Origin of the sequence: Mesorhizobium sp. M0633 (assembly GCF_040320645.1) — a bacterium.
Classification (GTDB): domain Bacteria; phylum Pseudomonadota; class Alphaproteobacteria; order Rhizobiales; family Rhizobiaceae; genus Mesorhizobium.
Genome location: NZ_JAMYQC010000002.1, coordinates 281,186 through 338,856 on the forward strand (window position 1 = coordinate 281,186; position 57,671 = coordinate 338,856).

A 57,671-nucleotide genomic window follows, 5' to 3' on the forward strand; every position below is an offset into this window, starting at 1 on the left:
CTTCGCCTGTTGGTCCGCATCGGCAGCCGCCTGCATAGAAATCTGCAGCAAAAAGCGTTCGCAGCCTCGCTTTCCCTGCCCCTCGTCGCCGGGCCGGATGCGAACCGGGTACACCCGCTTCGTGATCTGGACCAGCTACGTGGCTTTCTTTCCGGGCTCGGGCCGACAGTCTTATTCGACGCTCCCTGGATACCATTTTATATGGTGGTCATCTATCTGCTGCATCCCGCGCTTGGCGTGCTGGCAACGCTCGGCGCATGTGCCGTTGTGTTTTTGACGGTGGTTGCCGAGATCATCGGCCGCAAACCTGCGGCTCGTGCATCTGAGACACTCGTAGCGCAGCGGCTTCTGGCCGACTCCGGCCGCCGCAACGCAGAGGTTGTTCAGGCGATGGGCCTTTCCGCCCCGCTTAGCCGGCGCTGGAACGAGGTCAGTCATCTTTATCTGAAGAACCAGGAACGGCTCTCCGACGTCGTCGGCGCAGCAAGCTCACTGTCGAAGACGCTCCGAATGGCCCTGCAATCATGTGTGCTAGGGCTTGGTGCCTACCTTGTGATCGGCGGCGAGGCCTCGCCTGGCGTGATCATTGCATCGTCCATATTGCTGGGCCGCTCGCTGGCGCCGGTCGATGTGGCGATCGCAAACTGGAGAGGGTTTCTGGCAACCCGCAAAAGCTATACCGAGCTGTCGGCAGCCCTGGATGCTTTTGATAGCCAGCAAGAGCCAATGGAACTGCCCGGCCCGAAGGCTGAGCTTGCGGTCGAGGAATTGACCGTCGCGCCACCAAGCCTGCAGAAGCCCACCATCTTCAATGTAAGCTTCCGCTTGGCGAGAGGCGCAGGGTTGGCGGTCGTCGGCCCGAGCGGCTCCGGCAAGACCACGCTCGTGCGCGCTTTGGTCGGGGCATGGAAGCCGCTTCGTGGCACGGTAAGATTGGACGGCGCCTCGCTCGATCAGTGGAATTCAGAACTGCTCGGCATTCATATTGGCTACCTTCCGCAGGACGTTGAGCTGTTCGACGGGACGATCGCCGACAACATTTCGAGGTTCGGCGGCAAGCGCGACGCAAAAGGCGTGCTGGCAGCTGCCAAGGCTGCGGGCGTGGACAAGATGATCATGCGTCTTCCGCAGGGTTTTCAAACACGCATCGGAGAAGGCGGCGCGGCCCTTTCGGCTGGGCAGAGGCAGCTCGTCGGGCTTGCCAGGGCACTTTACGGCGATCCATTCCTCGTCGTTCTTGACGAACCAAATTCCAATCTGGATGCAGACGGTGATGCTGCTTTGGCCGGCGCAATCCTGGCAGTGCGTCAGCGCGGCGGTATCGTGATCGTCGTTGCGCATCGCCCCTCCGCTCTCGTCAACATCGATCAGGTACTCGTCCTGTCGAACGGGATGCTCCATTCGTTCGGCTCGCGCGAAGACGTTCTGGCAAATGTGATCCGGCCCTTCCCGCGCCCGGACAAGCCAAACATTGTCGTTCCGCTGCAGCACGGTGCAAGCGGGCATGCGTGAGGTATTGCTTAGTGTCTAACGTGACCATGTCGTCATATGCTGCGGTTGGCGGCGAAGGCCAGCCGACCGGGGAGAAGCCGGAGCCGGATGGGATTCGAGCCAATCTACCCTGGGGTACTCTGGTCCGGAGCCTAGCAGCACATTGTCGTTCCGCCGCACAAAGGTGCAGCCGGGCATATGCGAGGTATCGCTCTGCTGTTGCCGTGTCGTCATACGTCGCAGCCGGTGGCGAAAGCCGTTCGTTGGAGACGAAGCCAGAGCCGGATGGCATCCGGGCCAATCTGCTCTTGGGCCTGGCAACCAGCTTGCTGTTGATCTTTGGCGGAGGGCTCTGGTTGGGATTGACCAAGATTGCCGGCGCGGTGATTGCGCCCGCAACCGTGGTGGTCGAAAGTAACATTAAAAAAGTCCAGCATCAAACCGGCGGCACCATCGGCGGAATCTTCGCGCAGGACGGCGATCATGTGAAGGCCGGCGATGTGTTGGTCAGGCTGGACAACACATTGACCCGAGCAAACCTGCAGATAATCACCGAGGACCTCAATCGCGCCACCATTCGTCTGGCCCGACTGGAGGCCGAGCGCCAGGGTCTGCCGGAAATGCAGATCCCGCCCGACCTTCGCGCTCAAATGGGCGACCCGCAAGTGGTGGCACTTGTCAGTGGCGAGCGTGCCTTGTTTGAAAGCCGTGCTGCGGCGCTGGCTGGCCAGAAGGCACAATTACAAAGCCGCGCGAAGCAGCTGGAACGTCAGATCGATGGCCTCAAATCGCAGCAGTCTGCAACGGACGAGTCTCTGGATCTGCTGACCAAGAACCTTGCCGATGTCGCATCTCTCTACGCAAAGAAGTTGGTGTCCAAGGAGAGGTTGAGCAATGTCAGCCTGGACAAGACCCGGGCTCGCGGCGAATCGGGGCGCCTTGTCGCAGCGATAGCAGAGGTACAAGCTCACATCAGTGAAACGGACCTGCAGGTGCTTCAGCTCGACGAACAAATGCGGAGCGACGTGACCAACGAACTTCGCGAAACGGAAGCCAAGCAGACCGAACTCAGTGAGCGCAAGGTGGTGGCCGAAGACGAACTCAGCAGGACAGACATTCGTGCCCCGCAATCGGGCACAGTACAAGAATCCTCGGTCCATACCGTAGGAGGCGTGATTGGCGCAGGAGAGGTGCTCATGATGATTGTGCCCGATTCCGACAACCTTGTCGTCGACGCTTCCATTCCTCCGTCGCGTATCGATGAGATTCATCCCGGACAGCAGGTGTCGATCCGCTTTCCAGCGTTCGACGCCGGCACCACACCTGCTTGCGAAGGCTCGGTCAAGCGCGTCTCAGCGGATCTGATCAAGGATCAGCAACGCCAGCTTTCCTTTTTTTCGGCGCGCATCGACGTCGAGAATGAAGCGACGTGCCTGACAGGAGAGAAAATACTCAAACCGGGCATGCCCGCCGAAGTCCACATAAGAACCGACGAGCGCAGTGTCTGGTCCTACTTGATGAAGCCCCTTACCGACCAGTTTTCCAGGGCCTTCAGGCAGTAAAGCGGTTGCGAAACGCGGCCCGATCTATCGGGTCGCCGCATTTTCGAGAGCGCTGCTGAATCTGACCTCGATCGTGTCTCCCGGCATGACCTCGGTGTCTTCTTGGGCAAGCTGTTTTCGCCATTCTTCGCCGACCTTGCGAATGATCGTGACCTCGGCCTGGACCTTCTCGCCGGCAACCGGCAACGGCAGTGCGGCAGCTCCCGTGGGCTGCAACTTTTGGCTGGCGGCGCGAAGCCTTGCGCTGACGTCGGCAAGGCGCACGTTGGTATCCTTCAACTCGATCAGCAGACCCATCCTTCTTTGGTTGTCATTGCGTTCGTGCTGTCTGGCAAAATCGTCCTGCTGACGTCGTGCTCTCATAAGCTCAACCGACGTTTCGAGTGCCCGGCTGGAAGAGAGAACCAAAGCGCGCCGGACGTCGGCGAGCCGGTTGTTGGTGAGATTTCCGGACTCAAACGCTTTCCTTACGCGCGCCAGATCGTCTTCGTCCGCCTTCACCCCATCCGCTTCGGCCTGCTCGCGTTTGAGCAAGGTCTCGGTTTGTGCGGCGGCATCCTTGCCGCTTTTATCCAGAAAGCCCTGCTCTTGCTGGAAGTTGTCCAACGAGAGCTTCAGCCCTTCCGCTTCAGCCTGCGCGATCGCCGACGCAAAACTTGCCGGCAAGGGAGATCCTTGTGGTGGCTGCATGTCGAAAGTCGGTTTGTCCTGAAGTTCGGCGCGGATGCGGGCGCTATGAAAATAATCTCTGGTATATTCCCCCCAAAGCGACTCGTAATCGCGCCGCAGATCCACCGGATCTGGGCCAACCTGGTTTGCCCGGGACCGCAAAAGGCTGAAACCGCCTGACACGGCAATCGCCTGCCGCACGGTCATCAGCGGGCGGTAGGCCTGCTGTCCGGGAGTGAGCACGTCGCCGGTCACATAGATCGGCCTGTACTCCGCAACCACGGCGGTCACGTCTGTCGGCTTGATGACGATCATTTGCTCCCGCCCATCAGGCAGACGCTGGTGGAATATCTTGGTCGGCAAGATCGTCTGCATGCGCGTTTGCAGTTCAGCCGGAGTTAAGCCGCCCACCGAAACCATACCGACTTCGGGAAGCGCGATCGTGCCGTCCATCTGGACCACCGCACGTTGCGTTCGCTCCGGGATGGAGGCAATTCCAATCTCGACGGTGTCGCCGGCAGAAAGTCGATAGGCGACCCGCGGTTCGGCTGCAGCAGCCGTATCCATGGCAGCCAGCATGCCGAGCACGACAATAAGGATTCGATCAGCGAGGACCATGGGCGACAATCTCCTTCTGGCTCGAATCCGGCGATACCGCGGCCGCAATCAACAGCGGAGCCAATCCTCCCGGGCGAAAGCTCATGTCATGTAACCCATTTCGTGTCGCACCCGGCCTTCGCTGAGGCGCCCTTGCCACCATCCGATGGTCCGCTCCAAGCCTTCGCGCAGGCTGGTCTGGGCACGCCATCCAGTCTTGCTTTCGAGGAGCGAAGAATCGGCCAGCAAGGCACGCACCTCGGAATTCTGCGGCCGCAGGCGGCGCTCGTCCCGGTGGATTGGTTTCTTGCAGCCACTCAACTCGATCACCAGATCCAATATGTCCGAGATCGTCACAGCGCGCTGGCTTCCGGCATTGTAGGCATGGCCAAATTCGAGCTCGGCGGAACCTGCGGTCAAAAACGCCGCCGCGGTGTCTTCCACGAAAGTAAGATCGCGGATCGGGCTTGTGTCTCCCACCATGATCGCCGGGCATTTTTTGTCGAGAGCCTGGCGTATAATGGTCGGTACGATGGCCCGCTCACTCTGGCGCGGGCCGTACGTATTGAAGGGCCGCATGATGACCACGGGGATGTCGAACGATCTGGCGTAGGACTCCGCCATCATGTCCGCGCCGATCTTGGATGCCGAATATGGTGACTGTCCCTGCAACGGGTGGGATTCGCTGATAGGCATTGTCAGCGCGGTGCCGTAGACCTCGCTTGTCGAAGTGTGCACTACACGCTCCGTCTCCCATTGGCGCGCCGCTTCGAGAACGTTGACCGTGCCCAGGATGTTGGTCTCCACATAGGACTGGGCAGCGGCATACGAATACGGGATAGCTATCAGTGCGGCGAGATGAAACACGACCGCCTGGCCACGCACGATCCGGTTAAGGAACGCGCTGTCGCGAACATCGCCGCGGACGAGATTCAACTGGCGTCGTATGGTGTCGGGCAAATCGTCCAGCCAGCCGTGGCTGTCGAAGGAATTGTAGAGTGCCAGCGCGGTGACGTCGGCGCCGCTGCGGACGAGTGCTTCGGTGAGATGAGAACCGATGAACCCGTCGGCACCCGTAACCAGAACTTTCCTGCCCTTGTATGCCATGACCCAAGCGTTCCCCCTATGACGTGAGGCACTGACGTTGCAAATCCACGAGAGCGCGGATGTCCCACCTGCTCTCAAGGTCCAATCGGCGGCGGCGAAACCACGCCAAGCACCGCCAGCAAGCCGCGCACCATCCACACAACATCGGAGCCGATCGTGCGCTGCGGATAATAGGAAAGGTCGAGCCTGGCTTTGGCAGGAAACAGAACCTGGCGATAGAACAGTAGCGGGTCCACCGATCGCGGATAGAAACGGGCTTCATGCCGGAAGAGAACCTGGGCTGGACCCAGCAAGCCTGGCTTGTATTGTAAAACGTCTTCGAAGCCCCCGCGAAAACAATCGGCGAAGGCAAGGCTCTCCGGGCGTGGCCCGATGATTGCCATCTCGCCTCTGAAGACGTTCCAAAGCTGTGGCAGTTCGTCGAACTTGGTGACGGCGAGGAACCGTCCTATCGGCGTCATGCGGCTGTCATCGGCCATGGTCAGAGCCAAGCCACCGGGGTCGCATTGCACGCTGAACTTGCGGAACTTGTACATGCGGAATGGGCGAGCACCGGCCCCGACGCGGGTCTGTGTGAAGAAGATGGGCCGACCGCCTTCCAGCAGCAGCGCCACGGCAATCAGCAGCATCAGCGGGGCGAAGACGATCGCCGCGGCTGCCGCAATGACGAGATCGATTGCTCGTCTCGCAGACCCATGGGCGGCGCTCGAGACGTTAGACCGGTGAATGGCTAGGTCCAGGGCATTCATGCGGCTGTTCCTGTCTGAGCGCAATTATTGACCGCCGCGGCAAGAGCGACGACTACCGATTCGACCAATGGCGCGGTGATCTGCGGATGCAGCGGTACAGTCAGTTCGCGCTGCGCGAAATCTTCAGTGCGCGGTAAGTGAGTACCGGGAATGAGCTCACGATAGAGCGTCATCTGGTGCACCGGCGGGTAGTGGATAGTGGTTTGTATCCCTTGCCCGCGCAGTGCGTCGATGACGTCTTGCCTGTCGGCGTAACGTGGCAAAAGGATAGGCATGATGTGGTAGGCCGACGTCCGCGGCTCGTGGAACGGGATGGTCACGGCCGGGCAATGCTTCGCTATGAGACGGCGATACAGCATGACCAGGATACGCCTGATCTCATTCCACTCCTGCAGATTTTGCAGCTGGACCAGTCCGATCGCAGCCCGCAATTCATCCATGCGATAGTTGAATCCGAGCATGGTGACATCATACTGAGGGGTGCGGCTGTTCAGCCTTTGACGCGTCCCGGTGGTCATCCCATGTCCACGCGCCTGGCGGATTGTCTCGAGCAGACCGGCATCCCTGGCGATCACAGCCCCGCCTTCCGCCGTGGTCATGTTCTTGTTGCCGTAGAAGCTGAAGGCGGCTGCGGCACCAAATGTCCCCACCTCCTTCAAGCCCGGCGCATGCGCCGCGTCCTCGACGATGTGCAGCCCCCGGGCACGGGCGAGCCTCTGCCATTGTTCCCGATCGGCGAGGTAGCCGGCGAAATGAACGAGAATGATTGCCTTGGTGCGGGCCGTGCATTTCGCTTCGGCTTCCACGATCGACATCAGCGGCACGTCGGCTGACTCGATGTCGACGAAAACCGGCGTCGCACCGACATAGAGGACCGCATTTGCGGTCGCCACGAACGTCAAGGATGGCACCAGCACCTCGTCGCCCGGTCCGATGCCAAGTGCGTGCAAAATGAGATGAAGCGCTGCGGTGCAAGAACTGACCGCGACGCAATCCTCCGCATCATGAACGTCGGCAAAAGCTTGTTCGAAGGCTCGTACCTGCTCCCCCATGGTCAGCCAGCCGCTGTCGATGACCTTGGTCAAAGCAGTCTTCTCCGGCACACCCAAGATCGGGGCACTGACCAAGAGCATCACAACCTCCTAGACTGATAACTGTGGGAACCGGGCTCGTGACTTCATCATGCAGCCGTCGCAGTGACCTCGATCGAGGCCGACTGGTCTTCCCAGGAAATGGTCTGTGCGTTCTGAAAATCGTCGACGCGCCCGATATCGAGCCAGAGACCCTCATGTTTGTACACGTGCACGGTTGTGCCGTTCTGCATCATCTGCAGCATCAGGTCGTCGAACCCAAAGGGTATGCCGGATGGGATAAACTGCAGAACATCCGGGTTCATGCAGTAAATTCCCATGCTGACCAGATGCGAAAGCGTCGGCTTCTCGCGAAAGACCTGCACGGTATTGTCGACTTCGTCGATGACGCCGAAATCCATCTTGATCAGGCGACAGGCTGTTGCGATCGTCACTGGATCGGTGTGCTTACGGTGCGCTGCTACAAATCGACTGAGGCTTAGATCCGTGAGGACATCGCCATTGAGAACGATGAATGGCTCCGTCAGTTCATCCCTGATCAAAGACAGTGGCCCGATGGTGCCAAGCGGCTCCATCTCCTGCGTATATCGAATTTTCAGGTTCCACTGCGAGCCATCTCCACACACGGTGCGGATCAAGTGGCCGAGATACCCGGTTGTAATATAAACTTCCTGAATGCCGTTGCGTCGCAACCATTTCAGAAGCATCTCGAGAACCGGCCGTGCGCCGATCGGCATGAGCGGCTTCGGCAAGACCGAAGTGAAGGGGCGGAGGCGTGTTCCCATTCCTCCACATTGAATAACCGCTTTCATCCTGGTCCTCCCTTGTTCATTCGGCCTGAACGCTATCGTCACGGGCCGGCTATCCTGCCCTGGTCAGCACCCGGGAAACGCGTTCTTGTCCCCTCAGAAGAACCGGTGAGATTTCCCGTAGAAGACCGGTGAGATTTCTCCACTGTCCCCTGATCCGGACATTGCATCTGGATGGTATGTGGCCGTCAGGGTGGATGTCGTCGTGCATTCGAATGGTAACAATTCAGCCGTTTTGCTGTTCTATATCTTTAGACCTATAGCACTGCTGAACGGCCGGCCGGTCTGTCAGCTGTCCAAAAGGTCAGAACGTATGTTCGACGACGTTCGGCGGGTTTCGCTCACAAGGGGCAAAAAAAGAGGAGCGTTTCCCGTCATTTAAGATTATATTAGAAATCTGGCGTTTGCGGTGTTGGGGGTGCCGCAGCGTCGGCTGGATGAATCGACGAGTGGATGGCCACGACTTTCAGGCCATTACCGTTCAATCCATTCAGATAGGCGTTGGGGTAGTTCAATGTATCGAATCGTCATCGCCGACGATCACGGCTTGTATCGTCGCGGCTTGCGATTGGCACTGACCGCAGGCATTCCAGGTGTGGAGATCTTTGAAGCGTCCTGTTTCGACGCGGTGCTCAGTTTGCTGGCAGAGCAGTCGTTCGTGGATCTTGCGATCCTGGATCTGAATATGCCGGGCCTGTTCAATCAAGAAGTGCTCGGCGGGATCCTGTCTGCCTATCCGGACACGCGATTTGCGATCGTTTCCGGAAACGATTCACGCTCGGAAATACTCACGGCTCTGTCGATCGGACTTCACGGCTACATCGTAAAATCGCAGACGGACGAAGAGGTTGTTTTGGCCGTCAATGAAATCCTCTCCGGCCGCATCTATGTTCCTGCACTTCTGTCACGCCCGGGAGCGACGCAAACAACCCACGCGCATACCCATTCCGACGACAAAGGCCCACAGAGGCGTACCGCTGGCGTCAACCTTGGCAGGCTGACTTCGAGGCAAAAGGAAGTCCTCAAGCTGATGGCGGAAGGCTATTCAAACAAGGAAATTGCGCGCGATCTGGAAATCGCAGAGGCGACCACGAAAATCCACGCTGCTGCGGTTCTGCGTGAATTGGGGGTACGCAATCGGACCGAGGCTGCCGTTATGCTGAAGACTTGGCTTTCGAGACATGCCAGCTAGAGCGCCGCGCGTCCTTTTGGACGTGCAAACGGCGTCCCAAGACTCCTCATGCATTTTACTGCATATCCCAAAGCCGCGGCGCAGCTTTGGGCCGACGACATTCTTGGAAGGAACCCTGCGCATCTCAAAGGCCGCTCAGCGCGACCCGCCTTTAGATCTGCTTTCCGATTGGAGCACTGCACTAAAATCCGATTTCCTTGCGTGACAGCCGCAGCGAATACCGCAACCCTTGGTCCGATATTTCCAGCCTGGGAGAGTGACCGACAAGCGGCGCTCCATCCACTCCGATTATCATGGAACCGAAGCCATGACGGACTACGCTTGAGGTCCTACGCCGCCCCGATTCCACCCACTCGAACACGATATCACTGCCTGTTTCTTCAGGTGCGAACGTCCAGCTTACGTCGATCCGGCCTTTTGGATCGGCAAGCGCTCCGTATTTCATGGAATTGGTGGCAAGCTCGTGAACGATCATTGCAAAACTCTCGGCGGCGCCTCCCGACATCGCCACGGAAGGACCGCTGACCGATATCGCACGTGTTCCAATATATGGGTGCAATTCTTGCGCAACGAGATCGTTTATCGCCCCCGATACGCTGCCGTTGCGTGAAAGAAGCAGATGGGTTGCCTCTAGCGCGCGTATCCGGTCGATCAGCATTTCCTTGTATTTGGCGACGTTGTTTCCGGGAACATCGACCATTTTCACGAGCGCCGTGATCACCGCGAAAACGTTGCCGAATCTGTGACGCTGTTCGAGCATGATGCGCTCCCGCTTCTTTGCCGCGGCGCGCAGCAGCGTGGTTTGTCGTCTCTCGCTCAGGTCGGCAGCCACTCCAAGCCGCTGTCCACCATCATCATGTCTTTCCTCCCTTCCGCGCAGCGCAACCCAGCGGATATGTCCGTCCGGTCGGCGGACGCGTATCTCAACATCGTAATTCGTGACCGAGGGTGCGGCCTTTCTCGATGCCGCCAGCTTTGGCCAGTCCGCCGGATGAACGACAGCTGACAGCTCCTCCAAACTGCGGCTATTGGCCTGGGCCAGGCCGAGAATGTCCCAGAACGTGTCCGAGCCCGTGACTATCCCGTCTTTAAGGTCTATGCGCCACGTGGCCAAGCGTCCAGCAGACAGAGCGAGGTCCAGCCATTCCTTCTGGGCCCGAAGCGCTTCGTGAACAGCGCGTCGTTCCGAAATATCGTCGACCACCACGAAGATGCTCTCCGAGAGGCCACCCTCGGGCACGGACGAAGAAAGCGTTAGCCTGGCCCAGAATGCCGTACCGTCCTTTCGTGACAGACGCACCTCCGAAACGAACGAAGAAATGTCATTGCCCAGCCTCGCCAGCAATTGCGCCAAGGTATCCCGGTCGTTCGGATGGGCGAGCGTATCGAGCTGCAATTGGGCAAGCTCCTCCTCCTTGTACCCGGTCATCTCACAAAGGCGTCTGTTGGACTGCAGCAACTCACCTTTCTTGTTGGTGTTCGCGAATCCCATGGCAGCACGTTCGAAGGCCCAACGATAGCGGCTTTCGGTCGCCTCGACGGCAGCGAGCCGGGCCTCCGCGACTTCCAGCAACTCACGCAAGTCCTGCCGCAGACGATGGAAGGTCATGGCAATCACGCCACCCGAAACCAGAAGCAGGATTGCGCGTGCCCAATCTCCACTTGAAATCTGATCGTGTCCTCGTGCCCACAGCCCGACAGCCACCATCAGAATGGTCGCAGCGAGCGCCGGTACGCGGTCTTCGAGATAGGCGATAATAATAATAGCCGGAATAAATTCCAGAAAACTGGCGCCTTGCCCAATATAGGCTGACGATTTTATTTCAAATATCAGTGTGGCAGCTAACACCGACGCAGAGGCAATATGAGTTAGCAATCTGCCCGACGGGTTCGAATTCGACCTGCGCGACTGCGAGCTCATGGACACAGACTACAACCTTCTGACTAGCCCGTCGAGACTAGAGCAAAAAACGTACAGCTTAGTACCACTGCCGGATTGCCATACCGCTATCATAGCGCGCATTTTATCGGACGCAGCGGGGCCTAAGAGCTGCCTTAGAACTGTCGGATCATATTAAGTTTTCAAGGTGGTGATGAACGTATTATCCGTCAGCGCATAGAAGACTAGAATCCAGCTACACATAGAAGACTACATGAATCCCGAATACTTATTTCGGGCGTGTGAAACTTTGGGTTAGGGGTAGAAAATGAATCTGATCGATAGACAGGTCGATGCTTCTTCGAGCAATCGGTACATTGTTACGAGGACCAAGTATGATTTTGAAGCGCGGAATACGCGGCCCTCTTCTGGTCACCTTCCCGATCGCGCATCGGATCCATTGGACGCAAGGTTCGGCGAACCAAAAGGCCGCAGTCTGGAATCCATAACCGGCGTGCTTGATCGCATTGGCTGTGGCTATCTCGTGCTGAATCGCGAAAGAAAAGTAGTCGAGTGGAACGCAGCCGCCCAAACCACGCTTGAGCGCCAGGGCGAAGCGGCCGACACGGCGAGCGGACTTACGGCCGCCCTAAGGCGGCTGATCGCGAATGTTCCGGGCCAATTCCTGCCGGGCTCGTTGTCTTGGGTGGTGATCCGCAGCAGGGGCGACCGACCGGTGATACTGAACGAGAACGGCGTTATCGCTCCCGACGGAACGAGCATTGTGGCGCTGCTGGATCGCGACAACAGGTCGGGGCCAAATCCTCGGACGCTGCAAAGAATGTTTGGCTTGACGAGCGCAGAAACGCACCTCGCCTTGCGCTTGGCCCAGGGCGACGCACCTTTGGAGATCGCTCGCAGCTGGCGACTGAGCCGCACCACGATCCGTTCCCAGCTTGCCTCGCTGTTCGCCAAGACCGAAACAAAACGCCAGGCGGAACTGGTGGCCCTTCTTGGGCGTATTTCGGTCCTGCCGTAAGGCCGGCCACTTAGATCCAATCGCCGGACGTCGGCATCCGCCCGGGATTCAACTACGCAAGTTGGCGTGTCATGACTTGGCAGGTCGTGCACCGCATTGCGCACTCCACTAGGTTCGATGCGCCAGCGTAAATATCGGAAGCCGCAATCCCGGACCGGCTATTCGGTACTGTCGAACGGATTCGAAAGGCGATAAGTGGACAACGATCTATGCAGCGATTCTGTCCTTGCCGCAGCGGAGAAGATGGAAATCGCTCGATCCCGTTCGGACCGCGCGGTGAAGAAACTTGCACGGACAGGATCGATCGTCGTCACCGGCGCCGCAGGCTTCATTGGTTTTCACGTGGCCTCACGGCTTTTGCGTCTTGGTGTCAAAGTCGTGGGCGTCGACAATTTCACCCCCTATTACGATCTGCGGCTCAAGGAAGCGCGGTTTGCACGCCTCTGTAGCGAGGCGAAGTTCACGCCGGTACGAATGGATCTGGCGGATGCCGCACGCGTTCAGTTGCTGTTTTCAAACGTTCGCCCCTCACACCTTGTCCATCTCGCAGCTCAGGCCGGCGTGCGTCATTCACTTGTTGACCCGCACGCCTATGTGCAATCGAATATAGTGGCGTTTCTCAACGTCCTTGAGGGCTGCCGGCATCATGGCGTCAGTCATCTCGTCTACGCCTCTTCGAGCTCCGTCTACGGCTTGAATCGAACCATACCATTTTCCGAAAACCACGGCGCCGATCATCCCGTCAGCTTCTACGCCGCCACCAAGCGTTCGAATGAATTCATGGCGCATTCATACAGCCATTTGTTCGGCCTGCCCGTGACCGGACTGCGCTTCTTCACCGTTTATGGCCCTTGGGGCAGGCCCGACATGGCCGTCTACTTGTTCACGCGCGCGATCGTCGAGAGCAAACCAATTGAAGTAGCCAATGCCGGCCGCGTGTGGCGAGATTTCACCTATATCGACGATATCGCTGAGGGCGTGGTTCGAGCACTTGCTACACCGCCGCAGCCGGATCCGAATTGGGACCCTTGCACCGCCGACCCTGCCACAAGTTCCGCGCCGTATCGCGTCTACAATATCGGCAACGACCGGCCCGAGGAGATCAACCGGCTGATTTCGATCATCGAGACCGCTCTTGGCAGCCGGGCAGTTCGCGTGGATGTGCCGTTGCCGCCTGGCGACGTTCTGGAGACGCGCGCCGACGTCAGCGATCTTCGCCAGGCCGTCGGCTTCGCCCCGGCAACACCGCTAGAGGACGGAGTGCGACGCTTTGTCGAATGGTACCGGGACTTTCATGGAACGGATGCCGCGGCCAGCATACGGCAACAGACGTTGGTGAATGAGGCCACCGTGTAGGCCGCGGGCCCTGTCGGGCGATGATCTGCCACTCGGCGCGTAACGCGTCGGCCACAAAGCCGCACTCGCCAGCCTCTATCCGACACAACCCTGGACTCGAAATTCCTGAACGCTGATGCCGTCGCGTATCGGGGCGCGACGGTCTCAAATCAGCGCAGGAACCAATGTCGCCGCTGGCCTTCGACTGCGTGCGTTCTGAACGATGTTAGCGCAAAGATCAGCCCAGGGATAATTTTCAGCCGTTTGCTGATGTAGATCGACATCGCCACATTCCAAATCGCCAACGCAAGCGCGAGGCCCACTGCGGCGCCCGGCGCGCCGTAGAGCGCAATTCCTGTGGCACAGCCTATGATACTGGCCGCAGCGCCGACGATCATGGTTGCGGCTGCCGCCCATTCGTTTCCGGTCATCATCAAGAGGAGCATCTGGGGTCCGCACAGCGCGACAAAGACATATCCGAGAATGAGTATCCGCGCGACGGGTGCCGCGGTACTGAAATCCCCGCCGAACCAGCTCAACAGAGGTTCAATAATCGCAAGCATCGGGATGGCCATCGTTAAAGCCCCACCAGAGGAAAGTAGGGCGGCCCGTGAAAACAGCTGCTGCAGAGCCAGCCGATCGCCTCGGGCATGAAGGGCGGCCGCTGTCGGCGCAAACATCGTAGAGACGGCAACCAGGGAAAGGCTCACAAGCAAGGCGACGTTCAATCCCAATGCGAAAATGCCTGCTTCGCGAATGTGATGCGTCCAGCCCAGCACCATGACTCCGGCCCGGCTGATGAAAACATCGAGCCCAGCCATGAGCATCATTGGCGGAACCGCGGACCACCATTCCCGCGACTCGTCGCCTGGCTGAACCTGCCGCAAGCCAGGCGGCTGAAATTTTGTCGCCATGACGAACACCAGGCCGACCGTGATGGCTGAACTTGCCAGCACCGCCTGCATCACCAAGGGTGCGTTGGGGGTCCATGATCCGGATAAGCCCGCCATTCCCAGTAACGTCAACAAGAGGCCGTCGCGCACTATGCGTTCCGGCAGGAGGGCCGAGACACCGCCGCCGAAAGCACGAACAAGTGTTGCGCCCAAAGCGTAGGCCGTGACCAAAGGCACTGCTGCCATGCCTAGCAGCTGGCTGATTTGAAGCTCCTTGTGAGAAGGATCTGAAAAGAAAAAGATCAAGGCGGCGCCAACGATGCCGAATAGTGTCGCCGCCGCCAGCGACCTCTGCAGAGCAAACCTGATTACGCCGTGTACCAGGTCAAGCCGCCCTTTGGCACTGTAGGCGGAGACGAAACGCAACAAGGATACGTGGAAACCAAGCGTTGCAAGATAGGCAAGCACCGAGGTCCAGGCCAGAACATAGGAGTAGATGCCATAGCTGGTGGAGCCAACGATGCGCGCAATCAATAACTGCGCCAAGCTGGTCAAGCCCGCACCCCCGATATAGACCAAAAGAGCGAAGATGCTGGCATAGCCGAGACCCCGGCCCGTGTCCTCCTTGTGCGGCAAAACCATATTCGTTGGAGCAACGGAGGCCGCAGGGAAGCGGGCGAGCTTCGGATCGCTGAAATCGTCGATGTCTTTTGCGCCGGCGTCGCGCATTTCATCGCCTTGATCGCCTTTGGCCGCGGACCCTGCTCCGGACTGCGAGATCGTCGATATTATCTTCCGCTCGACAGGTCGAATGCCGTGGCGGTCGTTACGCGGAATCCCGCATGTGACATTCATGATGTTCTCTCGAGCAAGAGATCCGCGCTGTCCCCAAACCGGTAGCCGGCGTGTTTCCTAAGATTGACCTGCGTGAGAACGCTGCCTACGGGGACCTGAGCCGTCTCGTCCTCCGTCAGCAACTGCAGAACACCACGCGCGATGCTGCGACGCGTCCTGGCCCAGCGAACAGCAAAAAGAACTGCGTCAGCCCAGCCCGTCAGTAGCCTGGCCTCAGGTCCTCCAAGTCCCAGCGGTCCATTTATGATGACGATGCTGTACATCGAGCGCAGCTCATCTGTGACCAGGGACCCGTCGATCATGGACAGTTGCGGCAGCAGATCCTCTGATGGTGCGAGTGCCATGAAGTCGATTCGAATTTCAGGCATTCCCGTGACCGCGTCGTGCAGCGGACAACGGTCGCTCATATAGTCTCCAAAGGATTTATGCGGCTTGAACGCACCGAATTCGTTCAGAAACTCGTTCGTGAGGCGGGCGCCCGTGCCGTCAAGATCGAGAAAAAGCACTCGTCCCCCAAGTCGGGTAGCTGCCAAGGCGAGGCTCCATGCGAGCTCGGTCTTGCCATCATGCCGGACGCTGGACGTGACGAGGATGACGTGCGACGCACGGCCTCTCGCTTTGTTGAGAGCCACGGTGACAAGGAGAGAAGTGACGGCTCGGCTGTAGCTGCAGTTTTGCTGGCCGAGAACCAGCTGCTGTAGTCGTTTCGCGTGTAATGTGGGCGCTTCCGGTATCAGCCCCAGGCACGGGACCCCGAGCGCGGCTTCAGCTTCGGCCCCGCCGCGCAAGGTCTGATTGAGACGGCTGCGGACCAAGACGAAGACCCCGCCAATGAGGCCAAACACGATCATGCCGGGCGGAATAAGAAAGATGGGCGGCAGGGTTTTTGGATTCGTTGGCGGCCATGCCGCTGAAAGGATCGAGACCCCGGGCAAGGGAGTTGCGATGCGCTGCACCAGATCCTGTTGTTGGGTGAGAAGCTGGTTGTATCGCTGCGTCAGGATGCTGACCTGCGGCTCGAGCGCACGCAAGCCGGAAAGCCGGCCGGCTGTGTCGGCCACCACCGCATCGAGCACATTCTTACGGCCCTCCAGAGCAGCGATCTGGGCACGGTAGATGTTCCCCTCCGCCGCAATGCGAGCAGTGCCTTGTTCGATCTCGCCGTTGATCGCAGTGCTAAGGCCCACATCCGCATTGTCGTTGGCTTGGCGGGCCGCCATGTCGGCCAATACCGGAGACCCGATCGCTTCGGCGAGCGCCGCCACCGATGCTCCTTCCTCTCGCAAAGCCTCGATGTGCTGAAGGCGAGATTCCGTCGCTGAGAGATCCGCTTTCGACAAGGATATCTGCTGACTAAGTTCGGCTGTCTCCTTGGCAGCGTTATCCGCCGCACCCTGATCGACCGCGCCATGGCTCAGTCGATACTTTTCCAGGCGGTCGGTCGCTTTCGCCAAGTCGCTTTGTACGACCGGCAGGCTGGCGACGATCGAGGCGAGTTCCAGCCGGTCTGACGCCCTGCGCTTCTGTGCGAGATCGTCGATGTATACTTGGACGAACGTATTGGCCACCAGGGCGGCTCGCGCCGGATCGTCGTCGGTGAAGCCGACGGTGATCACCCTTGATCTCAGTTCCTGTCCAACCCTCATGCCCTTGCGCAATGCCTTGAGTTCGGCTGCATCGGCCGCCTCCGGCCCGCCCTGCGGCCAAATCCTTTCTAGCAGACCAGCTGCGAAGGTGCGTATGTTCTGCAGGTTGCCGCCTACCGGGGCGGCGCGGGAATTTCCGACATCATCACCTTGCTCAGCAATGTTGCCGATCTTTGTCTCGCGTAGGGCTGCCACCAGGCGACGCAGATGCCCCTGCGAAGAGAGCATGGTTAAGTGGTCATCAATGCTCGCATCCAGCATCTCCTGAGCAGAATCCGCACCTCCGGGAGCCGCGTTCCTGCCAGGAGCATCGACAATCACCTGTGCGGTCGCCTCGAACAGGACAGGACGCACAAAACCCGCAAGCCCAGCCAACACTCCGCCCAAAATCACCATTGCAAGCAGGAACCATTTTCTCCTCGCGATGGTAATGAGGAGTTGATGGAAGGGGGTCTGCGCGTCGACCTGTTCGCGCAGGAATGGCCTCATGCGCGGATTGATCTCGCGCGTCGGCACGTGCATTTCAGTGGCGCGCGGAAGGTGAATTCGGCTGACTATGGAACCTTCCATCTCATACTCCTGTCAGTTCGAGCGCTGTGGACATGCCCGTTGCCGGCCCGGCGGACCGCCCGGCCTCGTTGCGCCAGGCCTGGAACATCAACGCGGGCCACAAATCGCGAGAATGATCCTGTCTTCCGTCAAGATGGTCGCGCCAGCAGGTTTCGACCTTCGCAAAGTCGAAGATCCCATCTCCGGAGAGGCGTATATCGGCGACTAGATCGCTGGCCCAGATGCGCAACGGGCCGCTCAGCCAGACTGCTATGGGAACATCGAAACCCTGCTTCGGCCGGTCGATCAGCCGTTGCGGAACATAGCGGCTAAGCAGCTGACGAAGAAGCCACTTGCCTTTGCCATTGCGGACCTTCGCATGTGCCGGCAGCCGCCAGGCGAATTCGACAACCCGATGGTCGAGAAGCGGGCACCGGCCCTCGAGGCTATTGGCCATGCTGGCGCGGTCCAACTTCACCAATATATCGTCGGGCAGGTAACCGGCCATGTCGTCGTACAAGAGACGGGACAGCAGGCCATCAAGCCGGGGGGACCCTTGAATTGATGTGGGCGGCGTGTGGAGTGCGAGGCTCCCGGTCGATGCTCCGGTCAGCCGTCGATGCAATTCGTCCTCATCTGGCGCAGCGAGCAGCCGAGCGAGGCGATGCAGCCGGTCGCTCCGCAGCGCGTGCCGTCCACTCGCCGAAAGCGGCAGCTTGCCGACGAAATCGTGACGCGCTGCACGGGCCAGCAATCCGACCCCTGCAGCAAGCGCGTGACGCAGCGGCGACGGCAGCGCATGCTGTCGTTTCAACCGCGCAGCCATGAAATGACGGGCGTAACCGGCGAAGCATTCATCGCCACCGTCGCCTGATAGGGCCACCGTAACGTGCTGGCGAGCGAGCCGCGCCACGAGCAAAGTCGGTATCTGCGATTCATCGGCGAACGGCTCATCCCAGATCCGCGGCAGTTCCGGAATGACTTCACGCGCAGCGGCTGCTGAAAGGTGGAGTTCAGTATGATCGGTGCCCAGGTGCCGCGCGACCTCCGCCGCGTGGGGAGCCTCATCAAACCCGCCTTCTCCGAAAGCGATCGTGAATGTGCGCACCGGTTTTGGCGATTGGGCCTGCATCAGCGCCACAACCGTGGAGCTGTCGAGGCCACCAGACAGAAAGGCACCCAGCGGCACATCGGCTATCATGCGTTCCCGGACGGCAAGTCGAAGCAGGTCGTCGAGTCCATCGGTCAGTTCTTCGTCGGTACCGGCGATTAGATTCTGTCGACCGTTCGCGGCGACTTCAGGCAGCGACCACCAGTGTCGGGCGCGTTGCGAAAGGGATGCGGCGCTGCGCGCCTCGGCAAAATCCGCCGCCGTCACAGACAGGACCGAGCCCGGAGGTAGCTTGAACACGCCTCGCCAGATGCAGCAGTTACCCGGTACCCATCCCTTCGAAAGCATTGTCGCGGCCGCGTCGAGATCGAGCTCCTGACAGAAACCTGGAAAACGATGGATTGCCTTCAACTCGGAGGCAAAAACGAGCGCATCGCGCGTTGCAGCAACATAGAGCGGCTTCTTGCCCATTCGGTCGCGGGCGAGATGGAGGGTCCTGGTCTTTAGATCCCACAATCCAAATGCGAACATGCCAGCGAGGCGCGTGAGTGCGGTGTCGAGACCCCAGCTCTCGATTGCGCACAGCATCACTTCGGTATCGCTGGCGCCACGGAACCGATGGCCAGCGTCTTCAAGCTCGCGGCGCAGATCGCGGAAATTGTAGATCTCGCCGTTGAAGGTAATGGCATATCGGCCACTTGCCGAATGCATCGGCTGGCGTCCTGCTTCCGATAGGTCGACTATAGCCAAACGCCTGTGGCCGAAGGCAATGCCGGCTTCGCGATTGATCCAGAAGCCTTCGCCATCAGGCCCACGATGACTAAGGGCCGTCGTCATCTGGCCAATTGCCCTGAGCGGCTTGATGTTGGCGGCATCGGGTGCAAGGAGAATTCCGGTAATCCCACACATGCCATCACCTCAGGTCGCTAGAGGTTGCCGAAATCGTTCGCGGCGTTCCGGCAACAAGGCAAATGGTAAGCGCAAACCACACGATTGGATGGCGGATGATCAGATGTGGCATTCCGAAGATGACGATCGACACCACCAGCACGAACAGGGCATCGAGCTTCGCACGCCATGCGCATAAAGCCGCCGCGCCGACAATCCAGGCCAGGGCCAGGACCGCAACCAAACCACCTTGAGTGTACAGATCGAGAATCGTGTTGTGAGCCTCGAAAGGCCGGGGCAGAAATTGGCTGTAGGAAATGGGCGGGCGCTCCAGATGCGGGCCAGGACCAAGGCCCAGGGATCCTGACGTTAGGCCCTTGCCCAATGCATCTCCCCAGAGATGGATTCGAAGTGCAGCGGTTTCGGCGGTCGCTTCGCCGCCCTTGTCCTTGGTAAGACTCAAGGCGAACTGTTCGACGCTGCCCACCTCCGTGACGATGTAAGGCGTCATCGACATGGCCAACGGAAGGAAGCCAATCATCAGCAGGAGGGTAACTTGCCGGGACAGGCTGACCTTGCCGTCACCGGCTGCGAGCCATGTCCGAACCCGCAGCCCAAGAAATATCAGGCCGACCAGGACCGTCGTGTAAAGATAGGTATCACTCTTCGTCAGCCTTCCGACATAGATGGTCAGGATAAGGCTGCTGAGCCCGGCCAACCTCGCCCACGGCTTGCTTGTAGTCGTCGCAAGATGCAAGGCGAGCGGACCAAGGAGTGCGCAATAGAGCGCGAGCTGGTTGGGGTTCTCGGACCAGCCTCGGAAGCGATCCCAGTACCAGGGATCGACGCCGGATTGGTGAATCCAACCCCATCCAAGTGCCAGCTGAACAATAAAGCATGCATTCGCAATCGCGACCACCCACCAGGCAGCACTGCGCAGACGGCGATCCGCGTCGGGCTCCGCGGCGGCCAGGCAGGTGACGCAGATCAGCAGCAGGTAGGCTACCACATCGTGCATCACCACCGACAGATACAGTACCGTGGTCAGGTAGCCAACGATGGTGCCAATACCCAGAGCGAGCGTGATGATCAGCCAGAAGCCCGCAACACGGATCAGGGCGGGCCTGACTACCAAGTGACCGCCGGCGAGCACCCGCCCGATCGACAGCATGATCCAAAGCGCGAGAAACAATTCGCCATAGCCGTAGGGCAAGCCCGGAACTGAGAGCTGCGCCGCATACGACATGGCCACGCCGCAGGCCAGGATCGCGTCCCGGATCATCGGCGCGCTCCACCCGATCCGCGGTTTGCAGCAGGCTCTTCAAGCAACACCGGCGATGCCGGTCGAGCGAAGCCGCCCTGGGATTTGGCACTAAGGACATTGTCGTAGAGATCGCAATATTGCTCGACCACCCAGGGCAGCGAGAACTGCGTCCGGACGAGCTCGACAGAGCGAGCGCCCATGGTCCGTCCTTTCCGGCGGTCGGACAGGACCTCTATAATTCGAGAGGCAAGGCCGTTCGCATCGTGCGGGGGGACGAGATGGCCGTTCCATCCGTCCTCGACCACCTCATTGCAACCAGGCATCATCGAGGCGACGATAGGCAATCCCGCGAGCCCTGCCTCCAGCAGGACGCGCGGAATCCCTTCTCGGTATTGTGTTGGAAAGGCGAACAGATCGGCCATGCTAAGAAGGGCAGGAACGTCGCGTCGTGGACCCAAGGCGATGACATGCGGCACATGTCGATCGATCTCAGCCTTGTCCACTGCAAATGGGCCCTCGGATTCCAATGGGCCGACAAGCACGAAACGGGCATTGGGCCTTTCCGACAGGATGCGAGGGACTGCCTTGAGGAGTGTCGGGATGCCTTTCTGGCGCGTTAGCCGGCCGACAAAAATTACGATCTCGGCGGATTGGAGCCCAAGCTCTTCGCGCATTTTCATCGCCGACGGGGCAAGATGCCTTGCCATGGCGAACGCATCGACGTCGATTCCAGAACTGCGGATCACTCGTCCGCTGCCGCGTCCGATCAGTCGGTAGCGTTCAAAGAATGCCTGATCGTCCCGATTCTGGAACACCGTAGCCGCCGTCCATAACGACGAAAGCCATTGCAGTCCGCAAAAGATTGGGCGCAGGGCAAGGGCGCGCGGTTCCAGGGACGAGAACGTCCAGCCCAGACCGTTAATAGTGCGCACGACTGGAACGCTTCCGCGCACCGCAAGTGGCGTCACCAGGTTGGGCTTGGTGTCGAAGCTTTGGATAATGTCCGGCCGGAGTTCCGCCATCAGCTTTCGAATGGTTCTGATGGCGGCCCATTCTCCGCTGCTGCTGGAAAATCGGTCGAAACCGTAGCTGCGATGCGGAATGCCATGCCGCAGGAATGCGGCTTCACCGCCGCTCGACACCGCAGTAACACGGAATCCCTTCTCTCGCAGCGACATCAAGAACGGAATTCGCAGGGCATGATCCTCGCCTCCGACACACACCAGATGCGGATTCATCCTGCGTCTCCTGACCGTTCGCTGTAGCCCGATCGCGCGAAGTGGCCGGCCCTTGAATTTGCTTTCATGGTGTTGGTTTCGCTACCCATCTCGCCCAGGTCACGGTAGGGGCAGGTCTTGCCACTGTCCTCGTCTGTTTAAATGACGCAAACCCTGTCCCGGCAGCGGGCCGCCGTACCCAGCCGGTTCAGGTCGCCGCGCGTTGCATCAAAGAGGTCGGCACTGCCCGGGTGCCGAGCGCAGAGTGGTCCGCAGACAAACGGCTCGCGCTCCGCGGCACACTTTCCTGTCATTGCTGGCTGTCGTCGGAAAGCCGCCTACTTTAGCGCGGCTCCCATCATCGTCTGGATGCGCGAAGTTTGACCACGCGGGAGGTGATCGTCCGTGCCTCCGAGGCTAGCAGGATTGGAATGCCGTCGCGAACCGGATAGGCAAGTCCCGCGCTCTTCGAAACGAGTTCATCGCGATCCGAATCCCAGGCAAGTGAGCCCTTGGTCATTGGGCATACCAACCATTCTAACAACTCAGGGTTGAAAGAGGCATTCTCTTCGGCTCGCTTATCCGTATCCATCTGCTATTCCTTTCTCGGCCGTGACATCAACAGTGAGCTCCGGCGCGAGCGCCCTTGGCGATACAAGCCGTCACCCGACGTCATCGCTGTAATTCGTAGGATTCCGGCAAGTGTCATAAGCCTTGCAAACTGCACAATCACGCTAGGTGCAGGCTTGGCCACTGTCGTCGTCCGTTTGAATGAATCGACATCGAACGGAGCCGTATGGCGGCGAAGTTGAACGTGAGGCGTTAAAAGCGTGAATGGAGCAAGCACGATCGGCCATATCGCCATAGGCGACCGGAAGGTTTTGTTATTGAAGACCGCTCGCGGCTAATGCTCTCGAGCCAGTGTCTGATCCTTCCGGCCAGTCAATACGGGCGACGAAATCGTAAACCGGGCCGCCGGGTACTCCCCAATTGCTTGACCAGATCACCTGTGAACCGTCCGGGGACGGCGAGGCGTGGGTCTCACTCCAGTAGTCGAATGGAACGTTCTTCGTCTGCACAATGCGCCGGACCTCTCCGCTGCCGTCGATGCGCAACGCGATGACTTCCCGCGCATACGGCGCCCAAGCCGGATATTTCGATACTTCGTCCGGATTGCCCGAATAGGTAAGGAACACCCAACCGGGCCTGTCCAGCGACCTGAGCGAGGCATGCTGTGCTTCACCATATCTCATGAGCGAGGTGACTTTCCCATCTGACAGCCTTCGCTTGATCACCTGGTATATGTCTGGATCGGACTTACTGATCCCCACATAGATTTCGCTGCCGTCGGCATCGACGGTCATGTCGCCATGGCCAGGCCGATGATGCTCAGTCCATTTCTGGCGCAGAACGCCGTCAACAGAAAAGATGAGCGTCTGTTCAGTGTCGTCTTTCAGGTTCTGAATGCATAAGATGTTGACGCCCAGCGGCGAGATTGAGCAGGCGCCGTTGGCTCCGACAAGCTGTGCGAGATCGATTTCCGGAAATTTCCGCCGCTGTCTGAGATCGTAGGCAAAGACGACCGCTTTGCCGTCCCGGCGAACCGCGCGTACGGCAATACGGCTGCCATCACGGCTTGGATTACCTTTGTATGGCCCGAACTGGAGATTGCTACTGTCAGCCGAAACAAACAGGACCTCCTCATGATTGGTGCGTGGCGCCCAGGTCGAGATTTTCCGACCACCGACGCAGATCATCAGGTCGGGATCGTGAGGATGCCATTCGCATTCGGTCGATCGATCACGGCGAAAAAGCGGGGCGTAGGTGCGCCCATCCAGGAAGCATAAGCCGCCGCAGCCGTTGCTGATGACAAGAAGGCTCTGATCCGAATTCCAGGCCTGGGCGCTCGAATAGCGGTGGCTGCAATATTTGCTCCCGCATGCGATGCCGGCGCCGAGGATTCCGGGTTTGGTTATTCGGGTGAAAGTTGTGCCAAATGCCGCATCCTTCGCGGCGTGCAGGTAATCCGGCAGGTCCATGGCTACCGGCGCGACGAACTTTGTCGATGCGACGTCCTCTCCACTCACCGCCCCGTGGATAACTATGGATATCGCGCTGACAGCAGCTAACGTCAACGCCAAGGCAGTCTGGTAGCGAGAAAAGCGCATGTCATGTCAACTCGCGCGGTTTCTTTTCAATAATTCGATTTTCCATATTATTGGATATCTTCTTGTCGACGCTTCAAAACCGCATCTCTCTAAGCTTCAACTCTTTTAAATTTCGCCCGCGCCGCGCCGAACTTGTCGATTACTCCACGCGCTATCATTTCTGTGGCAGCTGTGAGCCCGTTCGAATCTAAACTTTCGACGCAAGTTGTTGGCACGGGGAACGATCCAAGTTGTTCCCCAATGAGATTAACGTGGTCAATATGATCAAGACTGCTCTGCAGATCGACTTCGAGGAACTTCTGAATGATACCGAGGTTACGCCGGCGTTCCTTCAGACGGACCTCTAGAATTTCCCTTGGCGCCTGCAATCGGACAAGCAGATCCGGTTTGGGTAGAAGCTCGAGCGCGCGCGACACCCTTTCACGATCCGTTACGCCGCTGAACAAAACCAGTGAACATACGAATTGCACCATACCCTGGTCAAAAATTGAGATCGTGTCATTGGACGCTATTGCCGCGCGCCAAGCTTGAAGAAGAGCTTCAAGATGCCAGTTCAGGCGAGCCGCCCACAGCTCATTCTTGGGTGGAAGAATCTTAAGCACTTCTGCACCGAGAGAACGCTGTCCGATCCACTTTGAATGCAAGCCGGAGACCAGTTTGAAGGCGGCCCTTCTAACCGGATGTCGGCGGTCACCGGTCTGCAAAACAACACAGTAGCCCTGAGCTCGCAAAACGTGCACCAGCTCGGACGCTAACGTCGTCTTACCAGCACCGGACGGCCCAAATAGCTCCAAGATCATCTTTCAATCCAGACTGAGGGAAGCCTACTGGCAGTGACGTCATGTCCATTTGCTGAAGCGAACGCCCATCTCTTCCTGGGATGTCTAGCCGACGAGCCAGGAATCCGCGCCATCCGTATGAATGACGGTGTGGTCACGTTAGGATATCGACGGACGCCAAAATCGTGAACGGAAGGAGTGCGTTTCGGTGACTATCCTTCCGGATTGCCTACCGTCCGTTTACCGTTCCATCTCCGAAAGGGATGTGCAGTAGCCCTATTCCCCAGCACACTTCCGCGAGGGCGCGGCAGTCATGAGTTCGGCATGTCTCATCCGTTCGAGGGATGCGAGACACCCAGCCTTCTGGAAACCTTCTCTGTGATGGACGCAGCCAACTGGCCGTTTATCCCCTCTATCGCCAATAGGGCAGCTTGGTCGGCTATCCAATGAACGTGTCGGACAAAAATCTTCGATCTCATCTGCAGGAGAAATCGTATGAAAGCAGGCATATGAGCGAGAACCTCGAGCCACATCAGACGGCAGCGGCAAATACGGCTATACCTGCCAATTACAACGCCAAGGTCGCGGCAGTCGCGGCCTATGAGCTCCCGACAAAACAGAGATATCAAGATCCGAGTTTTGCGAGCTGGTACCTGAACGGCTATGCAGGCCGGTTGAAGCTGTCCACCGTTGCGTCATACGTCATTGCGCGACGGGAGCAACGCTGCATCGCCAAGGCGCTGGAGAGGTGCAGCCCGCCTCCATCTCAGGTGCTCGATATCCCATGCGGAACCGGGAAGCTGGCCGGCGTGCTGGGCCAGCATAATTGTCGGGTGCTGGCTGCAGACATTTCAATGGAAATGATGGCCTTGGCTAAATCAGCATATGAAGGTCAATCAGGATTTCGGGGATTCATCCGATGTGACGTGACGCAGCTGCCGTTCGCCGACGAAAGCTTTGATACGGTGGTCTGCCTTCGCCTCATTCACCTTATCCCGCCACATCTCAGGCGCGACATTATCATTGAGCTCGCGCGCGTTGCCAGCCGTCGCCTGATCGTATCCTACGGCCTTGGCACCCGCCTCCAGAGAATACGGCTAAGGCTGCGGAAGATGATCACCGGAAGGATGTCGGCGCCTCATCCCGTCAATCTCACCGTTGCACGACAGGATTTCGCGGCGGCGGGGCTCAAGCTGGTACGCTCTTTTAGCGTCCTGCGGTTCCTGTCCTGCGAGCAGCTGTTCGTACTTGAGAAGGTAAAGGCTTGGCCTGCCGCCGGTTTGCAGTCTTCGCGTTAGCACTGGTATTGCGGATCAGGCCGCTGATGGTTGTCAAAAGCTGAAACGGCTGCGGGAGGTAGCTGTGGAACCGGCAGGCAAGGCCATTCCGGCGCGCATGGCATCACTCGACCTGCTGCGCCTGGCTGCAGCCCTCGCGGTCGTGCTCTTTCACTATCTTTTTGGCGGCGCGATCGCGGGCAATCTCGACGTGGAATATCCTGCCGCAGCACCTTACGCCATCTACGGCTATCTCGGCGTCAATCTGTTTTTCCTGATCAGCGGTTTCGTCATCGCGTGGTCGGCCGAAGGTCGAACCTGGCAGGAATTCGCGGTCGCCCGCTTCGCCCGGCTTTATCCCGGATTCCTCGTCTGCATGACCGCGACGTTTGTTGTTCTCGTCGTCGCCAAAGATCAGCGTTTTCCGACCGATGTTCCAACCTATGTAGCCAATCTTTCCATGTTCGCCCGCCTCTTCGGCAGGCCGTCCATGGATGGCGTCTACTGGTCGATCATGCTCGAGATCCTGTTTTACGGCTGGGTTGCAGTGCTGATCTTTGCCGGCGCCTTTCAGCGCTGGAAAATACCCATCGCGGCCATCTGGCTCGCAATTTCGGCAACCAACGAGTTCTTCTTTGGGAACCCGGTGATACGCATTCTCTTCATTACAAACTATGCGCCTTTGTTTGCCGCCGGCATCCTCGCGGAAGACATCGTTGCAAGGGGCCGTTCACCGGCTGCGTTCCTGTTTCTTGCCGTCGCGTTCCTGGTGTCTTGCCAGACCGCAATGTTCTCTCATAACTGGATGCAGGAGCACTTTGGCGCAGCCATTTCGTATCCGGCCCTCCTCGCTGCCAATATAGTGGTCTACGGAGTCTTCGCTGGCGCGATATTGCTCCGCTCCGTGATTGCTCCATCCAAGGCTATCATGATGCTCGGAGGGTTGACTTATCCGCTGTATCTTTTGCACCAGTATATCGGCTACATTTCGCTTAACGCGCTGGCGCCTCATGTCGGCAAGAACGCCGCATTCTTCGTCGTGTTGGCCGGGGTCCTCCTTGCCTCTTTTATCGTCTGGCGCTTCATCGAGACGCCGGTACGCAAGCCGCTCGTCCGCGCCCTGGTGTCTGGGATATATCGCCTTGCACCAGCCTCGCGGCCAATCCGGCCAACCTCTTCCGCGCGAACGTCATGATCAGGAGCTTTCGGCGGATGCCGCAGAAGATGTTTGAGTCCAACCGTCGCCTCGCGGAAAAGGCAACTGGGTAGCCCCACGACGCCTGCGCAAGCGAATACATGATCTGTGGGTCAATCCGCAGGCGAGCAGCAGGCCGGCGATCAGGCGAGACAGCACCGGGGTTCCTTCCAAGCCGCCGATGTTGCACGGCACCGCTGTTGCGGCAATGCCGGCTGCGAGGCGCATTCGCATTTCGGAGAAGCGCCGTCTAGATCGGCAGCTTCGTCGATTGCGTCACATTTTGTTCTTGCTTTGTGCCGGCAGCTATGCTAGTAATTTGGGTACGGTGCAGATTCGCACTGACGACCCGCCGCTAGGCGGGTTTTGTTTTTGGTCTGGTTTTCAGATTTCCCGGCCGTCCTGCGTCGGACGGCTTCTCGACCGCGCCATTCGAGCCAAGCTCCACACGGTCGGATCAAGTTAGCCGAGTCTTATCCCGAATAGAACCATCCTTGGCTGGTCGTCGATACCGTTGCGGAAACGAGTTCGAAGGGAGCGCCCCTCCAACGCTCAATCCTACTTCAAACCTCAATATTTCTGTCAGAGGGTGTCGGTATGTGATTTGGCGCTAATATACGCCGTCTGTAAGTAGGCACGGTCGAAACAGAAAAAGGAATATTGGATGACAACTCTGCATTACACGTCAGGTGGATCGGGCACGGAAATTTCGCAAGCCGGATTCAATCTGGCCGACGTTTCATCTGTTGACCAACTCAATGCGCTGCCGGACGGTATGAAGGGCTTGGTCTACCTCAACGAAACCGACGGAGCGACGTCGTCCTTTATCGACAAGATCACGCCTTTCATCGGCAATCCGAAGCTGTTCGGATTCTTCCTTGTCGACGAGCCGGATCCCACCGGCCAATGGGGCACCTACGCCTCCGCCGCGAATCTGAAGGCAGAATCCGACTGGATTCACGCCAATGTGCCGGACGCCAAGACCTACATCACGATGATGAGCTTGGGGACGTCCGCGAATCCGGATTTTTCGAACACGTACAATCCCGCCAATACCGGTATCGATTACTACGGCGTGGATGTCTATCCTGTCCGCACGGATGGCGCGGTCGACTATAACATGATCGATAAATTCGTTGCCGCCGCTCAGGCATCGGGCATCCCGACGAGCAAGATCATTCCAGGCTACCAGACGTTTGGCGGTGGCGACTATAACACCGACATGGGTGGCAAATATGTCGTGCCCACCGCCGCCCAGATGGAAACCATGATGGACCACTGGGCCAAGCTGGTTCCGTCACCCGCCTTCGAGTACGCGTACGCCTGGGGTTCACAGCGAGGCGACACCGCGCTTGAGAGCTCCCCGGAACTGCAGGCCGTTTTCCGGCAACACAATCTCAGCACCGCCGGGACTGCTCCTTCCGAAGCTGCGGCCACCGATCCCATTTCTACGGCGACGGTCCCTTCCGAGGCCACCACCGGCGATAGCACCGCGACTGTCACCGCTCCTTCCGAAGCCACCACCGGCGGCAGCACCTCGACCGCCACCGCCCCTTCCGAAGCCACCTCCAGCGGCGGCACCTCGACCGCCACCGCCCCTTCCGAAGCCACCTCCAGCGGCGGCACCTCGACCGCCACAGCCCCGGCCGAGACCATCACCGGCGGCAGCACCTCGACTGCCACCGCCCCTTCCGAAGCCACCACCGGCGATAGCAATCATGGCAAGACCACGCTTTCGCATCTCCTCGCCGGCAACGGCGGTTCGATTACTACCGCCGCCTCCGGCGCTACCGCCAGCGATGGCAGTCATGGCAAGACCGCGCTGTCGCCCCTCCTCGCCAGCGACGGCAGTTCGACTACTACCGCCGCCTCCGGCGCTACCACCAGCGATGGCAGTCATGGCAAGACCGCGCTGTCGCCCCTCCTCGCCAGCGACGGCAGTTCGACTGATACCGCCGCCTCTGGCGCTATCACCAGCGATGGCAGCCATAGCAAGACCGCGCTTTCTCACCTCCTCGCTAGCGACGGCAGTTCGACTGCTACCGCCGCCTCCGGTGCCACCACCAGCGATGGCAGTCATGACAAGACCGCGCTTTCTCACCTCCTCGCCAGCGATGGCAGTTCGACTGACACCACCCACGATAATGCCGGCGACAAGGTAAGCGAGGGCAGCAACGTTGACCGCATATTGGCCTCGTTGAGCCATTCTCTTTCGGCCGGCTCGGAACTTCTCCCGACCAACGATCCATCCGACAAGACGGCAACCAGCCTGATCCGCCACGGGTTCGCGCAAACCGTCCAGCCCGATGAAAGTGTCGGCGCCCAGGCAAAAAACGGCGCCGCCGCCGAGATCATGTCTGGCCACGGAGGCAACGATGCCTTCGACTTCAGCAAGCTTCAGGACAAGCTCCACCTCGATCAAGCCGCTCTTACCGAGCTTAAGTCGGGCGGGCTTTCATTGCATACTTCCCCTGCTGGTACGGCCACGGATGATGGTTCCCACCACATCATCTTTGACAGCTCAACCGGGTCGCTCTCTCTCGACAGCGACGCGGTCGGCGGCGCAGCTCAAGCGCAGCTCGCTACCCATCTCCCGTTGCAGCATCACTCTTTGATCTGAAAACCGGAGCGGCGGACCTTCAACTCGAGCGTGTCCGCCGCTCCGTCCGTGTTCAATTGCGCCACGGAAGCTTGACTAAGAAAAATGCGATATCGGCAGACATCAGAGAGATCGAAGTTGGTCGCATTGTCGCCAATGCGAATTCCGGATTCACCACACCCTACGCAGTCTCGGCAATTTTCAGCACTGCGTCGATCTCGGCCATCACCGTTGCCGGCAGCGGCCCTTTCTCCAGCGCACCGAGATTGTCCGCGACCTGCTCGGGCCGCGTGAAGCCGGGAACCGGCAAGGCGATTGCCGACTTGGCGAGTATCCAGCCGAGCGCGCCTTGCGCAAGCGTGCGTCCGCCCGAGGTGAGCAGGTCGCGGATTGCCGAGAGCCTTGACAGATAGTGCGGGTTGGCGGCGCCATCCCTGAAAAACACCATCCATTCGGCATTCCCGCCGCGCACATCGTTGGTGGGCAGCCGCATGGCCGGCGTGTATTTGCCGGTGAGCAGCCCCATTGCCAGCGGCAGCCGGCTGAACGAGACGAGGTTCTCGCGCGCCGCAACGGCCATCAGCTCGTTCGCCGGGGTAAACACATTGAAGTCGTTCTCTACGGCGACGAACCCCTCGCGCGGCGCGTAGGCGGCAAGCCGTCCGCGGTGATCGGTGCTCCAGCCGAAGCCGCCGATCTTGCCCTCCTGGCGCAACAGGCCGAGCGTATCGAACACCTCGCCGGCGCGCTCGATCGGATACTCGTTGATATGTAGCAGCACGACGTCGATACAATCCCGCTGCAGGCGCTGCCGCGAATTGTCGATCGATGTCCGGATTGCCGCGGCAGAGGCATCCTCGGGTGCGATCTTACGCGTTTCGGGATCGCCGAAATAGCCGACCTTGGTGACGATGACGGCTTCGTCCTTACCCCTCAACGCCCGCCCGAGGATCAGTTCGGCATTGCCGGCGCCGTAGGCGGCAGCCGTGTCGAACACCCGCGCGCCGATCTCATAAGCCATCGCCAGCGCGGCTTGCGACCTGATATCGTCGACCTCGCCATAGATTGTCGCCGTGTCACGCCAACGCGCGGGGCCACCCGCCGCCCAGGTGCCGATGCCGATGCGCGGTACCGAGCGGCCATCCCAAAGCATCATCATCTGCATGCCCGGCTCCTCAACGACGCAAGCTGGCGTGGCGGGCACGCTCGCGGATCTCTTCGCGAGAAATGCCGGCATCCGCCAGTGTGCTGTCCCGGGCCTGCCTCAAGCTCGCAAGCGTCTGGCGATAGGCAATCCAGCGGGCGAAACGGTATCGAAGTTCATCCAACATGATCGTCTCCTTTGGTACGCAGAATGCCTGCGCGCCTGGGTTGGTCGGAAGCGCAAAACCTCTGCGCCAATCGCATGCGCGATCGAAAGGGTTCAGTTCGCTTCTTGGCCAGCCGAGGCGCTTGTCCCTGTCCCGCCAGGCAGGATTGTCCAACGCCTCCAATGCCTGCATACTTGCGCACGATGCCCGCTTTGCGCTACAGCCACGGTCGCAAGGAGTTTTTCATTTCTGCAAAATGGATATCGGCTGGGACGATCTGAGGTTGTTTCTCGACGTTGCGCGGCTGGGTGGCTTGAGCGCAGCGACGGGAACCACGCGCCTCAGCGCAGCCACCCTTGGACGACGCGTCACCGCGCTCGAAAAGCAGATCGGCGAACCTCTATTCGTGCGCCAGCAGACCGGCTACCGGCTGACCCCGGTCGGCGAGGAACTGCTGCGGCGCGCCGAAGACGTCGAGGCGGCAATGCAGTCGCTGACCCGCTGGCGCGAGGGAAACCTGCCCGACCGCATTGTCCGCATCTCGGCCGGGCCATGGACCTCGGCCTTCGTTTCCGCCCATATCGGCGAGATCTGGACGGTCGATGACGGCATAAGGGTAGAGCTTGTCACCACCACCGACCGGGTCGACATCGGCCGCCGTGCCGCCGACATCGGCATCCGCAGCGAGCGCCCGACCGAGCAGTGGCTGGCCGGCCGTCAGAGCGGCAAGGTCGCCCACGCCATTTATTCCGGACGTCACCTGATCAACGGCATCGCCGCCGGATTGTTCGTCGGCGTCACCGGCGAAGGCGCAAACATTGCCTCGGCGCGCTGGCTGCAAGCCCATCACGGCGACCGCATCGCCGTACGCGGCAACAACACCCATTCGGTGCGCGAACTGGTGGCCGCCGGCGCCGGCCTTTCGGTCTTTCCGTGCTTCGTCGGTGACGGCGATCCGCGGCTGGTTCGCGTTGCTCAGCCTATCCCCGAACTTGAAACCGACCAGTGGATCGTCACCCATCACGAGGAACGTCACTCCCCGCCGGTACGGAAAGTCGCCGACCGGATCGCCGCCTTGATGCGGGCGCACCAGCCGCTGTTTCGCGGCGAGACGCCGATCCGGTAAGCCTCAGGCATCGATCGGCCGCCAGTGGATCAAGAATCAGATATTTTGGTGGACCGGACGATGGTACCGCCGCCGTTGAGGACGCCGGAGTGCGGCGCGCTGCTCGTCGAGATCCTTGCCTTGGGCGAAGAGAGCGGTATAAACCGATCAGCAACGGGCCGCCTATCCGGTCACTCGTCCTCCTGCCGGCTCATAGCCGTATGCTTCGCCCTTACGCACCACGCGACCGATGCCCGGCCAGCCAAGGTGCGCGCCGGCGATCCACGTCCCCGCCTCGGCCGCGTCACTGAAAACCTTTAGGCGGGTTGCGCGCGCGGTCAGCTGATCGTCGTCATAGCCCCAACTGAACGCGGGATTGCCGAACTGCAAGGCCGGCACATGAACGATGTCCCCGAAGAATAGGAAACGGTCCTCGTCCGTGTCGAACGTGTAGCCAGTATGACCGGCAGCATGACCGGGCAAGGCGACCGCCCTCAATCGCTCACCCACCTGGTCGCCATTCTGGACAGGCTTCAGCAGGGGCCGGAACTGCGCAAGGTGCGCGTAAGCGAAAAAGCTCCCCACAGCCGCCTCGGGAATTACGATCGCCTTCAAGTTTGGAAAGAGCATTCGGCCGTCGGGGGTCAAAAGTCCGTGCACATGATCCTGATGGGCGTGGGTGAGCGCCAAGACCGTGATCGAAGCCGGGTCGATCTTGGCTTCCGCCATGGCCTGCTCAAGACGCCCCACTGTCGGGGCCCAGCCCCCTCCTCCGCTGTCGATCAGAACGCCGTCAACGCCTGGACCTGCGAGGGCGAAGCAATTGACAGACAGACGAAGCGCCCCTGCCAACGCAGCTTGCGGCACCGGATTATCCTGCGGGTCCCGCAGAAGGTCCGCCGGCATCTCGATGTAACCGTCCGAGAGCGACCAGACGCGCCACCTTCCTGACGTGCTGCCGAGCACGTTATTGGTTTGCGATGTCACGATCATATGGCCACCTGCCGCAAACGAAAATGGAGGATAGGTTCGATTGTCACTATTTGGCTCTCTGCATCCTCTGCGCAAAAACGTGGGGAAATCGATGAAGATCAAAGCGGAAAGCACCCGATCTCGATAGGCCACGGATCGGAAGATGATCGTTGACGGATCTGCTAGCTTCGCGGCGATGCCAGCTCTTATTGCATTCCCATGTAGATTCCTCCCTTCGTAAGCTCGTCAATCATCTGATTTATGCGCTTTCGGCGTGTTTCCGGGTGACGGGCGCGCTCGATCCAATGCAAGTAATCATTGCGCTGATAGGGAGGCCGTTGCTCGAAAGCAGTTATCAGATTTGCGGCCTCGAGCTCTGCACGCAAACTGTCGGGCATCTTAGCCAACGGACGTTTCAGCAACTCACATCTCCGCCATTCGATGCTGGAATAGATCACAAGTCAGCCGTCGCGCCTGCGAGACCGCAGCCGGCCTGGCGACAGCCCTTTCAATCGGGTCACGACGCGATTCATATGGGCCTGGTGAGTGAAACCCGCGTGCTGAGCAATCTCGGCCAGCGGCAGATCGCTATTTTCCAAAAGCTCGACCGCGCGATCAACGCGGCGGCGTAAAATGAATTGATGTACCGGCAATTGCGTCGCCTCGCGAAAGGCGGCGGTGAAGGCGCGTCGTGGTATTCCCGCGATTCCGGCAAGATGGTCGATCGACACCCCCTTTTCCAGATCGCCGTCAATCGCAGCGAGGACCCGGTCGAACCGCTGCGAGGTTAGGACCGGAGACTTCTGCTGCCGCTGGCGTGCATGCCCGAGACGGAGCAGGTTCGCGAAAACCAGGCCCAGCGTCCATTCGCGGACGATCGGGTTGACTGGCGGGTCGCCTTCGAGGCGTCGGCACAACTCGGCCACCAGCGAATCGCGTATCGGTCGATCGGTCAGGATTACCAGGTCCTCGGGGGTCCCGCCTGCGGATACCAGGAGCCTTGACGCCAGCGCGGAGTCAACGGTGATCATCGTCAGCTCTCGCGGCTCCTCGATCTTGAACCGCGTGGCACGCTCGGGAAGACTGAGCAGCAGGTCGCCGGGGCGGGTGAAGACGCGCCGCAGCCCGCGGCCAAGATCGATCTCTGCATAGGATGAACCGCTGCGAATCACACGCAGCTGAACGACTCCGGCCGGCGCATGGCGATAGTCGCCGGCAGGAAAGAACAACCTCTTTGCACTTGCCGCGGTCACTATCGTTGTACCGGGCGTCCGGACGCAAGTTCCTCCGGGACTTCGATGATCGATCGCCGCATCCTCGATCCTTGCTGCCTACACTTTTGCCCGTTTGACTGGTCCACCAGGCGCATCATTTGCCAGGGCAGTCAGTTCACCAATCCGGGGCACAAAGATGTTGTGCAGTGTCTGGGTCATAATGGTCATTTCACGCTGAACTTGCAGTTCCTGTGCGGCGGGAAACAATGTGTCCTGCAAGAAGATCTCCAGGCCTGCCTTGTCGTCCCATATCTCGATGATGCGATAACCATCGTCTGTGGCATGCGCGATGTGCTGGTAGATGCCGCCAGCGGGCCGTTTCTCCACGCCGATCCGATCGAGGATGCGGCTATAATCTTCGGCCGTCAGGCCGGCAATATCAAGTGTCGTCACTACGGCCATGGTTCATCCTCGCTGCTGATAGTGGTTGTTTGAGGTGGAGTTCTTGGACGGACCCGGATCCTATTGGGCCGATGTCGTTTGGCATCGCCCGCCCTGACGGCGAGTTTGTCTCCCGAACTTCACCGACAGGAGCGGTCTTTGGTCCTCAGCCACCGAGCGCCTCGATGACAAGACGGGCGGTCGCCGCTCCGGAGAAGTTCTGCTGGCCGGTGATCAAATTGCCGTCGCGCACGGCAAAATCGCGCCACAGCCCGGCCTGAACATAATTCGCGCCGAGCGCACGCATCTCATCCTCGATCCGCCATGGCATCAGATGCGTACCGTGTGGCAGCGCGCCCATCTCCCAGACGGCATTGTCGGCGAAGTCTTCCTCGACATTGGCGAAACCCGTAACAGTGCGCCCTTTGGCCAGCAGCTCGCCGGTTGAGAGGCGAGCGTAGCGCAGCAGCGCGACGCCATGACACAAGGCGGCCGCGACCTTGCCGGCCGCGAAAAAGTTGATGAACAGCCGCTGCAACTCAGTTGCGCCTTCGAAGGTGAACATCGGCGCTTGGCCGCCAGCGACGACGATAGCGTCGAACGCGTCGACCGACAGCTCTGCGATGGGCCGGGTCGTCTCCACCAGCGCCGCCAGTTTCGGCGTCGACAGGAAACCGAGCGAGATCAGATCCGTATCCGAATAGCCGGACGGATCGCGCGGGTCGCTCAACGCATCCGCCTCGCATTTGCCGCCCTCAGGCGAGAAGATCGCGACTCCATATCCGCGCTCGGTGAAGGCGAGCCAGGGATGAGTTAACTCGCTCCACCAAAACCCGACCGGCCAGCCTGTGGTGGTTGACACAGCCGGGTTTGAAAGGACCATCGCGACGCGTTTAGGATGCCGCGGGTCGAGTGGGTTGGAATCGCGCACGCTCATCGCGCCATCTCGACTGGTTCGCCAAGATTCGCCCAAATCGTCTTGTATTGGGTGTAGCTTTCCCACGCCTCGCGGCCCTGCTCGCGGCCATAGCCGCTCATCTTGAAACCTCCGAACGGCGCATTAGGATGGTACTTGTGCCAGCAGTTCAGCCAGACCGTGCCTGCCTTGATCCGGTCGGCGAGCCGCAAGGCGCGGCCGAGATCGCTGGTCTGGATGCCCGAGGCGAGCCCGTAGCTCGTATCGTTGGCGATCCGGATCGCGTCCTCCTCGCTGTCGAATGGAATCACCGGCAGGACAGGGCCGAAAATCTCTTCGCGCGATATCCTTAGGTCGTTGGTCGCATCGGCGAAGATGGTCGGCTCGATGAAGAGGCCCTTGCCGTTGACCTGGCGGGTGCCGCCGCCCGCGGCCAGTCGCGCGGTGCGCTTGCCCTCTTCGACATAGCTCAAGACCTTGTCATACTCGCCCCGCGATGCGATCGGCCCGATCATCGTCGCAGGGTCCAGCGGATCGCCGAGCGTCGCCGACCTCGCCATGGCGCTCAGCTTCTCGACGACCTCGTCATAGCAGGCGCGTTCAACCAGCAGGCGCGATCCGGCGACGCAGACTTCGCCCTTGTTCCAGAAGATGCCCCAGAAGGCTGCCTGTATCGCGACATCGATATCGGCATCGGCGAAAACGATATTGGGACTCTTGCCGCCGAGCTCCATGGTCAGGTGTTTCATCGTCCCGGCACCGTTGCGCATGATGCCCTGGCCGACGGTGGTCGACCCGGTAAAGGCGATCTTGCCGACGCGGGCATCGTTGACCAACGCGTCGCCGATGGTGCCGCCCGGGCCGGTGACGAGATTGTAGACGCCTGGCGGCACGCCCGCGTCGAGGATCACTTGCGCCAAGGCGAGGGCCGTCAGGGGCGTGTCGGTCGCAGGCTTGTGAACGACCGTGTTACCCGCCGCGAGTGCCGGCGCGATTTTCGAACAGGACAGCGCGAGGGGAAAATTGAACGGGGTGATCGCAGCGATCACACCGAGCGGCTCGCGCCGCGTCAGGATCCTGATATTTGGTTCGTAGCTGGTACGATAGGCGCCGTCCATCGCGCTCATGGCGAGCCCGCCATGAAAGCGGAACAGTCCTGAGCAGTGCGGCATGATGATATCGCGGAAATCGCGATAGGGCATACCCATATCCATCGCCTCGCGCACCGCGAAATCCTCGGCCCGCTCGTCCATTAGATCGGCGATGCGAAACAGGATCTTGGCGCGCTCCTCATGGTGCATCCGCGCCCAGGGTCCTTGCTCGAAAGCCCGCTGCGCGGCCGCGACGGCATCGCTCGTGTCGGTGACGTCCGCCTTCGCAATATCGGTGATCGCCGCCTCCGTGGTCGGATCAAAAGTCGTCGAAGTCTCGCCACTGACGGCATCGCGCCATTGGCCATCGATCAGCAGACGTCCTACTGGAATCGCCTTGCGCCGCGCGGGTAGATAATCAGTCATGAGTCCGTCCGTCCTGTCGAATGAGATTGAAGGAAATTGTCGGCCCCATCCCGCGCCGATAGGCGAGCTGGACCAATAGCAGCATCATCGGCTCGATCAGGCGCGAGGCCGTGAGATCGCCGACATCGACCGGTATTGTCGGCAGATCGGCGAGAAGCCGGCAAACCGCCGCCTTGGCATCTGCGTCATTGCCGGCGACATAGCTCGTCACCGGATCGCCGTTGAGACGCGGATCATCCCTGTCAAGCAATTCGGCAAAGGTCGGAATGCACTTGACGACAAGGGCGCCCCGCGCGCGCCTCTGAACCTCCTCGCCTACAGACGTAGTAGTGCCTAGCAGCATCGTGGAAAGGTCAGGTGCGACTGCATTGGTATTGTCCCAGACGATCTTGCCCGACAAATCGCCAAGCGCGTCCATCGCCAGCTCGAGAGCCGGCCATGGCGTCGCCAGGGCAATTACGTCGGCCCATCTCGCTACTTCGTCAGGGGCACCGAAGCCAACACGGAGGGTTGCCGCGATTGCGCGCAACTTGCCTTCGTCACGACTGAAGCTGAGGCGAATTTCGTGCCCGGCGAGGCCAAGACATTTCGCCAAGGCCTTCCCGAGCGAGCCTGGTCCGATGATCGCAACTTTCACAACTGCCTCCCGACACGCGATCGGGCTTGCCTAGCATCATTGCAGTCGCGCTTATTTCACGAATTGCCCTTGCACGATCGGGCGCACTCGTCACATGGGTCGGCGCCAATTGGCATCCGGATCCGCCGCGCGCTCACGCCCTTCCCGAACGTGTCCCTATTGGGCATGTATGTGTGGGCGACCATAGAGCAGGGTGCGATCAGCGGAGGTCCCCAGGGCACAAGCTTGCTCATATTGGTTGACGCTAGATTTTCCTTGCCTAATCCGTCGGCGTTGCGATGACTTTTGTGGCATCAGCATAACGCGATTGCCTGCAAATCCGGGGAAAGGCCGCCTCAGGACGGCTTTCCGGACTGGCACGCCCCTTGCTTCGTTATTCATGTGCAGAGCGTCTAGGGTTCCGGCCGTGTCGATCACGGTGCTGGTCCAAGAGACGCGACCGCTTGAGATGCATTGAGGCATCTGGCGGAACACGGCGGGCCAAAATCCCGGGAGAACCCTGCACGGGTTTGCTGGCGCGAACCTCTCCCGGATGCGCGCTCCGTGAACCCCCCAACAGACGTTCGGACGCAATCCGGATCGCAAACAGGGGTATGTAATGTTTCGCAAACTGGCCACAATCATCCTAGCCGCATCACTCAGCCTCCCCTTCATCTCAGCCGCGCAAGCGGCGCCCAAGAAAGACTTCAAGATTTGCTGGTCGATCTATGTCGGCTGGATGCCGTGGGGCTATCTTTCCGACAGCGGCATCATGAAGAAGTGGGCCGACAAATACGGCATCAATGTCGAGATCACCCGCATCAACGACTATGTCGAGAGCATCAACCAGTACACGGCCGGCGGCTTTGACGGCTGTTCGATGACCAACATGGATGCGCTTTCGATCCCGGCCGGCGGCGGTGTCGACACGACGGCCTTGATCGTCGGCGATTTCTCCAACGGCAACGACGCGGTCATCCTCAAGAACAAGACCGCGCTCAAGGATATTGCCGGCCAGAAGGTCAATCTCGTCGAGCTCTCCGTCTCACATTACCTACTTGCGCGCGCGCTGGAGACGGTGGAGTTGGCCGAAAAGGACATTACGGTGGTGAACACCTCCGATGCCGACATGGTCGCTGCCTACGGCACCAGCGACGTCACCTCCGTCGTCACCTGGAATCCGCTGGTCTCGGAAATCGCTGCCATGCCGGGCGCCCACAAGGTATTCGATTCGACTGAGATCCCCGGCGAGATCATCGACATGATGGTCGTCAACACCGCGACGCTGAAGGACAATCCGGCCTTGGGCAAGGCGCTTGTCGGTGCATGGTATGAAGCCATGGCGCTGATGACGTCGGGTACGCCCGAAGGCAAGGCGGCCAAGGAAGAGATGGCCAAGGCGTCGGGGACGGATCTTGCCGGTTTCGACGCTCAGCTTGCATCAACGGCGATGTTCTTCGAGCCGGCCAAGGCGGTCGCATTCACCAACGGCGCCGAACTGCCGAAGACCATGGATCTGGTGCGCAACTTCCTGTTCAGCCACGGCATTCTTGGTACCAACGCGCCGAGCGTCGACGTGATCGGCATGAGCTTCCCCGACGGCTCGACGCTGGGCGACGTCAACAACGTCAAGCTGCGCTTCGATCAGGCCTTTATGGCAGAGGCGGCGGGCGGAACGCTCTGACGCGGGAGCGCGACATGCTAGCCAGAGGAACCGGCATCATGCAGGCCGCAGCAGGCCCCGAAGTCGCGCGCCTGCAACTTAGCAGGCCGAAAGCGCGGCTTCGCCTCATCAACGCGACGGTCTCGCGCGGCGGAGCGTTGCTGCTTGGGACGCTGCCGTTTGCCGCCGTGGCGATTGCCTATCTCTTCGCTTCGTCGCAAAGGCTGGCGGTCAATCCCAGCGACAAGCTGCTGCCCTCCCCTGCACAGATGTGGTCGGCCTTTTCAGACCTGGCGACAGTGCCGGACAAGCGCTCCGGCGACCTGATCCTGTGGGCCGACACCTATGCCAGCCTGATCAGGCTGTTCGCCGGAGTCGGCATGGCCACGCTGGTGGCGCTCAGCCTCGGCGTCGCCATAGGTTTCATCCCGCGCGTCAGGGCCTTTCTGCTGCCCTTGGTCACAGTTGTCTGCGTCATCCCGCCACTGGCGCTGCTGCCGATCCTGTTCATTGCGCTCGGCCTCGGCGAAACGGCCAAGATCACCTTGATCGCTCTCGGCGTCGCACCGGTCATGGTGCGCGACATCGCCAACCGGGTGATGGAATTGCCGCCGGAGCTCGTCGCCAAGGCACAGACGCTCGGCGGCAACAGCTGGACCATGGTGCTCAGGCTGGTGCTGCCACAGGTCATGCCGCGCCTCATCACTTGCGTACGGCTGGCGCTTGGGCCGGCCTGGCTGTTCCTGATCGCGGCAGAAGCCATCGCCTCCACCGAGGGGCTCGGCTACCGCATCTTCCTCGTTCGTCGCTACCTATCGATGGACGTCATCCTGCCTTACGTCGCCTGGATCACGCTGCTTGCGGTGATGACCGACTGGCTGCTCGTGCGGCTCTCTCACATCATCTCGCCCTGGGCGCATCCGGTGCGGACCAGATGAGCCGGATCCTCGTCCATGGGCTGGAGAAGAGCTACGGCGACGCCCGCGTGCTGGAACGGGTCAATGTCTCCGCCGAAGCGGGTGAATTCCTGTCGCTGGTTGGCGCCAGCGGTTGTGGAAAATCGACATTCCTGCGCATCCTGCTTGGCCAGGAACAGCAAAGTGGCGGCGTGGTCGTCGTCGGCGACCAGCCGATCGTGCCGGAACCGACGCCGCAGCGCGGCATCGTCTTCCAGCGCTATTCCGTGTTCCCGCATCTGACCGCGCTGCAGAACTTGCTGCTGGTCGAGGACTTCCGTTCGGGCGGACCGTTCGGCCGCGTCTTCGGCGCCAGGCGCAAAAGCGCCAGGCAAGAAGCCGAAACCATGCTGGAACGGGTCGGGCTTGGCCATGCGCGCGATCTCTATCCGGCCACGCTTTCTGGCGGCATGCAGCAGCGGCTGGCGATCGCGCAGACCTTGCTCGGCCGGCCGCAGATCCTGCTTCTCGACGAGCCGTTCGGCGCACTCGATCCCGGTATTCGCATCGAGATGCATGAGCTGCTCACCGAGCTCTGGACCGAGCACGGCATGACCGTGGTCATGGTCACCCACGATATCGGCGAGGCATTCAAGCTCGGCACCCGCGTGCTGGTCTTCGACAAGGTGCGCCACGACCCCCAGTTCCCGTCCGCCTATGGCGCGACGATCACCTACGATCTGAAGCTCGACCGCAAGCACCGGGCTTCCGCACGAGACGTGGCCGAAGTGGCCGCGATGGTCGGGACGACCCGACTGGATAGCGCAATCGCGACGACGGCGTCGTGAAGGAGGTTTCATGCACAGAGATAGTCCAGAACGCCGGCATCGTCGCGCCGGGCTCACCGACCACCAGCCACGCCAACGCTTCCACCATCCGAACTTCGAGATCCGCGACATGCAGGGCTGGAAGTCGATCGAGGCGGAAGGAAAGCTGCCTGAGGATGGCTGGCGCAAGGAACAGAAATGGGCACTCGACATGGGCCTGCCCGGATCGGATTCGATCATCGACAAGTCGATCCCGACATTCGCGCGAGGCGAGTTGCCGCATTTCGCCGGCATCAACACCTTCCTCAAGGCGCCCTATGTCGAGAACGTCCGCGATGTCGGCAGATATGACGCTGCCGTCATGGGCATTCCTTTCGACAGCGGCACCACCTACCGGCCCGGAGCCCGCTTCGGGCCGCAAGGCATGCGCCGCATCTCGGCGCTCTACACGCCTTACAATTACGAGCTCGGTGTCGACCTGCGCGAGCAGATGACGCTTTGCGACGCCGGCGACGTCTTCACCATCCCCGCCAATCTCGAAAAGAGCTTCGACCAGATCACCAAGGGCGTCAGCCATGTCGCCTCTTCCGGGGCGCTGCCGATCATGCTCGGCGGCGACCATGCGATCGGATTTCCGTGCGTGCGCGGTATCGCCGACGTGACCTCCAAGCGCATCGGCATCATCCATTTCGACCGCCACATCGACATTCAGGAAAAGGATCTCGACGAACGTATGCACACGACGCCCTGGTACTGGGCAACCAACTTGCCGAACGTCTCGGCCACCAATCTGGTGCAGCTCGGCATCGGCGGCTGGCAGGTGCCGCGCTACGGCGTCGCCGAGGCGCGGAAGCGCGGCACCAACGTGCTGACGATTTCCGATATCGAACAGATGGGGCTGGAGAAGGCGGCGGAGATCGCGCTCGAGCTCGCATGGAAGGACACCGACGCGGTATACATCTCCTTCGATGTCGACAGCATCGATTGCGGTTTCGTGCCGGGTACGGGCTGGCCGGAGCCCGGTGGCTTCCTGCCGCGCGAGGCACTGAAGCTGCTCGGGCTAGTGTCGGCGCCCGGCATCTGCGGACTGGAAGTGGTCGAGGTGTCGCCGCCCTACGACACGTCAGACATCACGGCGCTGTTTGGCGTGCGGGTTGTCGTCGAGGCGCTGGGCTCGATGGTCGCGCACGGCAATCTCGGCAAACACAAATCCATCATCGACAAGCCGACGAGCTTTTGACCATGCACGATGATCATCACCACCACAGCCATGACCATGGCGACGGTCACCATCACGAGCCGAACGGTCATCATCACCATCCCCACCCCGTCGGCCACAACGGGCCGGCCGGCAAGCCGTTGCAATGGCAGACACCGCATCTACCGCACGACCATGCGCCCGAACCCGCCGACGCGCCGGCGACGGATCTCGATCTCCTCGAGATCGCGTTTCTCGAAGGGTTTTCGCGGGCGCCCGACCCCTCCAGTTTCCTGCGCCTCGCCGGGATTCCGTTCGTCGGCGAGACCGCCGACGGCGTGCGGCTGCATCTTCTGCGCGTCGAGACGCAGGACATGGTCGATGTCGGCGCCGTCATGCCGCTGATTGGTGGCGCCGGCGTCACCTATCACCCGCTGCCCGCGAAACTGACGTCGCGCCGGCGCCGCCTAGCCTTCGTCTACCACAACGGCAAGGCACAAACGCCCCTTGACTTCGGCGAGGCGCGGCTTCTGGCCGAGAGGTCCGGCGCCGCACAATTCACCATGCCAGGGGCGGACAATGAGCACCGGCCTTGAACCGATCGCACTCCTATCAAACAGGTCCAGAACCATGAACAGAACGCTTTCATTCTTCGACAGACTCGCCCTGGCAGCCGCCACAACCCTCATCCCCTCATTGGCCTTCGCCCATAGCGGCGGTTTTCATGCCCACGGCTTTGTAGACGGCCTTCAGCACCCGCTGACCGGTATGGACCACCTGCTTGCCATGATGGCTGTAGGCATCATTGCCGCTCGCGCCGGCGGCAAGGGGATCATCATCGTGCCGTCGTGCTTTGTCTCGGCGATGCTCGCTGGCGCCCTGCTCGGTATCGCCGGCATCGGCCTGCCCTCACTGGAAACCGGCATAACGCTATCGCTGGTGGTCTTCGGCGCCATGATGGCGCTTGCCAAGCCGCTTCCGCTCGCTGTGGCCGCCTCGCTGACTGCTCTCTTCGCCCTCTTCCACGGCAATGCCCATGGCCTCGAAATTCCCGAGACGGCCAGCGGCATCGCTTATGCGGTCGGCTTCGTGGTCGCTACTTCGGCTCTTCACGCGACCGGCGCGTTAGCCGCCCTAACACTTCGGCGCTGGCCGCGAGCCATCCGCACGGCAGGGGTCGGCACGTCGTTGGTCGGCGTGGCGCTGGCGGCACAGATCATCTGAACCGCAGCCCATTCATCTGCGATGAACAGGAGGCGAAGGCGTGATCAACCGGCTAACCGTTTGGCAGCGCATCCGAAACGTGCTGTACCAGATCCTGAAGACCCGGTCTGAGCGACTCTGATCTCATCCGGAGATTGAGGCTAGCAGCTTGCCGTACGCCGCGCGCGCGTACGGAGCGGTCCGCCGTGGGTCGCGATTAACTTGCTAGCTGCAGCCGGACGGTCTTGCCTGACGTCGCCGGCCTGTTCCCAGCTACGCCAAATGAACGCCGTCGTGAACTCCGCGCCGGCGAGCGTGACTTGGTCGTCACCGCTGCTGGCGGCCTCCCGGGCGAGGTCATGAAGAACTGGCGTGTCAAAGCGCCGAACACATTCGATCGCGAATTCGGCTTCTCACGCATGGGCTACGAGATCGCCGCAGGGTGGGGTGCGGCGATGGCCGATGTAGCATCCAGACAGTAATTCGAGGTTGATTGCCTACGGGACTATGCGCGGATTTCTATTCCGAACACCCTGCCGGCGTCGTTCAAGCACTTGATAAACGATCCTGACACTCCACCGGCGGTTGGCAACACATCTGCGGCCTCCGGAGGCCCACCATAAGTCAATAAAATCAAACGCTATGGACGGCGGTTCGCCAGTTATTACTTGGCTACCCGAGCCAAAACACACCGCTAAGTCATTGATAAATAATAACAATGGTGGGCCCGGAGGATGTGCTAGAAACGTCGATTTGATTGGGTTTTTCGTGGGCCAAAATCAGAAGTATTCCCGTATCGTTCCGTATGGTTCCGCGATGCTCTCACCATCGAATTGGCTGTGCCCTGCTTATATTAGTCCAACAGCAGCCCAACTTCGAAGGTCCGGCATAGCCTCCGCGTGTGTCGGCTGAGCGCACATCTTAGATCACGCGCGTCCTCCGGGCGCGGCTCGACCCTGCAACGGCGAATCTAGGACGATCCGCGCTACTGTAACGTCGCACGCCCATAGGAATCGAAGACACGGGTGATGCTGCCAATCAGCAGGTCATACGCGACGGGCTCGATCCGACCTGCCGCAACCTCGGCATCGAGTTGCCCCAGATACTGGCTGATCAAAGGGCGGGGAATGTCCCTGTCGCCCAGAAAATCCAGCAGCGTCTGTGTCGCGTGCTGTGCGTCGGGCGTCGGCCAGTAGTAACGGATGCGGTCGCTGAAGGAGAAGTGCCGCTGCACGCGCTGCTCGTCCGGCGTACCCGGATAGTATTTCTGCCAATTGTCCGGCGAGGCAAGCATGACGCGCTCCATCGCCGCCGGTAGGCTTTCACGGGACGGGTCTGGCGCAAGCACGTCGGCGATGTGGCTCAGCCCGTACAACGCCTCGCGCAGCGCGAAGGTGAGCCAGGGTCCAACCTTGAGGATGGCGAAGCCGTCGCGCACCAGAGCCCCAAGGGCCTCGTTTGGCTGGTAGTCGGTCGAATGCGCCTCGAAGACGAATTGCGGCATGCGCCCGAGCACGGCGACCAGCTGCGTCGCCTTCCGCGGCGCGTAGGCGATGATCTCGGCATTACCGAATTCGACGCCCGGCTGGACGACGACGCCGACCGCACGCGCAAAGGCAGCATCGAGGCCGGCGCGCGAAAATGCCTGTCGGTGGATCTCGACGGTGCGCAGGGCGTCATCGGGTTCGGTGACATGCATATGATCGAGCGCTTCGAGCGCGCCGCCCGGCACCGGAACTTCGGTGCCGATGATGTAGACCGGTTTCTCGCCGCCAATGCGTTCGACCGCCGCCTCGGCGACGGCCGCAAGCGCGGCGGCGCGTGCAGCGATGGTCTCGTCGGCAAGCGCGGCTGGATCGTCGGCGCAAGCCATGCTGGTGTCGAGATGCAGCTTGGTGAAGCCGGCGCCGGCATAGGCGTCGATCATCGCCTTCGCCTTCGTCATCGCCTCGGCGGAAGGAAGATGCTTCCACGGATTGGGACCGAGATGATCGCCGCCGAGGATCAGGCGATCGAGCGGAAGGCCGGCCCTTTGCGCATGGCCCTCGACGAAGCTGCGGAAGCCGGCGGGCGTCATGCCGGTGTAGCCGCCTTCGTGATTGACCTGGTTGCAGGTCGCCTCGATCAGCACATCGGAACCGCGCGACGCGCCGTGGCGGAGCGCGGCCTCGATCACCAGCGGATGCGCCGAACAGATCGAGGCGATGCCGCCTTTCTCACCCGCGGCGCGCTTCACCGCGATGCTGGCAAATCTCTGCATCGCGGCCCTCACGGCCGGCCCCTCCCGGCGGTGGTTGCGAAAGCCTCAACCTCGGCCAGCGGAAAGACACCTTCCATTGGCCCCTTGCGAGTAACGGCTAGCGCGCCACACGCATTGGCGATCATGAGCGCCTGGGCGGGTGCCGCACCACGAAGCCAGAATGAGACGAAGGCAGCGCCGAAACAGTCACCGGCGCCGGTCGGATCGACCTCGTTGATGGCAAAGCCCGGCAAGGCCACCGTGCCGTGACGGTCGTGGAAGGCGGCGCCGTCGGCGCCCTTCTTGAGGACGACGCAGGAAACGCCGCGCTGCAGGAGGTCGTCGACCGCGCCCTTTTCGTCGCCGGCCGACGAAAACAGGAACAGTTCGTTGCCGCTCGGCAGGAAGACATCGGTTTGCTTGAGCACTTGGTCGAGCGCTTCGCGCATGCCGGAGGCCTGCATGATCTCGCGGCGAATGTTGGGGTCGAAGGACACCGTCCCGCCCTTGGCCTTCACCGTTTGGATCGCCGACAACGCGACATCGGTGGCGCGGTCGGAGAACAGTGACGAGCCCATGATATGGACATGGTCGGCGCCGGCCAGCATGCTTGTAGCAGCGGCATCGATCCCGACCAGGCCGGCGGCGCTGTTGCGGATGTTGAAGACAAAGTGCCGGCTGCCATCCGCCCGGTAGGTGACGAAGGCGGTGCCCGTCGCGTGGTCCTTGTGAACCGCGATCGCCGACACGTCGGCTCCCAGGGTCCGCAGCCGCTCGATGTTCAACTGGCCGAAATCGTCCTCGCCGACCGCGCCGATCAGGCCGGCGGGTTGGCCGAGCGCTGCGGCCTGGCCGATGAAGATGGCGGGCGCGCCGGACGGATAAGGCCCCAGCAGCGGGCCCGGTTCGAGAAAGCTCTGGCCGATACGCTCGGCCATGATCTCGACGAGGATCTCGCCGGCTGAGACCAGCTTCTTCATCGCGGAATTCCTCCCGGCGTTTCGCTCCAGTCCGACTGCGGACTTCAGTCGCGCACAATTGTGCCTGGCGGCAACCGACATCCGGAGTCAATACGGCTTGCACTTTTTGCGCCAATTAATAAATTTACGCGTGGAATAATTTTATTATACGCGTTAAAACAGCTACAGTTTTCTGTAAAATTTTGCCTTGCGGTTGCACGCCGGCGCACCGTAAGTAGGTGCCGGACAGCACAAGGAACGAGGTTTCCGGAAGGCGGGGAATCGCTGGCGATGAAGCACAAGACGATGGAGGACTTCGCGCGCTCGTGTGGCGTCTCCAGGCCGACCTTGTCGAAATATTTCGACGATCCGACCAGCGTCAAGCCGGCGACGCGAAAGCGCATCGAGGAAGCGCTGCGCTCGTCCGACTACCAGCCCAATTTGTTCGCGCGCAACCTCAACCGCAAGCGTACCCGCAGCATCGGCATCATGGTGCCGACGGTGGCCGATCCCTTCTATTCGGAGATGGTCAGCCGCATAGAACTCAGGCTGCGCGACGAGGGCTACTGGCCGATCGTGATCTCCTCGCACGGCTCGCGCGAACTCGAAGTGGAGGCAACGCGAACGATCCTGTCGCTGAAAGTCTCCGGCGCGCTGATCGCACCGCTCGGCGTGCGCTCGGACCACCGCACGCTGGAAAAGCTGACGCAGGCGATCCCGGTCGTCTATTTCGACACCTATCTCGAAGGCGGGACGCCGTTCGTCGGCAACAACAACGCACAGAGCGTCTCGACCATCGTCGATTATCTTTGCCGGTCCGGCGGCGCCCCGGTCTATTTCGACATCCCGCATGTCAACCACAACTCGCCGGAACGGCTGGAGAGCTATGTCGCCTCGATGAAGCGGCTCGGGCATGAGCCGGTCGTCATCGGCAACACCGAGGACTACACTTGGGATTTCGAACGGATCGGCTACGAGCAGACGGAAACGATGCTCGACAATGGCGGCCTGGCGGGAAAGACCATCCTGTGCAACAACGACCGCTTGGCCTTTGGCGTGATGGCCGCCGCCTATGCGCGCGGACTCAAGATCGGCCGCAAGGGCGATTGCGACCTGCGGGTAGCCGCCCATGACGATCATCCACTCAGCCGCTACACCTGCCCCGGTCTCACCACCATGGCGCAGGACTTCGCCTCGATGGCCGGGCGCAGCGTCGAGATGCTGCTGGCGGTGCTTGAGGAGGACGACACGGCGGTCGCACCCAAAGTCAGTCTCGATGCGACGCTGGTGATGCGTCAGTCGGCCTGATCTTTCCCAAAAGCCGAATCGAAGCCGCGCCATGCGGCGACCGCAGCGCCAACGGCCTGTCGCGCTGCCGTGCCATGGCGGCCCATGGAAACAAAACCATGGATCTGGCCTGGCCAACGCCGCAGCACGACCGGCACACCGTCATCTTGCAGACGCCCGGCGTAGGCCTCGCCTTCATCAGCGAGGATGTCGTGACCGGCGATGGCGACGAAGGCTGGCGCCGCGCCGGCGAGGCTCTCCGCCCTGAGTGGCGAGGCGCGCCAGTCGTCGATGTCGGCGGCATAGCGGACATAGTGATCGCGAAACCAGGCCATGGTCGAGGCGGTCAGGCCAAAACCTTCGGCGAAGCGGCGATAGCTGTCCGCCGTCTGCGCGGCATCAGTGTTGGGATAGAACAGCAGCTGCGCGGTCAACGGAATAGGATCGCCCCGCGCGAGAAGACTAAGCACCGTGGCGAGATTGCCGCCGGCGCTGTCGCCGGCAACGGCAATGCGCCGAGCGTCGATGCCGAGATCGCCAGGTGCCTCTTGCATGAAGGAGAGCACGGCGCGGCAATCCTCGACCGCGGCCGGGAATTTGTGCTCCGGCGCCAGCCGGTAGGCGGGCGAAACGACGACGCAAGCCGCCATATTGGCGAACCAGCGGCAGATCTCGTCATGGGAATCGAGATTGCCGATCACCCAGCCACCGCCATGCAGGTAAAGCAGCGCCGGGGCAGTTGCATCAGGCGCGTCCTGCCCGCGATAGATCCTGAGCGTCAGCGAACCGCCGGGTCCAAGGATGGCGCGCTCAGTGACCGAAGCCACCGGCTCGCGCTCACCCTGCTGGTCCGGAAGGCCTTCTTCGTAGGCACAGCGCGCCTGTTGCGGTGTACCGGTCTCGAATGGCAAGGCGTCAGCCTGCCGGCCGAGCTCGAGCACATGCCGGGCTTCCGGGTCGAGTGGGGACAGGGACGGCGCTGAAGGCGATGTCATCATGGATCTCCCTCCCCGTCAGGCAAGCAGACCTGCCGCCTCGTCCTCGCCGAGCAGCGGCGGCTGGTCGACGGTCCCATTGACGGCAATTGAGCCGCGGCTTTCGCCCGAAGCCAGGATCGCTTCCATGATCTCCAGAACATGCAGCGCCAGATCGCCGGAGGCGCGGGGCTTGCGCCCATCGGCCAGCGCCCGCGCAAGATCGGCGACGCCTAGCATGCGGTAGTTGGCGCGGTCGGGTGCGACATAGGGCCAGTTGCGCGCACCGTAGAGTTGGGCCTCGCTGGCGAAATCAGCCCAGTAGTCGCCGCGCGCCGAGAGCGAAACTGTGCCGCCGAATGTGTCGGGATCGGGCAATCGCAGCGAGCCTTCGGTGCCGTGCAGTTCGATCGGATGGTTGGAGTGCTTGAACACGTCCCAGGACGCGCCGAAGGTGACGGTGGCGCCAGAGCGGAACTCCAGCAGGGACAGGATGGTGGTCGGCGTGCCGACCTTGAAGCTGGTGTTCTTGTAAGGACCTTCGGCTGATATCAGACGTTCCTCCTGACCGCGCGTCGCCATCGCCATGACGCGCTCGACCGGGCCGAGCAGGTTGACCAGCATCGTCAGGTAGTAAGGGCCCATGTCGAAGACCGGGCCGCCGCCTGGCTGATAGTAGAATTGCGGATTGGGATGCCAGTGCTCCATGCCGCGCCCCATCATGAAGGCGGTGCCGGTCACAGCGCGGCCGATCGCACCCTCATCCATCAGCCGGCGCGCCCGCCGTCCGGCAGCGCCGAGGAAGGTGTCGGGAGCCGAGCCGAGCTGCAACCCGCGCGCCCTCGCCTCCTCGACCAGCCGGCGGCCGTCGGCGGCCGATGTCGCCAAAGGCTTTTCGGTAAAGACGTGCTTTCCCGCCGAAAGCGCCGAAAGCGAAATGTCGAAATGCGCCGCCGGTATCGTCAAATTGAGAACAAGATCGATGTCCGGGTCGGCCAGCAGCGCGTCGACGCCGAGTGCGCGGATGCCATGCTCCCTGGCGCGCAGCGCAGCCATATCGGCCGAAATGTCGGCGCAGGCGCTGAGCTCTACCCCGCCGAACAGAGCCGCATTGCGCAAATAGGTCATCGAGATGTTGCCGCATCCGATGACGCCGACGCCGAGCTTTGTCTTTGATTTTCTGTGCATTTCAGATCGTACCTCTAGGTCATGGCCTGGCTACGGCAAGGTTCATAGTCGAAAGCCGCTATATAACATTTTAAATCTTGACGCGCGTAAAATTTTTATAGAGCATGTGAAAAGGCTGGCGCAGCATTGGGGGCCGCCAGCCTTGAGGAGGAGAACATGACTGACATGAAAAAACGGCCAACGGCCGATGCGAATCCCGTGGGTCATGCGCGCACTGGATCTTTCCGTCGCGGTCAGGGACCGAGACGGGTTCAGGCATAGATCACCTTGGCCCTGGTCCTATCAAGCTGGCTGCGTATTGGACCGGGCAGGCCATCGTCGGTGATCACCACATCGACGGCCGACAGCGAAAATGCCTTGGAGGTCCCGCTGACGCCCCATTTGCTCGAATCGGCGAGGAGGACAACGCGCCGGGCCATGCGAACGAGGTTTCGCTTCGTTCGCGCCATGTCTTCGTTCACGTCGACCACATCCAGTGACGAGTCTATCGCATGCGCTCCAACAAAGACCTGATGCGCCACCAAGCCGCCGAGAGCCGTATCGGCATCGGTGATCAGTGTGCTCACCGTGTCGGGATAGACCCGGCCGCCGATCATATGAACGTCGAGCCCGGGACGATGCATAAGGTGCTGCACGATATTCATGGCCGTGGCCGCGACCACGACATTGCTGAGCGGCGGTAACTGCATGGCAAGCTGCATCAATGTCGAGCCGCCGTCGAAGATGACCGATTGGTTGTCCTCGAAGAGGTCTACCGCCGCCCGGGCGATGCGCTTCTTTGCGTCGAGGTTGGCTTGCATCCGCCGGGCGAACGCGGCCGTAGTCGAATCGGTGGTACGGGTCACCGCCCCTCCACGGGTCTTGGTCAGTAGTCCCTTTCGGTCCAGTATCTCGAGGTCGGAGCGCACCGTGACTTCCGACACGCCAAACCCGTCTGACAGGTCCTTCGTGCGAACCTGTCCGCTGCGTTGCACCTCACCCAGGATCGATTGGCGTCTCTGCTCCGACAACATTGCCCTGCCCTTGCCTCCCTGCGCCAAGCAACCGCTCTGGCCTCGGCTCACCTTAGCAAAAATACGCAAATTCGAAAGCTTTCGAAAGATTGTTTTTCTTATTTCTTTCGGAAACACTGGGTCCAGGATTTTGAAATCAAACGATTGGGGAATTTTGCACTCATGAGCCTAGGAACCAAGGTGCGTCTTGCGCGCCTCTTCTCGCATCCATCGGGGAACCTTTTTGGCGGCGCCGTCGACCACTTCGTCGGCTATGGTGACGTGCGCAAAGGCGGCCTTGCCGACCTGCCGGGTGCGCTTGCCCGCGTCATGGCGGGCAGACCCGACTACGTCAGCATCCAGCCTGGCACCGCGCGCCATCTGTGGCCGCAATATGCGGGCAGGGCTTCCTTGGTGATTCAGGCGGGCTGCTTCACTCCGGACGATCGCATCAGCGAGTTGATCGCAACGCCCGAGGATGCGGTGCGCGCCGGGGCCGATGCGTTGGCCGTGGCCATTCCGGTGCGCGGCGCCACCGAGGGCAAATACATACGCTGGCTGACCGATTCGGTGAATGCAGCGGCCCGCTACGGCATGCCTGTGGTGGCGCATATCTACCCTCGCGATTTCACCGACGGAGCAAAGATCGTCTTCACCCCCGACGAGATCGCCTATGCGGCGCGCATCGGCTACGAGTCCGGCGTCGACGTGATCAAGATCGGCTACACGGGCGATTTCGAGTCGTTCCGAGAGACCGTCCGGACCTGCCCGGTGCCGGTTGTGATCGCGGGTGGTCCGAAAACCGATACGCTGCTCGGCGCGCTTAAGCAGACGGCGGACGCCATCCGTGCCGGCGCACGCGGTGCCGTGGTAGGCCGCAATCTCTGGGGGCATGGCGATCCGGAGAAGGCTGCGCTTGCCTTTCGGGGCGTCATCCATGACGGCCTTTCGGCGCAAGACGCCCTGGCAAAGGCGGGTGCCTGAACGATGCCCACCGTCCCTTCAATCCTCGGCTTCGGCGCTATTGCGATCGACGACATCGTCTATGTCGATCAGCCGTTGTCGGCGGGCAAGGGGAAGGTTCTGCATAGTGCCCGGTCTTTCGGGGGAAATGTCGCGACGGCGCTAGCCGCCGTCGCGCGGCTCGGCGGAAGCGCCGGGTTCGTCGGATGGCTGGGCAGCGCCGCTGACGACGCCGTGCTGCGCGATCTCGTTGCGAGCGGTGTTGAAACCGAATTCGCGCCGCGCCACCCGGACGCGCGCCCGGTGCGCTCGCACATTACCGTCGGCTCGGACGGGGAACGGTTCATCGCGTATGAGGACGACGCGATGCTGGGCACCGCGTCGGACTTCCCGGACGAGGTCCTCAGCCGCGCGACTGTCCTGATCGTCGATAGCTAGGCGATCCGGTCGCTGGATGTCGTGGCTCGCGCTCGCGATCTCGGCCTTGCGATCCTCGGCGATATCGAATGGAGCTGCGGCCCAGCCACGGAGCGGCTGATCGCGCTCTGCGACCATCTCATTCTTCCCCTCGGCTTTGCGCGGACTGCCACAGGGCGCCGATCGCCCGCCGAGTTGCTCGATGCATTGTGGTCGCCGTCGCGGTCCGCCGTGGTTCTGACCGATGGCGGCAGGGGCGTGTACTATCGCGGGCGTAAAGAGACAGGTCTCTGGCATCTGCCCCCGCACCGGGTTGTGGTCGTCGACTCGACCGGCGCGGGTGACTGCTTTCATGGCGCCTACGCCCATGCGTTGATGCGCGGAGCCGACACCGCAGGCCGGGTGGCATTCGCGGCCGCGGCGGCGGCCCTCTCGATAACGGGGCGTGGCGGGCGCGAGGCGCTTCCGACCGACGACCAGGTCACGGAACTCCTGGCATCGACGAACGCGCCGTCAGCAGTCGAACTGAAAAATGCGTATGTCGATACTGGAACATAGCCTGAAACTATCCGAGGAAACATTTCGCAGGTGAACATAAGCCGAGAAGAATTATAAGAATCATTGGCTTATACTTGTGGAGGCAGGAAGATGGCAGAAGTCATTCTAGAGAATATCTGCAAAACTTACGGGAACAATTTTCGCGCAATCGACCAATTGAACCTATCGGTCGAGGACGGCGAGTTCTTGATTCTCGTCGGGCCGTCCGGCTGCGGCAAATCCACCGCGTTGCGAATGATCGCGGGATTGGAGGACATCACCAGCGGCAGTCTTCGGATCGGCGGAGTCGACGTCGTCGACATGCCGCCCAAGGACCGCGACATCGCGATGGTCTTCCAGAGCTACGCACTCTACCCGCATATGACGGTGTTCGAAAACATCGCCTTTTCGATGCGGCTGGCAGGCAAGCCGAAGGCCGAGCGCAAGAAGCGCGTGGGCGAGATCGCCAAAACCCTTCAGCTGACGTCTTTGCTGGACAGCAAACCCGCGAACCTGTCAGGCGGACAGCGCCAACGGGTTGCCATGGGCCGCGCCATGGTACGCGAGCCGGCCGCCTTTCTCATGGACGAACCCCTTTCCAACCTCGATGCGAAACTGCGTGTTCAAATGCGCGCCGAAATCACCAGCCTGCAAAAGCAGCTCGGCGTAACGACCATATACGTGACCCACGACCAAATCGAAGCGATGACGATGGGCGACAGGGTCGCGGTGTTGAAGGGCGGCGTGCTGCAGCAGGTCGACACACCCAAGAGACTGTATGAGTCGCCGGTGAATGCCTTCGTCGCCGGCTTCATCGGTTCTCCGTCGATGAACCTTTTCGAAGCGACCCTAAAGGGCGGCGAGCTCGGTTTTCGCGACTTCGCCATCCGATTGCAGGATGCAGCTTTCGTCGGCAGGCCCGCTCTGAGGTCCTATGAGGGCTGCAAGATCGTGTTCGGCATACGGCCCGAGGATCTTTATGACAGCAGCCTCGAATCCGGCCGCAATTATCAGACGATACCCGCAAAGGTGACTTCGATCGAAGAGCTCGGCTCTGAACATATCGTCCACCTGAACATCGACGCGGTCCGGGTGGACTCCGGCGATCCGGACGCAGCGGAGGATTTTGGCCTGGCATCGAACGCAGTGGCGAGATTCGAACCGGCCAGCGCCATCCACTCCGACTCGGAAATCCGGTTGGCCGTGGATGATGCCAAGTTCCATTTCTTCGATCCCGAGACGCATCTAGCGATCTGAAGATCTGCAGCAGACCGCAGGCGAGAGGGAGGCGCCTGCGAAAGATACTCGCAAGAAGGCTTCTGAATAAACCAGACGATCGTCCGCATTGTGCGGTCGATCTTGTAGAAGGAGGAGAAAATGATGTTTCGGATGCAACCCGCGATGCTGAAAATAGCCGCGGCCGCATGGTTGCTTGGCGCAACCAGCGCCATGGCGGACACGACGCTGGAATTCACCCAATGGTGGGAGCCTGAATTGCCGGCTGGCTCGCTCAGGGCAATCATGGATGACTTCGAGGCCGCAAACCCCGGAATCAAGGTGACATTGGTCAGCGGCCCCTACGCGACCACGCGAGACCAGATCTCGGTGGGTGCCGCAACCGGAACGCTCAGCGACGTCGTCGGTCTCGACGGCGCCTGGGTGAACAATCTGAATGCGCAGAGCGCACTCGCCGACATGAGTCCGATGATGGATGCGAGTGGTTTCGACAAGAGCCAGGTCGCGGACATCATCAAGGTGGACGGCAAGGCGGTGATGTTTCCCGTGGCTTCCTTCGTTTATCCGGTCTTCGTGAATTTGGACCTCGCCGCCCAGGCAGGCGTGACCAAGCTGCCGTCGACCCGCGCGGAGTTTCTCGAAGCCGCCAAGAAGATGACGCACGCCGACAAGAACCAGTATGGCTGGGTGTTGCCCCTGTCGCTGCAAACGCCATCCGGCGTCCAGAACGACATGATGTCTTGGGTTTGGGCTTCGGGTCAGTCGATGATGGCGAACGGCAAGCCCGCTCTCGAGGGCAAGCCGGTGGTGGATATGCTCACCTTCGTCAAATCACTCAACGACGCCGGCACCATCTCGCCCGGCATCGCCACTAAGACCGAGCAGGAAAAGGTCGAGGAATTCGTCAACGACCGCGTCGGGATGATGATCGACTCGCTCGCGCATGTGAACCTCATCCGCAAACGCAACCCCAAGCTGAACTTCGACCTCATCCCGGTCCCGGTCGTAGAAAACTATACCGGCAAGCGCGGCCTTCCCTATGCCTCCTGGGGCATCGGCATCTCTGCTGCCTCGAAACATCAGGAGGAAGCCTGGAAACTCGTCCAATATCTGATGAGTGAAGAGGTGAACGCCAAGCTCGTGTCGCTTGCAAACGCCTTCCCGGGCAACGTCAACGCCAAACCCGATTTCGTGACCTCGGACAAAGCTTTCGGCAAGGCTTTCGAAATCTTCAAGACCGGTTATCTCGCCAATGAGTTCACGGGCCTGCCGGTGGCTGAAGACCTGATGACCCAGTTCGACGTTCAAGCCCAGAAGATGCTCGCCGGCGAGCAGTCTCCGGAACAAGCTGCAGCCACCGCTCAGAAGGGCTGGATGGCGAAATTCTGATCGGCCTTTTCCCGTTTGCTATGTTCGACCGGGTGGCCTGACTTCGGGCAGGCCACCCGGCAACAACGGATCGGCAATTTGAGATGGACCTGTTTCCGAAGCTTACCTTCTCGCTGAAGGCGTATCCCAAGGTTGGCACATGACCCGGCAAAAGCGCTCCCACCACAAGCTGAAACGAGCGGTCGCACCCTACCTCTATCTGTCGCCCTCGCTGCTCATAATCGGGCTTCTGATGCTGCTGCCGATGGTGACGGTGATTGCCTACTCGTTCCAGAACAGCGCGGTGCTGCGTCGTGACCCGTCCTTTGCCGGACTGAAACACTACCAGGCGATCTTTAACGATCCGGTGTTCTGGGCTTCGCTGTGGCACACGCTCTACTTCACATGCATGAGTGTCATTTTCCACATGACCATCGGCATGATCTTCGCGCTCATGCTGAACAGCGAGCGCATCAATCCGACGCTGCGCAATATCCTGCGCGTGCTCTACATTCTGCCCTGGCTGTTCACCGCGGTGATTATCGCCGTGATCTGGCGCCTCCTGCTTGAGCCGAACGGTGTCGTGAACAGCGTTCTCATGCAAATCGGCATCATCGGTTCCAAGGTCGAGTGGTTTTCCTCGCCCGAGACCGCGCTGCACGCCGTCACCTTCGCCAATATCTGGGCGGGCTACCCGCTTTTCATGGTCAGCCTGCTCGCAGGCTTGCAGGGCATTCCCAAGGATTTCTACGAGGCCGCCGATATCGACGGGGCTAAGGCCTACCAGAAGCTGATCTTCATCACGATCCCGCAGCTGATGCCGATCATCATCAGCATCTCGCTGCTCGACTTCATCTGGACCATGCAGGTCTTTCCATTGATCTGGATAACGACGGGCGGCGGTCCGATCTATTCGACCGAGGTCCTCAGCACCTACACGTACAAGCTGGCGTTTTCGAGCTACAACCTGTCGCAGGCGTCGGCAAGCGCCGTGGTCATCCTGCTGATCTCTCTCGGCCTGACGCTGTTCTACATCCGCTATCAAAAGGCTCGGTAGTCACCATGAGGAAAAGGCACACGCCGAAAGACAGGCTGATCACCGTCGCGCTGCATGTCGCGCTTGCCGCAGGGCTCTTTTTCGCGGCCTTCCCGATCTACTGGATGCTGAGCAGCTCGTTCAAGTCGAATACCGAAATCTTTGCCCTGCCACCAACCGTCCTGCCGAAGGCCTTCACGCTGGAAGCGTATGCGGCCATCCTTGGCGACCCGGTAAAGCTGCGCTTCTTCTTCAACAGCTACTTCGTGGCCGGGGCGGTGACCGTGCTGACGGTGCTGATCGCCTTGCTGGCGGCCTATGGGTTCAGCCGTTTCAATTTCCGCGGCAAGGGCAGCCTCAACACACTCATCATCAGCACGCAGACGATCCCGCCGATCACGCTTTTGATCCCCTTCTTCGGGCTTGTCGTCTCGTATGGCATCTTCGACACCTACGTCGCACTGATCCTGACTTACCTGGTGTTTACGCTGCCCTACGCGATCCTCCTGATGACGGGATATCTGAACACCTTGCCCCGCGATCTCGATGAAGCGGTGGCTGTCGACGGCGGCAGCAGCTGGACCGCACTCTGGCGGGTGATCGTCCCGATTTCACTGCCTGGTATCGTGGCGACGT

General features: G+C 60.6%; 50 protein-coding genes, 1 pseudogene and 1 riboswitch (2 of these 52 running past the window's edge). Of the genes and pseudogenes, 23 read left to right on the forward strand and 28 right to left on the reverse strand.

Annotated features, from left to right (window positions below; translation table 11 throughout):
- Positions 1–1,512 carry the 3' portion of a type I secretion system permease/ATPase gene (locus NKI47_RS03245; protein ID WP_352576401.1) on the forward strand. It extends 240 nt beyond the left edge of the window, so only the last 1,512 of its 1,752 coding nucleotides appear in the window; the start codon falls outside the window, past its left edge; the stop codon is at positions 1,510–1,512.
- Positions 1,513–1,754: 242 nt separating this feature from the next.
- Positions 1,755–3,053, forward strand: a complete 1,299-nt coding sequence (locus NKI47_RS03250; protein WP_352455326.1) for an HlyD family type I secretion periplasmic adaptor subunit — start codon at positions 1,755–1,757, stop codon at positions 3,051–3,053.
- Positions 3,054–3,077: 24 nt separating this feature from the next.
- On the opposite strand, the gene NKI47_RS03255 is transcribed toward NKI47_RS03250, so the two are convergent.
- The 5 genes from NKI47_RS03255 to NKI47_RS03275 all read right to left on the reverse strand — a co-directional run bounded on the left by NKI47_RS03255 (position 3,078) and on the right by NKI47_RS03275 (position 8,078).
- Complete coding sequence (locus NKI47_RS03255; RefSeq protein ID WP_023675623.1) at positions 3,078–4,340, reverse strand: polysaccharide biosynthesis/export family protein; 1,263 nt, start codon at positions 4,338–4,340, stop codon at positions 3,078–3,080.
- Between the two features lie 81 nt (positions 4,341–4,421).
- Positions 4,422–5,426: an SDR family NAD(P)-dependent oxidoreductase gene (locus NKI47_RS03260; RefSeq protein WP_023675622.1), complete on the reverse strand. Its 1,005-nt coding sequence runs from the start codon at positions 5,424–5,426 to the stop codon at positions 4,422–4,424.
- Between the two features lie 74 nt (positions 5,427–5,500).
- Positions 5,501–6,175, reverse strand: a complete 675-nt coding sequence (locus NKI47_RS03265; protein WP_023675621.1) for a sugar transferase — start codon at positions 6,173–6,175, stop codon at positions 5,501–5,503.
- Positions 6,172–7,308 (reverse strand): DegT/DnrJ/EryC1/StrS family aminotransferase, encoded by a 1,137-nt coding sequence (locus tag NKI47_RS03270; RefSeq protein WP_023675620.1) that lies wholly within the window; start codon positions 7,306–7,308, stop codon positions 6,172–6,174. Before NKI47_RS03270 ends, NKI47_RS03265 begins: the two co-directional genes overlap by 4 nt.
- Before the next feature lie 47 nt (positions 7,309–7,355).
- Positions 7,356–8,078 (reverse strand): nucleotidyltransferase family protein, encoded by a 723-nt coding sequence (locus tag NKI47_RS03275; protein ID WP_023675619.1) that lies wholly within the window; start codon positions 8,076–8,078, stop codon positions 7,356–7,358.
- A 511-nt stretch (positions 8,079–8,589) separates the two neighbouring features.
- Here NKI47_RS03275 and NKI47_RS03280 point away from each other — a divergent pair.
- Complete coding sequence (locus NKI47_RS03280; protein ID WP_023675618.1) at positions 8,590–9,267, forward strand: LuxR C-terminal-related transcriptional regulator; 678 nt, start codon at positions 8,590–8,592, stop codon at positions 9,265–9,267.
- Positions 9,268–9,448: 181 nt separating this feature from the next.
- On the opposite strand, the gene NKI47_RS03285 is transcribed toward NKI47_RS03280, so the two are convergent.
- Positions 9,449–11,188, reverse strand: coding sequence for a sensor histidine kinase (locus NKI47_RS03285; RefSeq protein WP_352449678.1), 1,740 nt, complete (start codon positions 11,186–11,188; stop codon positions 9,449–9,451).
- Positions 11,189–11,474: 286 nt separating this feature from the next.
- Here NKI47_RS03285 and NKI47_RS03290 point away from each other — a divergent pair, with 286 nt between their 5' ends.
- Together NKI47_RS03290 and NKI47_RS03295 are read left to right on the forward strand one after the other, a co-directional pair.
- A complete protein-coding gene (locus NKI47_RS03290; RefSeq protein WP_352455322.1) occupies positions 11,475–12,185 on the forward strand; it encodes a helix-turn-helix transcriptional regulator in 711 nt (236 codons plus the stop codon).
- Positions 12,186–12,428: 243 nt separating this feature from the next.
- Positions 12,429–13,541 (forward strand): NAD-dependent epimerase, encoded by a 1,113-nt coding sequence (locus NKI47_RS03295; protein WP_352587396.1) that lies wholly within the window; start codon positions 12,429–12,431, stop codon positions 13,539–13,541.
- Positions 13,542–13,690: 149 nt separating this feature from the next.
- On the opposite strand, the gene NKI47_RS03300 is transcribed toward NKI47_RS03295, so the two are convergent.
- The 8 genes from NKI47_RS03300 to NKI47_RS03335 all read right to left on the reverse strand — a co-directional run bounded on the left by NKI47_RS03300 (position 13,691) and on the right by NKI47_RS03335 (position 24,911).
- Positions 13,691–15,268: a lipopolysaccharide biosynthesis protein gene (locus NKI47_RS03300; protein WP_023675614.1), complete on the reverse strand. Its 1,578-nt coding sequence runs from the start codon at positions 15,266–15,268 to the stop codon at positions 13,691–13,693.
- Positions 15,265–17,484, reverse strand: a complete 2,220-nt coding sequence (locus NKI47_RS03305) for a GumC family protein (protein ID WP_352587399.1) — start codon at positions 17,482–17,484, stop codon at positions 15,265–15,267. The genes NKI47_RS03300 and NKI47_RS03305 overlap by 4 nt, the downstream gene beginning before the upstream one ends.
- 1 nt (position 17,485) lies before the next feature.
- Positions 17,486–19,483: an asparagine synthase (glutamine-hydrolyzing) gene (gene asnB, locus NKI47_RS03310; protein WP_352587402.1), complete on the reverse strand. Its 1,998-nt coding sequence runs from the start codon at positions 19,481–19,483 to the stop codon at positions 17,486–17,488.
- A gap of 4 nt (positions 19,484–19,487) precedes the next feature.
- Complete coding sequence (locus NKI47_RS03315; protein WP_352587405.1) at positions 19,488–20,744, reverse strand: O-antigen ligase family protein; 1,257 nt, start codon at positions 20,742–20,744, stop codon at positions 19,488–19,490.
- A complete protein-coding gene (locus NKI47_RS03320) occupies positions 20,741–21,964 on the reverse strand; it encodes a glycosyltransferase family 4 protein (RefSeq protein WP_352587408.1) in 1,224 nt (407 codons plus the stop codon). Before NKI47_RS03320 ends, NKI47_RS03315 begins: the two co-directional genes overlap by 4 nt.
- Positions 21,965–22,301: 337 nt before the next feature.
- Positions 22,302–22,535 (reverse strand): Trm112 family protein, encoded by a 234-nt coding sequence (locus NKI47_RS03325; RefSeq protein ID WP_023675609.1) that lies wholly within the window; start codon positions 22,533–22,535, stop codon positions 22,302–22,304.
- Positions 22,536–22,827: 292 nt separating this feature from the next.
- Entirely contained in the window at positions 22,828–24,111 is a 1,284-nt protein-coding gene (locus tag NKI47_RS03330; RefSeq protein ID WP_352587411.1) for a hypothetical protein, read from the reverse strand.
- Between the two features lie 89 nt (positions 24,112–24,200).
- On the reverse strand, positions 24,201–24,911 hold the full coding sequence (locus tag NKI47_RS03335; protein WP_023675607.1) for an AAA family ATPase: 711 nt from the start codon (positions 24,909–24,911) through the stop codon (positions 24,201–24,203).
- 425 nt (positions 24,912–25,336) lie between these two features.
- Between NKI47_RS03335 and NKI47_RS03340 the strand changes: the two genes are divergently transcribed.
- From NKI47_RS03340 to NKI47_RS03350, 3 genes are all read left to right on the forward strand, one after another.
- A complete protein-coding gene (locus NKI47_RS03340; protein ID WP_352587413.1) occupies positions 25,337–26,188 on the forward strand; it encodes a class I SAM-dependent methyltransferase in 852 nt (283 codons plus the stop codon).
- A gap of 64 nt (positions 26,189–26,252) precedes the next feature.
- Positions 26,253–27,362, forward strand: a complete 1,110-nt coding sequence (locus NKI47_RS03345; protein ID WP_352587415.1) for an acyltransferase family protein — start codon at positions 26,253–26,255, stop codon at positions 27,360–27,362.
- A 664-nt stretch (positions 27,363–28,026) separates the two neighbouring features.
- The gene (locus NKI47_RS03350) at positions 28,027–29,982 is read left to right on the forward strand and encodes a calcium-binding protein (protein ID WP_352587418.1); all 1,956 of its coding nucleotides are present in this window, start codon (positions 28,027–28,029) and stop codon (positions 29,980–29,982) included.
- Between the two features lie 160 nt (positions 29,983–30,142).
- On the opposite strand, the gene NKI47_RS03355 is transcribed toward NKI47_RS03350, so the two are convergent.
- On the reverse strand, positions 30,143–31,126 hold the full coding sequence (locus NKI47_RS03355) for an aldo/keto reductase (RefSeq protein ID WP_352587421.1): 984 nt from the start codon (positions 31,124–31,126) through the stop codon (positions 30,143–30,145).
- 10 nt (positions 31,127–31,136) lie between these two features.
- A complete protein-coding gene (locus tag NKI47_RS03360) occupies positions 31,137–31,292 on the reverse strand; it encodes a YjiS-like domain-containing protein (RefSeq protein ID WP_156937304.1) in 156 nt (51 codons plus the stop codon).
- A gap of 235 nt (positions 31,293–31,527) precedes the next feature.
- Between NKI47_RS03360 and NKI47_RS03365 the strand changes: the two genes are divergently transcribed.
- Complete coding sequence (locus NKI47_RS03365) at positions 31,528–32,397, forward strand: LysR family transcriptional regulator (protein ID WP_352587424.1); 870 nt, start codon at positions 31,528–31,530, stop codon at positions 32,395–32,397.
- 162 nt (positions 32,398–32,559) lie between these two features.
- Here the strand turns inward: NKI47_RS03365 and NKI47_RS03370 are convergent, their stop codons facing one another.
- The 7 genes from NKI47_RS03370 to NKI47_RS03400 all read right to left on the reverse strand — a co-directional run bounded on the left by NKI47_RS03370 (position 32,560) and on the right by NKI47_RS03400 (position 38,073).
- Positions 32,560–33,369 carry an MBL fold metallo-hydrolase gene (locus NKI47_RS03370; protein ID WP_352587427.1) on the reverse strand — a complete coding sequence of 270 codons (810 nt, stop codon included), beginning with the start codon at positions 33,367–33,369 and terminating at the stop codon, positions 32,560–32,562.
- 185 nt (positions 33,370–33,554) lie between these two features.
- Entirely contained in the window at positions 33,555–33,746 is a 192-nt protein-coding gene (locus NKI47_RS03375) for a YdeI/OmpD-associated family protein (protein ID WP_352587523.1), read from the reverse strand.
- Positions 33,747–33,809: 63 nt separating this feature from the next.
- Positions 33,810–34,577, reverse strand: a complete 768-nt coding sequence (locus NKI47_RS03380) for a helix-turn-helix domain-containing protein (protein WP_352587430.1) — start codon at positions 34,575–34,577, stop codon at positions 33,810–33,812.
- A 102-nt stretch (positions 34,578–34,679) separates the two neighbouring features.
- Positions 34,680–35,024 carry a hypothetical protein gene (locus NKI47_RS03385; RefSeq protein ID WP_352587433.1) on the reverse strand — a complete coding sequence of 115 codons (345 nt, stop codon included), beginning with the start codon at positions 35,022–35,024 and terminating at the stop codon, positions 34,680–34,682.
- Positions 35,025–35,169: 145 nt separating this feature from the next.
- A complete protein-coding gene (locus tag NKI47_RS03390) occupies positions 35,170–35,940 on the reverse strand; it encodes a type 1 glutamine amidotransferase domain-containing protein (protein ID WP_352578217.1) in 771 nt (256 codons plus the stop codon).
- The gene (locus NKI47_RS03395; protein ID WP_352587437.1) at positions 35,937–37,436 is read right to left on the reverse strand and encodes an aldehyde dehydrogenase family protein; all 1,500 of its coding nucleotides are present in this window, start codon (positions 37,434–37,436) and stop codon (positions 35,937–35,939) included. The genes NKI47_RS03390 and NKI47_RS03395 overlap by 4 nt, the downstream gene beginning before the upstream one ends.
- On the reverse strand, positions 37,429–38,073 hold the full coding sequence (locus tag NKI47_RS03400; RefSeq protein ID WP_352578215.1) for an NADPH-dependent F420 reductase: 645 nt from the start codon (positions 38,071–38,073) through the stop codon (positions 37,429–37,431). The genes NKI47_RS03395 and NKI47_RS03400 overlap by 8 nt, the downstream gene beginning before the upstream one ends.
- 381 nt (positions 38,074–38,454) lie before the next feature.
- A riboswitch (guanidine-I (ykkC/yxkD leader) is annotated at positions 38,455–38,570 on the forward strand.
- Between the two features lie 101 nt (positions 38,571–38,671).
- On the opposite strand from NKI47_RS03400, the gene NKI47_RS03405 reads away from it, so the two are divergent.
- The 7 genes from NKI47_RS03405 (at position 38,672) to NKI47_RS03435 (ending at position 44,321) form a co-directional block, all read left to right on the forward strand.
- Positions 38,672–39,736: a putative urea ABC transporter substrate-binding protein gene (locus tag NKI47_RS03405; protein WP_023679467.1), complete on the forward strand. Its 1,065-nt coding sequence runs from the start codon at positions 38,672–38,674 to the stop codon at positions 39,734–39,736.
- A 38-nt stretch (positions 39,737–39,774) separates the two neighbouring features.
- On the forward strand, positions 39,775–40,653 hold the full coding sequence (locus tag NKI47_RS03410; RefSeq protein ID WP_352587526.1) for an ABC transporter permease: 879 nt from the start codon (positions 39,775–39,777) through the stop codon (positions 40,651–40,653).
- Positions 40,650–41,459 carry an ATP-binding cassette domain-containing protein gene (locus tag NKI47_RS03415; RefSeq protein ID WP_023679465.1) on the forward strand — a complete coding sequence of 270 codons (810 nt, stop codon included), beginning with the start codon at positions 40,650–40,652 and terminating at the stop codon, positions 41,457–41,459. Before NKI47_RS03410 ends, NKI47_RS03415 begins: the two co-directional genes overlap by 4 nt.
- Positions 41,460–41,469: 10 nt before the next feature.
- Positions 41,470–42,678 carry an agmatinase family protein gene (locus NKI47_RS03420; RefSeq protein WP_352578214.1) on the forward strand — a complete coding sequence of 403 codons (1,209 nt, stop codon included), beginning with the start codon at positions 41,470–41,472 and terminating at the stop codon, positions 42,676–42,678.
- A gap of 2 nt (positions 42,679–42,680) precedes the next feature.
- Positions 42,681–43,232, forward strand: coding sequence for a hypothetical protein (locus NKI47_RS03425; protein ID WP_352587442.1), 552 nt, complete (start codon positions 42,681–42,683; stop codon positions 43,230–43,232).
- A gap of 34 nt (positions 43,233–43,266) precedes the next feature.
- Positions 43,267–43,860 (forward strand): HupE/UreJ family protein, encoded by a 594-nt coding sequence (locus tag NKI47_RS03430; RefSeq protein WP_352587445.1) that lies wholly within the window; start codon positions 43,267–43,269, stop codon positions 43,858–43,860.
- Between the two features lie 224 nt (positions 43,861–44,084).
- Positions 44,085–44,321, forward strand: a complete 237-nt coding sequence (locus tag NKI47_RS03435) for a thiamine pyrophosphate-dependent enzyme (RefSeq protein ID WP_352587538.1) — start codon at positions 44,085–44,087, stop codon at positions 44,319–44,321.
- Between the two features lie 503 nt (positions 44,322–44,824).
- Here the strand turns inward: NKI47_RS03435 and NKI47_RS03440 are convergent.
- Both NKI47_RS03440 and NKI47_RS03445 read right to left on the reverse strand, forming a co-directional pair.
- A complete protein-coding gene (locus NKI47_RS03440; protein WP_352587448.1) occupies positions 44,825–46,099 on the reverse strand; it encodes a D-tagatose-bisphosphate aldolase, class II, non-catalytic subunit in 1,275 nt (424 codons plus the stop codon).
- An 8-nt stretch (positions 46,100–46,107) separates the two neighbouring features.
- Positions 46,108–47,058, reverse strand: coding sequence for a sugar kinase (locus tag NKI47_RS03445; RefSeq protein ID WP_352587451.1), 951 nt, complete (start codon positions 47,056–47,058; stop codon positions 46,108–46,110).
- Positions 47,059–47,322: 264 nt separating this feature from the next.
- On the opposite strand from NKI47_RS03445, the gene NKI47_RS03450 reads away from it, so the two are divergent.
- A complete protein-coding gene (locus NKI47_RS03450) occupies positions 47,323–48,345 on the forward strand; it encodes a LacI family DNA-binding transcriptional regulator (protein WP_352587529.1) in 1,023 nt (340 codons plus the stop codon).
- On the opposite strand, the gene NKI47_RS03455 is transcribed toward NKI47_RS03450, so the two are convergent.
- The 3 genes from NKI47_RS03455 to NKI47_RS03465 all read right to left on the reverse strand — a co-directional run bounded on the left by NKI47_RS03455 (position 48,333) and on the right by NKI47_RS03465 (position 51,499).
- On the reverse strand, positions 48,333–49,319 hold the full coding sequence (locus NKI47_RS03455; protein WP_352587454.1) for an alpha/beta hydrolase: 987 nt from the start codon (positions 49,317–49,319) through the stop codon (positions 48,333–48,335). The genes NKI47_RS03450 and NKI47_RS03455 overlap by 13 nt on opposite strands.
- An 18-nt stretch (positions 49,320–49,337) precedes the next feature.
- Entirely contained in the window at positions 49,338–50,486 is a 1,149-nt protein-coding gene (locus NKI47_RS03460) for a Gfo/Idh/MocA family protein (protein WP_352587457.1), read from the reverse strand.
- Positions 50,487–50,737: 251 nt separating this feature from the next.
- Positions 50,738–51,499 (reverse strand): DeoR/GlpR family DNA-binding transcription regulator, encoded by a 762-nt coding sequence (locus tag NKI47_RS03465; protein WP_352587532.1) that lies wholly within the window; start codon positions 51,497–51,499, stop codon positions 50,738–50,740.
- Positions 51,500–51,661: 162 nt separating this feature from the next.
- On the opposite strand from NKI47_RS03465, the gene NKI47_RS03470 reads away from it, so the two are divergent.
- From NKI47_RS03470 to NKI47_RS03500, 6 genes and pseudogenes are all read left to right on the forward strand, one after another.
- Positions 51,662–52,462 carry a beta/alpha barrel domain-containing protein gene (locus NKI47_RS03470; RefSeq protein WP_352587460.1) on the forward strand — a complete coding sequence of 267 codons (801 nt, stop codon included), beginning with the start codon at positions 51,662–51,664 and terminating at the stop codon, positions 52,460–52,462.
- Positions 52,463–52,465: 3 nt separating this feature from the next.
- Positions 52,466–53,416, forward strand: a pseudogene (locus tag NKI47_RS35105) (PfkB family carbohydrate kinase).
- Between the two features lie 90 nt (positions 53,417–53,506).
- On the forward strand, positions 53,507–54,652 hold the full coding sequence (locus NKI47_RS03485) for an ABC transporter ATP-binding protein (protein ID WP_352587469.1): 1,146 nt from the start codon (positions 53,507–53,509) through the stop codon (positions 54,650–54,652).
- Positions 54,653–54,772: 120 nt separating this feature from the next.
- Positions 54,773–56,020, forward strand: coding sequence for an ABC transporter substrate-binding protein (locus NKI47_RS03490; RefSeq protein ID WP_352587472.1), 1,248 nt, complete (start codon positions 54,773–54,775; stop codon positions 56,018–56,020).
- A gap of 139 nt (positions 56,021–56,159) precedes the next feature.
- The gene (locus NKI47_RS03495; protein WP_352587475.1) at positions 56,160–57,056 is read left to right on the forward strand and encodes a carbohydrate ABC transporter permease; all 897 of its coding nucleotides are present in this window, start codon (positions 56,160–56,162) and stop codon (positions 57,054–57,056) included.
- Positions 57,057–57,061: 5 nt separating this feature from the next.
- A protein-coding gene (locus NKI47_RS03500; protein WP_192254565.1) for a carbohydrate ABC transporter permease crosses the window boundary here: on the forward strand, positions 57,062–57,671 show its 5' portion. It continues 233 nt past the right edge of the window; the window shows 610 of its 843 coding nt (coding positions 1–610); its start codon is at positions 57,062–57,064; its stop codon lies off the right edge, out of view.

Excerpts from the sequence above, each read along its gene's own strand:
- NKI47_RS03295 (WP_352587396.1), top strand. The coding sequence starts at position 12,429 with ATGGAAATCGCTCGATCCCGTTCGGACCGCGCGGTGAAGAAACTTGCA.
- NKI47_RS03430 (WP_352587445.1), top strand. The coding sequence starts at position 43,267 with ATGAACAGAACGCTTTCATTCTTCGACAGACTCGCCCTGGCAGCCGCC.
- NKI47_RS03305 (WP_352587399.1), bottom strand. The coding sequence starts at position 17,484 with ATGGAAGGTTCCATAGTCAGCCGAATTCACCTTCCGCGCGCCACTGAA.
- NKI47_RS03390 (WP_352578217.1), bottom strand. The coding sequence starts at position 35,940 with ATGAGCGTGCGCGATTCCAACCCACTCGACCCGCGGCATCCTAAACGC.
- NKI47_RS03470 (WP_352587460.1), top strand. The coding sequence starts at position 51,662 with ATGAGCCTAGGAACCAAGGTGCGTCTTGCGCGCCTCTTCTCGCATCCA.
- NKI47_RS03440 (WP_352587448.1), bottom strand. The coding sequence starts at position 46,099 with ATGCAGAGATTTGCCAGCATCGCGGTGAAGCGCGCCGCGGGTGAGAAA.
- NKI47_RS03335 (WP_023675607.1), bottom strand. The coding sequence starts at position 24,911 with ATGATCTTGGAGCTATTTGGGCCGTCCGGTGCTGGTAAGACGACGTTA.
- NKI47_RS03280 (WP_023675618.1), top strand. The coding sequence starts at position 8,590 with ATGTATCGAATCGTCATCGCCGACGATCACGGCTTGTATCGTCGCGGC.
- NKI47_RS03410 (WP_352587526.1), top strand. The coding sequence starts at position 39,775 with ATGCAGGCCGCAGCAGGCCCCGAAGTCGCGCGCCTGCAACTTAGCAGG.
- NKI47_RS03325 (WP_023675609.1), bottom strand. The coding sequence starts at position 22,535 with ATGGATACGGATAAGCGAGCCGAAGAGAATGCCTCTTTCAACCCTGAG.
- NKI47_RS03255 (WP_023675623.1), bottom strand. The coding sequence starts at position 4,340 with ATGGTCCTCGCTGATCGAATCCTTATTGTCGTGCTCGGCATGCTGGCT.
- NKI47_RS03360 (WP_156937304.1), bottom strand. The coding sequence starts at position 31,292 with ATGTTGGATGAACTTCGATACCGTTTCGCCCGCTGGATTGCCTATCGC.
- NKI47_RS03460 (WP_352587457.1), bottom strand. The coding sequence starts at position 50,486 with ATGCACAGAAAATCAAAGACAAAGCTCGGCGTCGGCGTCATCGGATGC.
- NKI47_RS03465 (WP_352587532.1), bottom strand. The coding sequence starts at position 51,499 with ATGTTGTCGGAGCAGAGACGCCAATCGATCCTGGGTGAGGTGCAACGC.
- NKI47_RS03445 (WP_352587451.1), bottom strand. The coding sequence starts at position 47,058 with ATGAAGAAGCTGGTCTCAGCCGGCGAGATCCTCGTCGAGATCATGGCC.
- NKI47_RS03330 (WP_352587411.1), bottom strand. The coding sequence starts at position 24,111 with ATGCGCTTTTCTCGCTACCAGACTGCCTTGGCGTTGACGTTAGCTGCT.
- NKI47_RS03485 (WP_352587469.1), top strand. The coding sequence starts at position 53,507 with ATGGCAGAAGTCATTCTAGAGAATATCTGCAAAACTTACGGGAACAAT.
- NKI47_RS03350 (WP_352587418.1), top strand. The coding sequence starts at position 28,027 with ATGACAACTCTGCATTACACGTCAGGTGGATCGGGCACGGAAATTTCG.
- NKI47_RS03270 (WP_023675620.1), bottom strand. The coding sequence starts at position 7,308 with ATGCTCTTGGTCAGTGCCCCGATCTTGGGTGTGCCGGAGAAGACTGCT.
- NKI47_RS03370 (WP_352587427.1), bottom strand. The coding sequence starts at position 33,369 with ATGATCGTGACATCGCAAACCAATAACGTGCTCGGCAGCACGTCAGGA.
- NKI47_RS03385 (WP_352587433.1), bottom strand. The coding sequence starts at position 35,024 with ATGGCCGTAGTGACGACACTTGATATTGCCGGCCTGACGGCCGAAGAT.
- NKI47_RS03375 (WP_352587523.1), bottom strand. The coding sequence starts at position 33,746 with ATGCCCGACAGTTTGCGTGCAGAGCTCGAGGCCGCAAATCTGATAACT.
- NKI47_RS03320 (WP_352587408.1), bottom strand. The coding sequence starts at position 21,964 with ATGAATCCGCATCTGGTGTGTGTCGGAGGCGAGGATCATGCCCTGCGA.
- NKI47_RS03490 (WP_352587472.1), top strand. The coding sequence starts at position 54,773 with ATGATGTTTCGGATGCAACCCGCGATGCTGAAAATAGCCGCGGCCGCA.
- NKI47_RS03415 (WP_023679465.1), top strand. The coding sequence starts at position 40,650 with ATGAGCCGGATCCTCGTCCATGGGCTGGAGAAGAGCTACGGCGACGCC.
- asnB (WP_352587402.1), bottom strand. The coding sequence starts at position 19,483 with ATGTGTGGGATTACCGGAATTCTCCTTGCACCCGATGCCGCCAACATC.
- NKI47_RS03420 (WP_352578214.1), top strand. The coding sequence starts at position 41,470 with ATGCACAGAGATAGTCCAGAACGCCGGCATCGTCGCGCCGGGCTCACC.
- NKI47_RS03340 (WP_352587413.1), top strand. The coding sequence starts at position 25,337 with ATGAACGTGTCGGACAAAAATCTTCGATCTCATCTGCAGGAGAAATCG.
- NKI47_RS03425 (WP_352587442.1), top strand. The coding sequence starts at position 42,681 with ATGCACGATGATCATCACCACCACAGCCATGACCATGGCGACGGTCAC.
- NKI47_RS03365 (WP_352587424.1), top strand. The coding sequence starts at position 31,528 with ATGGATATCGGCTGGGACGATCTGAGGTTGTTTCTCGACGTTGCGCGG.
- NKI47_RS03455 (WP_352587454.1), bottom strand. The coding sequence starts at position 49,319 with ATGACATCGCCTTCAGCGCCGTCCCTGTCCCCACTCGACCCGGAAGCC.
- NKI47_RS03355 (WP_352587421.1), bottom strand. The coding sequence starts at position 31,126 with ATGCAGATGATGATGCTTTGGGATGGCCGCTCGGTACCGCGCATCGGC.
- NKI47_RS03300 (WP_023675614.1), bottom strand. The coding sequence starts at position 15,268 with ATGAATGTCACATGCGGGATTCCGCGTAACGACCGCCACGGCATTCGA.
- NKI47_RS03395 (WP_352587437.1), bottom strand. The coding sequence starts at position 37,436 with ATGACTGATTATCTACCCGCGCGGCGCAAGGCGATTCCAGTAGGACGT.
- NKI47_RS03290 (WP_352455322.1), top strand. The coding sequence starts at position 11,475 with ATGAATCTGATCGATAGACAGGTCGATGCTTCTTCGAGCAATCGGTAC.
- NKI47_RS03265 (WP_023675621.1), bottom strand. The coding sequence starts at position 6,175 with ATGAATGCCCTGGACCTAGCCATTCACCGGTCTAACGTCTCGAGCGCC.
- NKI47_RS03405 (WP_023679467.1), top strand. The coding sequence starts at position 38,672 with ATGTTTCGCAAACTGGCCACAATCATCCTAGCCGCATCACTCAGCCTC.
- NKI47_RS03260 (WP_023675622.1), bottom strand. The coding sequence starts at position 5,426 with ATGGCATACAAGGGCAGGAAAGTTCTGGTTACGGGTGCCGACGGGTTC.
- NKI47_RS03275 (WP_023675619.1), bottom strand. The coding sequence starts at position 8,078 with ATGAAAGCGGTTATTCAATGTGGAGGAATGGGAACACGCCTCCGCCCC.
- NKI47_RS03495 (WP_352587475.1), top strand. The coding sequence starts at position 56,160 with ATGACCCGGCAAAAGCGCTCCCACCACAAGCTGAAACGAGCGGTCGCA.
- NKI47_RS03315 (WP_352587405.1), bottom strand. The coding sequence starts at position 20,744 with ATGATCCGGGACGCGATCCTGGCCTGCGGCGTGGCCATGTCGTATGCG.
- NKI47_RS03285 (WP_352449678.1), bottom strand. The coding sequence starts at position 11,188 with ATGAGCTCGCAGTCGCGCAGGTCGAATTCGAACCCGTCGGGCAGATTG.